This window comes from Xanthomonas sp. MUS 060 (assembly GCF_000963215.1).
Taxonomy (GTDB): Bacteria; Pseudomonadota; Gammaproteobacteria; order Xanthomonadales; family Xanthomonadaceae; genus Xanthomonas_A.
On the sequence record NZ_JZIM01000002.1, the window covers coordinates 285,579 to 343,249 of the forward strand.

Consider the following 57,671-nt stretch of genomic DNA (forward strand, 5'->3'; position numbering starts at 1 on the left):
GCACGCGCCGTCGCGGAGGGGCATCGCGTCGGTAATCACAGTTTCGATCATGAGCGACTGAGCGCCTTGAGCGAAGCGCAGATTTACGCAGAGATAAAAAATACCGAAGCGGCGCTTTCCAAGTACATTCCCATTGATCGCATCATGCGGCCTCCCTACGGTGCTCACAACGCGACGGTGGATAAAGTGCTGCAATCGCTTGGCTATCGCACCGTGATGTGGTCGGTGGATACCGAGGATTGGAAACGTAAACCTGATGCCTGGGTTGAGTATGGTCTACAGCAGATCCAGCGGCGTGAGACTAGTATCGTTCTGATGCACGATATTCATGAGACTACCGTCGATCATCTGGATGCCTTCATCAAGGGAATCCTGGCGTTGGGTGATGTGGAGTTTGTCAATCTGCAAGCCGTAACGAACATTCCGCCGCCCGCTTCTAGTGATTCGGGTAATGATCATTCTGGTAATGTCGATTCTGGATCTGCTGCGTAACCGTATTACTGCGTGATGTGCAGGAGCGGCATCCTGTCGTGCATTTCCCGAAATTTCTGCGGGATTGGAATCCATTGGAGAAAATTTTACGAGGCTAACCGCGAGAGTGTTTCCAATCCGGACCTGATCCATTCCGGCATGCGCTTGCTCATTCCCGTACTGGAACGGTGACATGGTCGCCTGAGTCGGCAATGACCTCACGATCGGCGCCAGACAACGCAACTGCGGACGAAGGGTGCGATTGTATGTCGGTGCCCGCGATTCCACTGGATCGCGGGTACTTTGTGTGCAAGTCAGAGCAGTAACTTTAGTCTGTACAGCGCCTCCAGGGCCTGCTTGGGGGTCAACTCGTCCGGATTCAGTGCGGCCAGCGCCTCCTGTGCGGCGGAGGGGGCCGCTGCGAATAGGCCGAATTGCTGTGGCGTGTCCAGCGCCTGTACCGCCATCTGCGCGGCATGGTGCTCGCCGCTGCGCTGTTCCAGTTCGGCCAGTCGCCGCCGCGCTTGCGCCACTGTTGCCTTGGGAAGGCCGGCCAAGGCGGCCACCTGCAGGCCGAAGCTGCGGTTGGCCGGGCCATCCTTGACCGCGTGCATGAACACCAGGCGGTCGCCGTGCTCGACCGCGTCCAGATGCACGTTGGCGATGCCGCTGGGGCCGCCGTCGACCGGCGCGTCGGCCAGTGCGGTCAGTTCGAAATAGTGCGTGGCGAACAAGGTGTAGCAGCGATTGTGCTGGGCGAGGTGGCGCGCCACCGCGTCGGCCAGCGCCAGACCGTCGTAGGTGGAGGTGCCACGGCCGATCTCGTCCATCAACACCAACGATTGCGCGGTGGCGTGATGCAGGATGTAGCTGGTCTCGGCCATTTCGACCATGAAGGTGGATTGGCCGCGCGCCAGATCGTCGCCGGCGCCGATGCGGGTGAGGATGCGGTCGATCGGGCCGATCACCGCGCGTCGCGCCGGCACATAGCTGCCGATGTGCGCGAGTAGGACGATCAACGCGTTCTGGCGCATGTAGGTCGAATCGCTTGGCTATCGCACCGTGATGTGGTCGGTGGATACCGAGGATTGGAAACGTAAACCTGATGCCTGGGTTGAGTATGGTCTACAGCAGATCCAGCGGCGTGAGACTAGTATCGTTCTGATGCACGATATTCATGAGACTACCGTCGATCATCTGGATGCCTTCATCAAGGGAATCCTGGCGTTGGGTGATGTGGAGTTTGTCAATCTGCAAGCCGTAACGAACATTCCGCCGCCCGCTTCTAGTGATTCGGGTAATGATCATTCTGGTAATGTCGATTCTGGATCTGCTGCGTAACCGTATTACTGCGTGATGTGCAGGAGCGGCATCCTGTCGTGCATTTCCCGAAATTTCTGCGGGATTGGAATCCATTGGAGAAAATTTTACGAGGCTAACCGCGAGAGTGTTTCCAATCCGGACCTGATCCATTCCGGCATGCGCTTGCTCATTCCCGTACTGGAACGGTGACATGGTCGCCTGAGTCGGCAATGACCTCACGATCGGCGCCAGACAACGCAACTGCGGACGAAGGGTGCGATTGTATGTCGGTGCCCGCGATTCCACTGGATCGCGGGTACTTTGTGTGCAAGTCAGAGCAGTAACTTTAGTCTGTACAGCGCCTCCAGGGCCTGCTTGGGGGTCAACTCGTCCGGATTCAGTGCGGCCAGCGCCTCCTGTGCGGCGGAGGGGGCCGCTGCGAATAGGCCGAATTGCTGTGGCGTGTCCAGCGCCTGTACCGCCATCTGCGCGGCATGGTGCTCGCCGCTGCGCTGTTCCAGTTCGGCCAGTCGCCGCCGCGCTTGCGCCACTGTTGCCTTGGGAAGGCCGGCCAAGGCGGCCACCTGCAGGCCGAAGCTGCGGTTGGCCGGGCCATCCTTGACCGCGTGCATGAACACCAGGCGGTCGCCGTGCTCGACCGCGTCCAGATGCACGTTGGCGATGCCGCTGGGGCCGCCGTCGACCGGCGCGTCGGCCAGTGCGGTCAGTTCGAAATAGTGCGTGGCGAACAAGGTGTAGCAGCGATTGTGCTGGGCGAGGTGGCGCGCCACCGCGTCGGCCAGCGCCAGACCGTCGTAGGTGGAGGTGCCACGGCCGATCTCGTCCATCAACACCAACGATTGCGCGGTGGCGTGATGCAGGATGTAGCTGGTCTCGGCCATTTCGACCATGAAGGTGGATTGGCCGCGCGCCAGATCGTCGCCGGCGCCGATGCGGGTGAGGATGCGGTCGATCGGGCCGATCACCGCGCGTCGCGCCGGCACATAGCTGCCGATGTGCGCGAGTAGGACGATCAACGCGTTCTGGCGCATGTAGGTCGATTTACCGCCCATGTTCGGGCCGGTGATGACCAGCATGCGTCGGCCTGGATGCAGGTCCAGGTCGTTGGGTTCGAACGGCTGCTCGCGCACCGCTTCCACCACCGGGTGGCGGCCGCGTTCGATGCGCAGGCAGGCGTCGCTTTGCAGTTCTGGCCGGTTCCAGTCCAGTGCCTGCGCGCGTTCGGCGAAACCGGCCAGGACGTCCAGCTCGCTGAGTGCGGCGGCCGCGCGCTTGAGCGGTTCCAGATGCTCGCCCAGAGTGTCCAGCAAGCCTTCGTAGAGCAACTTCTCGCGCGACAGCGCGCGTTCGCGCGCCGACAGCACTTTGTCTTCGAAGTTCTTCAGTTCCTCGGTGATGTAGCGCTCGGCGTTGGTCAGGGTCTGGCGTCGGCTGTAGTGCACCGGCGCCTTGTCGGCCTGGCCTTTGCTGATTTCGATGTAATACCCGTGCACGCGGTTGTAGCCGACCTTCAGCGTGGCGATGCCGCTGCTGGCGCGTTCGCGTGCTTCCAGGTCGATCAGGAATTGGTCGGCGTTGGTGCTGAGCCGGCGCAGTTCGTCCAGCTCAGCGTCGTAGTCGGCGGCGATGACCCCGCCGTCGCTGAGCTTGAGCGGTGGCTGCTCGGCGATGGCCGAGGCCAACAGGTGCGCGATCTCGTCGTGCTGGCCCAGTTCCGTTGCCAGTGCCGCCAGTCGTGGCGAATCCAGCGGCGCCAGAATCGCACGCACCGCCGGCAGTAGGCCGAGGCCATCGCGCAAGGTGGAGAAATCGCGTGGTCGTGCCGAGCGCAGGGCGACGCGGGTGAGGATGCGTTCGAGGTCGCCGAGTGCGCGGAATGCATCGCGCAGGTCGGCATCGGCGCCACGGTCGATCAGTGTGCCGACCGCGTGGTGACGTTGCACCAGCACCTCGCGCAGACGCAGCGGACGATGCAGCCAGCGTCGTAGCAAGCGCCCGCCCATTGGTGTGATCGTGCTGTCGAGTACGCCGAGCAGGGTGTTGCGGGTATCGCCATCCACGCGCGTGTCCAGCTCCAGATGGCGACGGGTGGCCGCGTTCATCGCGATCGCGTCGCCAGCGGTTTCCATCGCGATGGAAGTCAGGTGCGGCAGGCGTTGCTTCTGGGTTTCCTCGACATAGCCCAGCAGCGCGCCGGCCGCCGCGATGGCGCGTGGCCGCTCGTCGATCCCGAAGCCGCTGAGGTCGTGCAACTGGAAGAACGCCAGCAACTGGCGGCGGCCGCTGTCGGCATCGAACAGCCACGGCGGGCGTCGGCGCACGCCGCGTCGTTCGCGAAGAAATGCCGGCCACTGGTCTTCGTCCGGCACGAGTAATTCGGCTGGTTCCAGCCGTGCCAGTTCCGCTTCCAGCGCATCCTCGCTGTCCACCTCGTTGACCAGGAAGCGGCCGCCGGCCAGGTCGGCCCAGGCCAGCCCGTAGCCGTGCTTGGTCCGCGCGATGGCCATCAGCAAGGTATCGCGGCGTTCGTCCAGCAGGGCCTCGTCGGTGACCGTACCCGGGGTGACGATACGCACCACCTTGCGCTCGACCAGCCCTTTGGCCAGCGCCGGATCACCGATCTGCTCGCAGATCGCCACCGACTCGCCCAACGCCACCAGCCGTGCCAGATAGCCCTCGTAGGCATGCACCGGCACGCCGGCCATCGGGATCGGCGCGCCGCCGGAGCTGCCGCGTTGGGTCAAGGTGATATCGAGCAAGCGCGCGGCCTTGCGCGCATCGTCGTAGAACAGTTCGTAGAAATCGCCCATGCGGAAAAACAGCAGCAAGTCCGGATAGTCGGCCTTGGCGGCGAAGAACTGCTTCATGAGGGGTGTGTGTTCTTTTAACTCACTGTTCTGCATGGATGTTCTGTGGAGTGCAAGGGGGCAATCGTGCCGCGTTGGCACGCTGGGATAGGGGTGGAGCACGCTGGTTCAGCCGACGTGTTCATGCTGCGTGCGGCTGTCCACCGTCCAGGCTGTAGACCCTATCGGAATAAGACAATGGTACGGGAGAACGAGGATGAGTCCGCGCTGACTCCGGGTGTCCTCGCGGCACTTGCGTGTACTCATCAGATGCGTCAGGCATTGGACGCTCCGTCGATTTCTCGAACATTGGACCAAAAGCATGCTGCAAGCGTTTGCTCTTCAGTTGCGAGAAAACGACAGGTGGCACAGTGCGCTTGACCGCCATGCTCGACGGCTTTCTTGCCCATCGCGGGCGATTGGATGCCGCAATTGCCCATTCAATCCTGCGCCACTCTATCGCATGATGCGCGCTTGGCCGCGCGCGATTGCCGCGCGGCGCCTGTCCATTGCCGCGCTGGAGTTGATCAATGCACGAACGTCGCCATTTCCTGAAAACCGCCGCTTTCGGTGCTCTGGCCGCTGGGGTGGGCGGTGTGTTGCCTGGCGCGCGCGCTGCGGCCAAGGCCAAGGCCGGTGTCGCGCCACTGCCGCGCGGCGCGGCGCGGGTGATCTCGACTTGGGATTTTGGTGTGCCGGCAAATCAGGCCGCGTGGCAGGTGCTGGCCCGTGGCGGTACGGCGCTGGATGCGGTGGAAGCCGGGGTGCGGGTGCCGGAGGCGGACCCGGACAATCACACCGTCGGGCTGGGCGGTTATCCCGACCGCGATGGCCGGGTCACGCTGGACGCTTGCATCATGGACCACACCGGCAGTTGCGGCGCGGTCGCGGCGCTGGAGGACATCGTGCACGCGATCTCGGTGGCGCGGCGGGTGATGGAGAAAACCCCGCATGTGATGCTGGTTGGCGAGGGCGCGCGGCAGTTCGCGCTGGCGCAGGGATTCGAGCGCACCACGTTGCTGACGCCTGCGGCGGAACAGGCGTGGAAGGAATGGCTGAAGACCTCGCACTACGCGCCGGAAGCCAACATCGAGAACCACGCCTATCGTCGCGGCACGCTGCCCGGTGGCAAGGACAATCACGACACCATCGGCATGCTGGCGCTGGATGCGCACGGCAATCTGTCCGGTGCCTGCACCACCAGCGGTATGGCGTGGAAGATGCACGGCCGGGTCGGCGATAGCCCGATCATCGGCGCTGGCTTGTACGTGGACAACGAGGTGGGCGGGGCGACATCCACCGGCGTCGGCGAGGAGGTGATCCGCAATGTCGGCAGTTTTGCGGTGGTGGAGATGATGCGGCAGGGCAAGAGTCCGGCCGAGGCGTGTCGCGAGGTGGTGATGCGCATCGTGCGACGCAAACCGCAACTCACGCGCGAATTGCAAGTGGGATTCCTGGCAATGAACCGACGTGGCGAGGTCGGCGCGTTCGCGATCCAGCCTGGTTTCAGCTACGCGGTCTGCGATGCGCAGCGGCAGGATCTGTTGTTGCCTGGACAAAGCCATTTCGCCGAGCCGGCGGCATGAATCGGCCCACGACGTCGGGACTGGAAGTGGCCGCCGATGCGATCGGCTCGGCGCTGGCCGCACAGGCCGGTGGCGCGATACGGGTGGAGTTGTGCGGCGGGCTGGATGGTGGCGGCTTGACCCCATCCTTCGGCACGCTGGCGGTGGTGCGCGATCGCTTGCGGATTCCGTTGTACGTGCTGATTCGCCCGCGCGTGGGCGACTTCGTGTTCGATGAGGCGGAAGTCGAGGCGATGCGCCGCGACGTGGAGCAGTGCGTGCGGCTGGGTTGCGACGGCGTGGTGTTGGGTGCCTTGGATCCATCCGGTGAGGTGGACATGACGACGATGCGCGAACTGATCACCGCGGCTGGTCCGTTGGGCGTCACCTTCCACCGTGCCTTCGACGTCAGCGCCGATCCCCGGCGTGCGTTGGAGGACGTGATCGCGCTGGGCTGCGAGCGCGTGCTGACCTCTGGCGCGCGCGAGACGGCGGAGGAAGGCGCGCCCTTGATCGCCGAGTTGGTGCGGCAGGCTGGCACGCGGCTGAGCGTGATGCCAGGTGCGGGTGTCACCGATGCCAATCTGGCGCAATTGCGTGCACGCACGGGCGCGCGCGAATTTCATGGCTCCGCGCGCGGGCCATTGGCATCGCGCGCGCGCGCGACGCATCCGCATGTACGCAGCCTGGGCGGTGATCGCCTGCAGACCGATGTGGCGCGGGTGCGGCGGATGGTGGCGTTGTTGCAGGAGACATAAGCCGGCGGAGTGGCGTGCCGGCGCGTGTGCTGGCATGCGCTTGGTATGCAAGCGGTTTGATCGATACACGCGGATAGTCACCGGTTGCTGGCCGCCAGTTTGGCGGTGATGTCCAGACGCTTCGGATCCAACACCACATGCTTGATGCGCGTGCGCTTCCAGGTGTAGCTGATATGGATCTGGCCGTCGCGGGTCTGGATCACCGCCGGGTAGGAGAATTCGTCCTTGGGACTGTTTTCCAGGGTCAGCACGCGGGTCCAGTGCAGTCCGTCGTTCGATACGGCGACGGCCAGGATGCCGCGACCATTCCACCAGTCCTTGCCGGCCTCGGTGGGGTTGTAGACCAGCAGCGAGCGACCATCCGCCAGCACCACCGCGTCGGTGCCGGAATTGGGGTTGGCCAGCTCAAGCAGGGTCATCGGTTCCCAGGTCTTGCCTTCGTCGCGCGACCAAGTGCTGAACACGTGGTTTTGTCGGCTGCGGCCGATGGCTTGCAAGCGCCCGTCCGCATGCACCAGCACGCTGGGCTGGATGGCGCCGATCTTGGCTGGATCGTTCATGGCCGGGCCGCGGGTCCAGTGCGCGCCGTTGTCGTCGGACCATTCCATGTGCGCGACCCAGCCAGCGTCCTCGCTGCTGCTGGGGCTGAGGATGCGGCCGTCGGCCAGTTGCACGGGTTTGTTCTTGATCGGGCCAAGGATGCCGGTGGGCAAACGCTGCGGTGCCGACCAGTGGTGGCCGCCATCGGGGGAGGTGATCTGCATGCTCCACCAGCCCTTCGGGTCCGGACCGACTTTGTAGAACAGCCGCAGCGGCCCCTGCGCCGGTTGGAACAGCACTGGATTCCACGCGGGCAACGGCTTGCCTTGCGCTTGCGCCCCATCGGCCACGCGTTGTGCGGCCTGCCAGCCGTGTGCGTCGCGCCGCGCGACCCAGATGCCCACGTCGTCGGCGCCTTCGTGTTGGCCGCCGAACCACGCCGCGAGTAGGCCATCACCGGTTTCCACAAGGGTGGAAGCATGGCATTGCGCGGTCGGTGGTTTGGCGTTGATGAACTCGCTGTACATGATCGGCGAGCGCGTGGCTGCTGGTGGTGCGGGAGTCGCAGGGGCAGTGACGGCGTGCAGGGCAAACAGCGATAGCAGGGAAAGCAGCGTGCGAGACTTCATGTGGTCCGGTCCTGTGCCGGAGTGCGAGGATACCTATGTATCATCAATTGAATACCATATGCAGGCAGCGCTCGCAGTGCCGTCTGTTTGCGCGATGATTGAGAGGATCTGTGATGCCGCACCGTGCGCTTTTTCCGTTCCGCTGTTTGGCCATGTTTGCTCTGACCGCTCTGGCCGCAGCGCATGCGCTGGCCGAGAATTTCGCCGAGGTCAAACCTTCGCCGCAGCAAGTGGCCTGGCAGGATCTGGAATTCGGTGTGATCGTGCATTTCGGCACCAACACCTTCCTGGATCGCGAGTGGGGCGACGGCACCGCCAGTGCCAAGGTGTTCGCTCCGGATCGGGTGGACCCGGCGCAGTGGGCACGCGCGTCCAAGGCGGCCGGTGCCAAGTATCTGATTCTGGTCGCCAAGCATCACGACGGTTTCGCCCTGTGGCCGACCGAGGAGAGTGCCTACTCCGTGAAGCAGAGCCCGTGGCTGGGCGGTCAGGGCAATTTAGTGAAAATGACCAGTGAGGCGGTGCGCAAGCAAGGCATGGGCTTCGGCATTTATCTGTCACCGTGGGATCGCCACGAACCCAAGTACGCCGATTCCAAGGCCTATGACACATTCTACGCCGCGCAGTTGGTGGACCTGGCGTTGCATTATGGTCCGCTGACCGAGTGGTGGCTGGACGGCGCCGGTAGTGCCGGTCACGTCTACAACTTCGACAAGTATCTGGAAGAGCTGCGTACCTATCAGGCCAATACCATGGTGTTCGCCGATACCGCGCTGTTCGAGTATGGCGACGTGCGCTGGGTCGGTAACGAGGCTGGCGCAATCGAAGGCGAGAACTGGAATACGATCGATCGTCATGGCGTCCTGCGCTGGCGTCCGGTCGAGGTGGATACGCCGCTGCATAAATTACAGTGGTTCTGGCATCCCAATAGCGATCAGACGCTCAAGAGCGTGGACGAGCTGGTGCAGATTTGGGAAGACAGCGTCGGCCGTGGTGGGCAATTGGTGCTGGGTATCGCTCCGGACAGGCACGGTCTACTGCCACAGGCCGATGTCGAACGACTCGAGCAGATGGGTCAGGCGCTGCAGATGCGTTACGGCGCCGAGCGCAATTTGGTGCGCGGCCGACTCAAGGCCGACGACGCAATCGTCGCAGCGGTCGATGGCGACCGCGATACGTTCTGGAGCGCACCTGCCGGCTCGCATCACGCCACGCTTGAGTTGCAGTTCAAACAGCCGGTGACATTCGATACCGCGTTGTCGATGGAGTGGCTCAACGATGGCCAATTGGTGCAGAAATACGCAGTGGAAGTGTTCCGCGATGGCGCCTGGGTCAAGGTGGCGCAGGCGCAGGCAATCGGCCATATGAAGATCGATCACTTCCCTGCGGTCACCGCCTCGCGTGTGCGTTTGAACATCCTATCCAGCGTGGATGCGGCACATATTCGCGAGTTTCAATTGTTCGATGTCGGCGCTACTGCCGCGCGTTGAGCCAGCAGGTCAATTGCAAGTATTGACCAGCACTTGTTCGGCTGTGTCCCAGGTGTGGTGTGTGGCGTCGGATAAGTGTTGGTGCGCGAGCCGAATCGCATCGTCACGTTGCATGGGCTTGGCTAGATAATAACCTTGCGCATAATCGACGCCTAATTGCTGCAGCGTTTCCAGTTCGCTGGCCGCTTCGACGCCTTCGGCGACGACCTCGCTGCCGATTTCGTGTGCGAAGTTGATCAAACCTTTGGCGAGGGCTTTGCGGTGCCGGTCGTGGTCGATGGATTGGGTCAGGCTGATGTCGAGTTTGATGAAGTCCGGCTGCAGGTTGAGAATATGCCGCATGCTCGAATAACCCGCGCCGGCATCGTCCACGGCGACGCGCACGCCCAGTTCTCGTACAGGCTTCAATGCTTCCACCAACGCTGCATAATCATTCACGATGGCATGCTCGGTGATTTCCAGCACGATCCGTGAGGCATTCACGCCGTGCAGGAGTGGCAGTAGCCTGGAGGAGATGATCAGCTCCGGCGAGCAATTGAGGTTGAACGAGATGTTGTCCGGGAATCGCGTCAGTTCCTGCAATGCCTTTTCGATGGCATGCAGTTCCAGCTCCAGGCCGAGCCCGACGCTGTGGGCGGCGTTGAACCATTTGTCCGGTGAACGGGCAGGCTGCATGTTGAAGCGCGACAGGCATTCGAAGCCATGCACGTGCGGTTTCGCGATGCCATACACCGGCTGGAACACGATGCTCAGGGCGTCGTTCTGCATGGCCGCGTGGATATCCTGGGCCACGGATTCTTGCTCGCGTTTCTGCCGCTCGACACTGTCGAAATAAAAACCGAGGAACTCGGAGAACGCACGCAGCATGTCCATGTCGCGTTCGGTGAGCGAGGGGACGGGGCGGTGGCTGAAGCAGCACAGCGTCCCGAACACGCGCTTGTCTTCCAGGACGATGGGTGTGCTGAGGTGAGAGCCAATGGGAATGGCGTGCGTTTCCGGGATGGCGATGGCGGCGGGAATATGCGCTGTGTCGGGGATGAACTCTGGCAATTCTCCGTTCACCACCTTCATGCAGTAGCCCGTATCCATCGGGATGGACTGTCCGCGTTTGAGCAGTGGAAATGCTTCGCAGTCGACGTGGTCGAGAATTCGCGTATCGCCCTGAAAGCGCGACACGAAGGCCACGTCCATCGACAGGTGACGCCTGACCACCCCCAGTACCCGGTCCAGTCCGGAGGCTCCCATGGAATGTTCGAAGAAATTGGCCAACTGGCCTGCGTCGTCTAGGGAGTCAATCATTTTCATAGGATAAGAAGCATGATCAGGGTGAGGCGCGTTGCGGATTGAAGACAGGCGGGAGATTGCGATGACGCCGTGTGATTCCTGGCCGCAGGCGATGGCAGTCTTTGAGTAACTTTATCAGCGAAAATTTTGACGCAGATCACATATGCGTCACGTGCGTCATCTGCTCGGTTCGCCTGTTCGCGGCGATTCCGTGCGCCGCAGAGGCTGACGCAGCTTGGGTTTGAGCATGCGCGAGCTGCGCAAAAACGCGGAGCCGTCGGGTGTTTCAGTCGCAACCGGTCCTGCAATGGGAGATGAATTGCAGGACGGTCTTCACGCTGCGGATGGCGTCTGCTGGGGGCCAGAGCGCTGTGAGCGTCGGCATCGGCCCGTTGTACACCTGGCCACGAGAGTCGCGAGGCCGGCGGATCATAGCTAGCCGATTTAGTTAGCTGCCAGGCGAACTCCATACCTGCGTTTTCACCCCGCGCACGCTTGCATGCCGGCTGTCGTCCAGATCGAACACGATCACGCTGTTGTCGCCCTGATGTTGCCACGGTGCCGGGAAATACAGCGCACGCTGCGGGCCGATGTTCCAGTGGCGGCCAAGATTGTGGCCGTTGGCCCAGGTGAAACCTTTGCCGAAAGCGCGCATGTCCAGGAAGGTATCGGCCGGAGCGGTGATCTTGAGCGTGCCGCGGTGGAAAGCGGGGCCGTCCACTTTGGCGGTGGTCCAGCCGTGAAGTTTGCTGGCGTCGTCCATCGGCAGCGGGAAGGTCTGCCAGCCGGTCAGGGGCTTGCCATTGAGCAGCACCGGGTCGACCAGGCCGGCGCGACCATCGGGCAGATGGGTGCCGTAGTTGATGCGGCCGCCGTTTTCGACCAGCACGTCCAGGGTGTGGGTGCCGGCGGGAATGTCCACGTCCACGGCGACCTGCTGCAGGCGGCGGTCGGCGCTGCCGGCGAGCGCGTGATCGACGTAGACGCGCGCATAGTCGCGTACCTCGCCCAGGTAGAGGCTGCCCTTGCGCGGGCCGATGACGCTCGTGCGATAGAGAATGTAGCCGTAGGCCTGGCCGTAGTGTTCCATCGGTTGTGGGATGTCGGTGGTGGCGACTGCCGCTGGCAGGTTGTCCCAGAGCGAGGCCGATTCGCGCAGCGCTGTGTTCGCCAGTTCGGCGAAGTGCTGCGGCGCGGGCAGCGCTGGCGGCTGGATGCCGGTGACGCGGGCGATGGCGTCGCGGAACAAGGCGAATTTGGGCGTGGGACGGCCGGCTTCGTCCAGCACCGCGTCGTAGTCGTAGCTGGTGGTCTGCGGCGCGTAGTGGTCGGTGGGGTTCTTCTGGAAGTTGGCCCCGTTCATGAAGCCGAAGCTGGTGCCGCCGACGAACATGTAGATGTTGGCGGAGTGGCCCTGGCGCAGGATCCATTCGAACTCGCTGGCTTGTTTGGCGGCGTTGGTGGCGGCATGTTTGTCGCCCCATTGATCGAACCAGCCGGCCCAATATTCGCCGACCATCTGCGGTTGCCCGGGGCGGAATTTGGCCAGGGTCTGGAAGGCGGTTTTGGCGTCGCCGGGGCCGAAGTTCACCACGGCCAGGGTATTGGGCAGGGTGCCGTTGGCGAGCACGTCGGCACCGTCGGCGGTGAACAGGATGGCCTTGTCGAAGCCGGCCTGGACGTACATGGCGCGGTTGGCGCGCATGTAGGCGTGGTCGTCGTTGTAGGAGCCGTATTCGTTTTCCACTTGCACGGCGATGACCGGGCCGCCGTTGCCGTTGAGTCGTGGCTTGACCTGCGCGCCGAGCGCATCGAGGTAGGCCCGGCTGGCGGCCAGGAAGCGCGGATCCTGGCTGCGCACGCGCATGCCTGGTTCGGCGAACAACCATGCCGGATAGCCGCCGGCTTCCCATTCGGCGCAGACGTAAGGGCCGGGACGCAGGATCACGTTGAGGCCCTGCGCGGCGGCGGCATCGATGAAGGCGGCGATGTCGTTGTTGCCACTGAAGTCGAACTGACCAGGACGCGGTTCGATCAGATTCCAGAAAATATAGGTTTCCACCGTGTTCAGGCCCATGGCGCGGGCTTTTTGCAGGCGGTCGTTCCAGTAGGCGCGGGGAATGCGCTGGAAGTGGATGGCGCCGGAGATGATCTGGTAGGGCTTGCCGTCGCGGGTGAAGTGATCGCCCTGGGTGGAAACCGTCGGCCAGGTTGGCGTGTGCATCGGCTGGGCGGATGCCGCGAATGACAGCAGCAGCGACAGGGCAAGGGTGGAGATGGGGCGAGGCAGCAACATAGGCAGTCTCCGGCAATCGCGAAGCGGATGGTGGGTGCCGCGCCCGCAGTGGGGCGTCAGGCGAAGGAGGGTGGCAGGTCGTCCTTGGCGGCGCCGAAGCTGGTGTTGGGGGTCGGCCCCATGTCCAGCTCCAGGGTGCCGCCAGCGGCGAGATCGGCATGGCGCAGCCAACTGCGCGTGTACGCTTTGCCGTTCCAGCGCGCGCGTTGGATGTACACATTCGCCGGGCTGTTGCCGTGGGCGACGATGCGCAGGGTGCGGCCGTGGCCGACATCCAGTTCGGCACGCTTGAACAGCGGGCTGCCGAGCACGTAGGTGGCGCTGACCGGATCGACCGCATACAGGCCCAGCGCACTGAGCACGAACCAGGCGCTCATCTGTCCGCAGTCCTCGTTGCCCGATAGGCCGTTGGGTGCGTCGTGGTACTGCTCGCGCAGCAACCGCCGCACCATCGCCTGGGTCTTGTAGGGCTGCCCGGCGTAGGCGTAGAGGTAGGCGACGTGGTGACTGGGCTCGTTGCCGTGCGCGTACTGGCCGACCATGCCGTCGATGTCTGGTGGCGCGTCGGCGGGCAGTGCCGAACTGGTGGAGAACAGTTCGTCGAGTTTGGCGGCGAAGCGGTCGCGGCCGCCGAACAGGTCCATGTAGCCGTACAGATCGTGCTGGTTGAGGAAGGTGGCCTGCCAGGCGTTGGATTCGGTGAAGTCACGCCAGCGCTTGCTGTGGCCCATCGCGCGCGGGTCGAATGGGGTGGCCCAGTGGCCGTCGCTCAGGCGCGGCTGTATGAAGTTGCTGTCGCGGTTGAACACGTTGCGGTAGTTGCGCGAGCGTGCGCGCAAGCGTTGCGCATCCTCGTGAGCGCCTGCGGCATCGGCCAGGTGCGCTACCGCCCAGTCGTCGTAAGCGAATTCCAGTGTGCGGCTGGCGGATTCGTCGACCTTGTCGCAGGGGATGTAGCCCAGTTGGCGATACAGCCCCAGGCCATGCACGTCGTCGTCCATCGCGCGCTTACGCCATGCCGGCCATGCTGCTTTCCAATCGATGCCGGTAAACCCCTTGGCATGCGCTTCGGCCAGCACCACGGCGGAGTGATAGCCGATCATGCAGTCGGTTTCCACGCCTTGCAGCGGCCAGATACCGACGCCTTGCGGGCACTCGTTGGCCCCGCGCACCAGGCACTGCACCAGATCCGGGACACGCTCGGGTTGGACCAGGGTCAGCAGCGGATGCAGCGCGCGGTAGGTATCCCACAGCGAATAGGTGCTGTAGTTGTGGTAGCCGGCCGGTGCCTGGTGGATTTGCAGATCCATGCCGCGATAGCGGCCGTCGCTGTCGCTGAACAGGCTGGGCGCGAGCAGGCTGTGGTAGAGCGCGGTGTAGAAAATGCGTCGCTGCGCGTCGTCGTCGCTGTCGATGCGCACTCGCCCCAGTTCTTTTTCCCATGCGGCCACGGCAGCGGCGTGCACGCGGGCGAAATCGAAATCGGGTAATTCGCTATCCAGGTTGGCCAGCGCGTTCTCCGCGCTGACCGCGGAGAGGCCGACCTTGACCAGCAACGGCGCGTTGGCGGCGTCGGGATAGTGCAGCGCGAGTTTCAGATGCGTGCCGTCGGCCTGTTGCGCGGAGGCGGCCAGCGGTTTGTCCTCGGAATACAACTGCGCGGTGGCGAACGGCCGCGACAGGCGCAGCGCGAAATAGATGTAGCGGCCTTTGGCCCATTGGTAAACGCGGCGGCCGCCGGTCACGGTCTGCTGATCGACGATGCGCAATTGCGCGTCGCTGATCCGGGTGGGGATGCCGGGTTTGTCCTGCATGCCATGGCAGAAATCCAGCAGCAGATGCGCCGGTTTGCCAGCGGGAAAGTGATAACGGTGCAGGCCAGCGCGCGCGGTGGCGGTCAGCTCGGCGTGCACGCCGCTGTCCTTGAGGCGCACGCGGTAGTAGCCGGGCGAAGCGGCTTCGTCGGCATGGTCGTAGCGCGAGCGGTAGCCGGCGTCGGGATCGTCGAGTGGGCCCGGCACCAACTTCACCTTGCCGGTGGCCGGCACCAACAGCACATCGAGCATGTCGCCGATGCCGGTACCGGACAGGTGGGTGTGCGAGAAGCCCATGATCGAACCGTCGTCGGCGTGGTAGCCCGAACACGCGTCCCACACGGCGTTGTAAGTGTCCGGGCTCAGTTGCACCATGCCGAACGGCAGCGTCGCGCCGGGGAAGGTGTGGCCGTGGCCGCCGGTGCCGATGAAGACATCGACATGGCGGGTGAGTTCGGCCTTGGCGCGCGCGTCGGCCGGCAGCGCGTAGTTGCCGGCGCGCGCCCGCGCCAGCCGGGCGATGCCGCTGCTGCCGAACAGGGCCAGGGCGATGGCGCCCTGCAGGAAACCGCGTCGTGTGGCCATGGTGCTGTCCTTCGTGGAGGTGTGCGGCGAAGAGAACGGGAAGAAGTCGGTCAGGCTTGCAACAGGTGCGGCTTGCGCTGGTGCAGGTCGATGATCAGTTCGCCGAACATGGTGTTGGCCCAGGCGAACCAGGAACGCGTGAAGTGTGCAGGATCGTCCTTGTCGAAGGACTCGTGCATGAATCCGCTGCCGGCATCGGTGTTCTTCAACCATTGCAGGCACTGGCGGATCTGCGTGTCGTCGTCGCTGGCCAGCGCGTATTGCATCAGCGACATCGGCCAGATCGTGCCCAGCCCGCTGTGCGGGCTGCCGATGCCTTCGGCGGCGCGACCACGGTAGAAGTACGGGTTGCGCTCGCTCCAGGCCAATGCGCGGGTGCGCAGGAACACCGGATCGCGGCGGTCGCAGCAGTCCAGATAGGCCAGGCTCAGCAGGCCCGGTGCGTTGGCGTCGTCGATGAACAACTGGTTGCCGTAGCCGTCCACTTCGTAGGCCCAGAACGGTTGGCCGTCGGCATCGCGCATCTGCCCGAAGCGACGTGTGGCGGTCTGGACCTCGTCGGCGAGGGCGCGGCATTGCGTCGCGAAGTCGGCATCGTGGTGCAGGCGCTCGCTCATCGTCGCCAACTGCCGCAGGGAGGTCACCGCGAACAGATTGGCCGGGACGAACAGCGGATACACGCAGGCGTCGTCGGAGGGGCGGAACATCGAATGGATCATGCCGTTGGGCCGGGTCGGGTGGCCGTAGCCGTCCAGCACCAGGGTCTCGCTCGCCAGCGGCGAGGGACGCTGGAAGGTGTATGGGCCGCGATCATGCAGACGCTGCTGTGCGCGGAAGGTGTCCACCACCACGCGCATCGCCTCGCGCCAGTCGTCGTCGAACGGTGCGGTATCGCCGCTGGCGCGCCAGTACGCGTGCGCCAAGCGGATCGGATAGCACAGCGAATCCACTTCCCACTTGCGCTCGCCGACGCCGGGTTTCATTTCGGTGATGTCGGCGACCGACCACTTCAAGCGTTGACTGGTGCCGTCGGGCAGGAACGCGTTGGCATAGGGTGCTGATCGACGATGCGCAATTGCGCGTCGCTGATCCGGGTGGGGATGCCGGGTTTGTCCTGCATGCCATGGCAGAAATCCAGCAGCAGATGCGCCGGTTTGCCAGCGGGAAAGTGATAACGGTGCAGGCCAGCGCGCGCGGTGGCGGTCAGCTCGGCGTGCACGCCGCTGTCCTTGAGGCGCACGCGGTAGTAGCCGGGCGAAGCGGCTTCGTCGGCATGGTCGTAGCGCGAGCGGTAGCCGGCGTCGGGATCGTCGAGTGGGCCCGGCACCAACTTCACCTTGCCGGTGGCCGGCACCAACAGCACATCGAGCATGTCGCCGATGCCGGTACCGGACAGGTGGGTGTGCGAGAAGCCCATGATCGAACCGTCGTCGGCGTGGTAGCCCGAACACGCGTCCCACACGGCGTTGTAAGTGTCCGGGCTCAGTTGCACCATGCCGAACGGCAGCGTCGCGCCGGGGAAGGTGTGGCCGTGGCCGCCGGTGCCGATGAAGACATCGACATGGCGGGTGAGTTCGGCCTTGGCGCGCGCGTCGGCCGGCAGCGCGTAGTTGCCGGCGCGCGCCCGCGCCAGCCGGGCGATGCCGCTGCTGCCGAACAGGGCCAGGGCGATGGCGCCCTGCAGGAAACCGCGTCGTGTGGCCATGGTGCTGTCCTTCGTGGAGGTGTGCGGCGAAGAGAACGGGAAGAAGTCGGTCAGGCTTGCAACAGGTGCGGCTTGCGCTGGTGCAGGTCGATGATCAGTTCGCCGAACATGGTGTTGGCCCAGGCGAACCAGGAACGCGTGAAGTGTGCAGGATCGTCCTTGTCGAAGGACTCGTGCATGAATCCGCTGCCGGCATCGGTGTTCTTCAACCATTGCAGGCACTGGCGGATCTGCGTGTCGTCGTCGCTGGCCAGCGCGTATTGCATCAGCGACATCGGCCAGATCGTGCCCAGCCCGCTGTGCGGGCTGCCGATGCCTTCGGCGGCGCGACCACGGTAGAAGTACGGGTTGCGCTCGCTCCAGGCCAATGCGCGGGTGCGCAGGAACACCGGATCGCGGCGGTCGCAGCAGTCCAGATAGGCCAGGCTCAGCAGGCCCGGTGCGTTGGCGTCGTCGATGAACAACTGGTTGCCGTAGCCGTCCACTTCGTAGGCCCAGAACGGTTGGCCGTCGGCATCGCGCATCTGCCCGAAGCGACGTGTGGCGGTCTGGACCTCGTCGGCGAGGGCGCGGCATTGCGTCGCGAAGTCGGCATCGTGGTGCAGGCGCTCGCTCATCGTCGCCAACTGCCGCAGGGAGGTCACCGCGAACAGATTGGCCGGGACGAACAGCGGATACACGCAGGCGTCGTCGGAGGGGCGGAACATCGAATGGATCATGCCGTTGGGCCGGGTCGGGTGGCCGTAGCCGTCCAGCACCAGGGTCTCGCTCGCCAGCGGCGAGGGACGCTGGAAGGTGTATGGGCCGCGATCATGCAGACGCTGCTGTGCGCGGAAGGTGTCCACCACCACGCGCATCGCCTCGCGCCAGTCGTCGTCGAACGGTGCGGTATCGCCGCTGGCGCGCCAGTACGCGTGCGCCAAGCGGATCGGATAGCACAGCGAATCCACTTCCCACTTGCGCTCGCCGACGCCGGGTTTCATTTCGGTGATGTCGGCGACCGACCACTTCAAGCGTTGACTGGTGCCGTCGGGCAGGAACGCGTTGGCATAGGGGTCCAGGCGGATGCACGCGGCCTGGCGCTGAATCAGGCCATGAAACATGCGCCGCAGCGCCGGATCGTGCTTGGCCAGCGCGATGTATGGATGCACTTGCGCGGAAGAGTCGCGCAGCCACATCGCTTCGATGTCGCCGGTGATGACGAAGGTGTCCGGCTTGCCGTGGCGGGTGCCGGTTTCCACCGTGGTGTCGAGGGTGTTGGGATAGCAGTTTTCGAACAGCCAGGCCAGGTGCGGATCGGCGATGTCGGCTTTGATGCGGCGCAGGTGTTTTTCCACCGTGGCGCTGACGAAGCGGCGCTTGCCCGGCGGCGGGCGCTTGCTGCTCAGCCCTGTGGATGCGGCCGCGGTCGTGGCGGCGAAACCGGGTGCGACGGCACCAAGCAGGCTGGCGCCGGCAGCGCTGCCGAGCAGGTGAAGGACGTCGCGGCGGGAGGGCATGATGGAATTCCTGGTCGGTGTTTGTGTGTACGGATGCGCGCCGTGCATGCGCGTCATCGTGGCAAGGCAGACGTGCCCTGAATCGAAAACGCCGCTTCATCGCCGGGGGCTTGTGTGTCCGGCTGACCACCGCCGACGAACAGCCGGTAGTCGCCGGCGACGACCGCGCGCTGACCGCTGCGATCCACATCGCTGAGTTGGCGCGGCTCCAGGACGAAGGTCAGGGTGCGTGCTTGGCCCGGCTGCAGGCTCACGCGCTGAAAACCGACCAGTGCGCGTAGCGGCGATTGCGCACGCGGCGGATATTGCAGGTACACCTGTACGACCTCGTCGCCGGCGTGCGCGCCGGTGTTGCGCACGGTGGTGGTGACACGCAAGGTGTCGCCGGCTTGCAGCGTCGTGCTCGACAACTGGGGCGCGGTGTAGGCGAAGTGGGTATAGCTCAGGCCGTAACCGAACGGGAACAACACCTCGCCCTTGAAGTAGCGGTAGGTGCGGCCCTTCATGTCGTAGCTGACGTAGGGCGGCAGATCCTTGGTCGAGCGGTAGAAGGTCACTGGCAGACGCCCGCCGGGGTTGATGTCGCCGGCCAATGCCTGTGCGATTGCGGTGCCACCGGATTGTCCGGGATACCATGCCGCGAGGATCGCATCGGCGTGTTGTTTGGCCCAATTCAGCGCCACCGCGCTGCCGCTCATCAGCACCACGATCAACGGTTTGCCGCTGGCCTTGGCACGTTCCAACAGTGCCTGCTGCGCTGCTGGCAGGGACAGGTCGTTGCGGTCGCCGCCGTCGAAGCCGGGCACGTCGATGCGCAGTTCCTCGCCTTCCACATCCGGTGACAGGCCGACGAAGGCCACCACTGCGTCGGCCTGCGCCACCGCGTGTTCTGCCTCGGCCAATTGCGCCGCTGGCGGTGCCAGCCATTCCAGGCGTAGTCCCTGGTCTTGGCCGCGGTGTTCCAGTTCCAGACGGATGCGGTGTGGCTGGGTGTCGTCGAAATGCAGCACGGTTTCCACGTTGCGGCCATCGGCGTTGTGCATGCCGGCCGGCACGTGCTTGTCCTCGGCGTTGCCGGCGACGACCAATTGATCGTCGATGTACAAGCGCACCGGATCGTGGCCGGCACAGTCGAAACAGCGCGCCACCCGCACCGCCAGGGTGTAGTCGCCGGGGCCAGGAGGTAGCAGTTCGCCGCTCCAGCGCACCGAGTAGCGATCCTTGTCCACGCCCTTGGCCGGCGCCACGTGGTCCCAGTTGAAGCCGATCACGCGATCCTGGCGTTGCGTGCGCGGATGACCGGCCAGATCCAGATTGTCGAAATATTCGCCACGCAAACCGGGCTTGCCGTCGCTGCGCAGCGCGGTTTCGGGGATCGTGCCCGGTACGCCGGCGGCCAGCGGTGCGCCCTGCGCATAGTGCACTTGCGTGGCACCGAAGCGTGCACGCAAGCCTTGTAGCGGCGTCATCGGCGCCACCGAGGTGCCTTGATAGTTGGCTTCCAGCGCTGCCAGTGCATCGGCATTGGGGCCGATCACCGCAAGACGCCGCCCTGGCCGCAGCGGCAGGGTGTCGTTGCGATTTTGCAGCAGCACCAACGATTGCTGCGCCGCTTGCAACGCCAGTGCGCGGTGCGCGCTGCTGTCGATGTCCTTGGCGCCGAGCCGCGCATACGGATCCTTGTTGCGCGCTTGCAATTCGCCCAGTCGATAACGCGCTGCGAACAGCCGCACCAGCGAGCGGTCCAGCAGTGCCTCGTCGGCTTCGCCACGGTCGATGGCGAGGCCGAGGTCGCGGTAGGCGTAGCCGCAGTTCAGATCGTGGCCGGCCTTCAGCGCGGCAGCGGCCGAGCCGGCGTTGTCGGCACGGTAGTAGTGGAACTGGGTCATGTCGTCGATGGCGTCGCAATCGGAGACGACGAAGCCCTTGAAGCCCCAGTTGCCGCGCACGCGGCCGTCGATGAGCCAGTCGGCGGCACAGGCCGGGGTGCCGTGCAGCGCGTTGTAGGCGCACATCACCGAGCCCGCATGACCCTCGACGATGGCGGCACGGAATGCGGGGGAATAGGTGGCTTCGAAATCGTGCGGGGAGACGTCCACGTCGAAGCCGTGGCGGCCTGATTCCGGTCCGCTGTGCACCGCCAGATGCTTGGGCGTGGCGATGGTGCGTGGATGCGTCGGATCGTCGCCTTGCAGGCCGTGGATGAAGCCCACCGCGAGCCGCCCGGTGAGATAGGGATCCTCGCCGTAGGTTTCCATGCCACGGCCCCAGCGCGGGTCGCGGAAGATGTTGATGTTGGGCGACCAGATCGTCAGTCCGCCATAGCGCGCATGGTTTTTGCCAGGGCCGCCAGCGAGGTTGAATTTGGCGCGCGCTTCGGTCGAGGTGACGGTGCCGACGGCATGCAGCAGGTCGGTGTTCCACGTCGCGGCCAGGCCGATGGCCTGCGGGAACACCGTGGCCTCGCCGTTGCGGGCGATGCCGTGCAGGCCCTCGCTCCACCATTCGTAGGCGGGGATGCCCAGGCGCGGGATGGCCGGGGCGTCGTTCATCGCCTGGGCGATTTTTTCTGCGCGGGTCATCTTCGCCACCAGCGCGGTGGCGTGGTCCTCGGCGTCGTCGGCATGGACCAGCGGCGAGACCAGCAGCCCAAGCAGGCACAGCCCGCGCAGGAGCGACGGCAGTGGCGATCCGGTGCTGCTACCGACAGCGTGTCGTTGCGCAGGATGCGTTGGCGTGCATGCTGCGCTGCGTGGCACGGTCGGCGTGTCGGTTGTCTTCGGCATCGGGATCACTTGCTTTCCATGGGTTCGGCTGGTGCGCCGGCCAGGGTGCTGGCCAGATCGCGCACTTGCAGCGCGGCGCGTAATTGTTCCAGGGTGGCGCTGCTGCGCAGATGCACGGTCAGCGGTTCGCCGGGCAGCAGGTCGAAGGCGTTGTCGGAGAGGGTGACGTCCAGATCGCCGAACGCCAGCCACACTTCGCTGGCCAGGGTGGGGCTACGCAGGGTCAGCGCATCGCCATCGCCGTCGGCGTGCAACTCGGTGTGGATGTCCGCGCGTGGCCATTGCAAGCGCTTGGCGGCGTCGAAGAACACCAGATTGCGCGAGAGCACACGCTCGCCGTCGAGCAGTTCGAACACCGCCACGCTGCGCGCGGGGTCGGCGTGGCGCAGCAATTGCGCATCGCTGAAGCTACCCACGCGCACGCTCGACAGTGGCGCCAGCGTCACCGGTTTTTCGCTCTTGCTCAGCACGTTGCCGGAGAAGTCCATCACCCGCATGCGCCAGCGTGCGGCCAGTGGCGTGGTGCGGTCGGAGACCAGCGAGACGGTGGTCTGGCCCTTGTCGTCGCGCAGGGCGGCGATCAGTTCCGGCGCATAGAAGCGCCGCGCGCGGTAGTGCAGTGCTTTCCAGCGGCCGAAGTAATCCAGGCTCGACCATGAAGCGCCCGGCCAGACGTCGTTGAGTTGCCAGTACATCGACCCCATCGCCTGCGGCCGCGCCGCGCGCAGGTGTTCGGCGGCCAGGGCGATACCCTCGGCCTGCATCACCTGGCTCAGGTACACGAAGCTCTCGAAATCCTTGGGTTCGCCGAACGCGCGGCGGATGTACAGCAACAGGCGCTGGTTGCCGTTGCCTTTGTCGAACTTCTGATGCGCGCGCATCACCGGCGATTCCGGTTGCAGGTCGCCCGGCTCGGCGAAGGCGCGGATGGTGCGCATCTCCGGGAACGATTGCAGGCCGTATTCGGACATGAAACGCGGAGTCACGTTGAGGTACTCGGTGACCGGCAGCGCCGGCCCGCCCCATACCTTCCAATAGTGCATGTCGCCATCGTTTGGTTGGTCGGCGGCGCCATCGAAATCGGTCCCGGGCGAGGTGGCCCAGTACGGCGTGTCGCTGTCGTAGGTACGCACCGCCTCGCGCAGCACGCTGCCGAACAGGGTGGTCATGCCGCGCACGATGCGTTCGCGTTCTTCCGGGTCGATCGATTGCTTGAACTTGATCCGGTCGCCCCAGTTCTCCCAGCCGGTCTGCACCTCGTTGTTGCCGCACCACAGTACGATGCTGGGGTGGTCGCCCAAGCGTTTGACTTGCGCTTGGGCCTCGGCACGGGTGTTCTCGCGGAAGGCCACGTCGTAGGGCGGGATCGCGCCACCGAACATGAAATCCTGCCAGATCATGATGCCCAGGCGGTCGGCGTCTTCGTAGAAGCTGTCCGGTTGATAGTGCCCGCCGCCCCAGATGCGCAGCATGTTCATGTTGGCCTCGCGCGCGGATTGCAGGAAGCCGTGCATGCGCGCGGCGTCGACGCGGCTGGGGAAGCTGTCCAACGGAATCAGGTTGGCGCCCTTGGCGAACACGGCAATGCCGTTGACCACCAGGGCGAAGCTTTTGCCCCACTGGTCCTTCTCGCGGCGCAGCTCGATGCTGCGCAGGCCGGTGACGCGCTGGGTGTCGAGGCGATCGCCGCTGGCATCGCGCAGATGCGTCTTGAACGTGTACAGATCCTGCCGGCCATAACCGACCGGGAACCAGCGCTGCGGGTTGGCGATGCGCACTGGCACGGTGAGGATGTTGTTACCCCGATCGAGCAGCGCTTTCTGCGAGAGCTGCGCCACTGTCTGGCCGTCGGGGCCGAGCACGTCCAGATCCAGTTGCACCGCATCGCGGTGGTCGGCTTGCACTTCCAACTGTGCCAGCAGTTGCGCCGCGTCGGCGTCCACGCGTTGCTGGGCGATGCGCAGGCTCTCCACGCGCAGGGCGTCCCAGGCTTCCACGCGCACGTCCTGCCAGATGCCGGCGGTGACGATGCGCGGACCCCAGTCCCAACCGAAGTTGTAGGGCGCTTTGCGCACGTAGGTGGAACTGTGCCGCGCCACCGGCTCGTCGCCGAAGGCCGAATCGTAGGCGCCGGGTAGTGCGTAGGGTTGTTTGGACAGCCACGGCTGGATCTTCTTGATCGGCGAGGACAGTCGCACTTCCAGCACGTTGTCGCCGCGCTGGAGCAGCGGTTTGGCATCCACCCGCCATTGCCGGAACATGTTGTCGGCCGAGAGCAGTTTCTTACCGTTGAGGTAGACCTCGGCGAAGGTGTCCAGGCCGTCGAAGACCAGTTCCACATGCGTGCGTGCCAGCAGCGCGGCATCGGCCTTGAACCGGGTCTTGTATTCCCAATCGCTCAGTCCGACCCACTGGATCTTGGCTTCGTTGTCGCGATAGAACGGGTCCGGGACCACACCAGCGGCGATCAGTTCGGTCTGCACCGTGCCTGGCACCTTGGCCGGCAGCCATTGTGCGGCGTTCGGGTGGGCGTTGGCCGAGGCATCGCCCGGCGCCAGCCTGACGTACCAGCCCTGCTGCAACGACAACGACGATGGCGGTGTTGCCTGGCCCAGCGCCGGTAACGCCAGCGCCAGCAATAGCCCGAACCGGGCGGGAAGGCGTGTGCACGGCACGGAACGGAAGCGGCGATGCGGCAGGGTCATGCGGGTTCTCCGTGGATCAGCGCGCGGCGGCGGCTGGCGCCTGCGCGGCGCTGTCGATCAGATGGACGGCGCCGATGGCGTAGTACGGGCCCGCGATGGGCGCGGTGGAACGCAGGCACAGGTCGTGGACGCCGGCCTGCGCTGGTAGCCGCGCTTCCAGCGAGAATTGTTCGCCGAGGGTCTTGCCGGCCGGCAGCGGCAGCCGCGCCAGGAGCTTGCCCTTGCAATCGCCCAGATGCACTTCGAACTCGCCATGCGCGCTCTTGGCCGGATAGCGCTTGACCTTGGCCTGGTCGTGCGCCAACCCATAATTGCGCGCCAGCCGCGCCGCGTCGATGCGGATGCGGACGATGCCGTCCAGGTGCGCGTCGGCATAGCGCCAGCAACTGCTGAACAGATCGATGTTGAACACGGGCGTGTCTTTGCCGGGCAGGTCGGGCAGCAATGGCACGCGCAGGCCCAGCTCGCCGTCGGCGCAGGAGACTAATCCCTGGGTGTCGCGGCTGAGCAGGTTGGGGCGGTCGAGGATGCGGCTGCGCGCGGCGGCCAGTAAGCGACCGTCGTTGGCGAAGGTGGCTACGCGCACCGTGGTCGGCAGGGTCACGGTGAACGGCGCGGTGTAGTGCGCGGCGTCTGCCTTGGGTTCGCTGCCGTCGGTGGTGTAGCGGAAGTTGCCGAACTTGGCCTGATTGCTCAGCACGATGGTGGCCTTGCCGCTGTCGAGCGCGGCATTGTCGCCACCTTGCACCGCGATGTCCGCGGCGAAGGCACCATCGCTGGCGTCGATGCCCTGAGTGCGATAGCGGTCCAGTTGTGCCGGCAGGCGTTGCAGGAAACTGTTCCAGTTGCGTGCGGCCATCGGCGACCATGCGGCTTCGGCCGCCGCGCTCAGCCGTGGGAACAGCGCATGGTCCACGTGCCATGCCGAAGGGATGTACTCGGTCCACAGGGCCGCTTGGGTGCCGAGCACGTGCTTGCCTTCGTCGGCGCTGAGGGCGGCCGGCACCGGATCGAAGCTGTAGACCTTCTCCAGTGGCAACACCGATAGGCGGCCATTGGGTTCGTCGTTGCGTGCGCTTTGCAGGTTGTCCAGGTACATCCAGCCGGCGGGTGCCAGGACGACGTCGTGGCCTTGCTTGGCCGCGGCGACCGCGCCTTCCACACCGCGCCAGGACATCACCGAGGCGCTCGCCGGCAGGCCGCCTTCGAGGATTTCGTCCCAGCCGATCAGGCGTCGGTTGTGTTTGGTCAGATAATCGGCAAGTTGCGCGTTGAACCAGCCCTGCATCGCATGGGCATCCTTGACGCCGAGCTTGCGCATTTGCGCGCGCACGGCGGGCGAGTGTTCCCACTGGTCCTTGACCGCTTCGTCGCCGCCGATGTGGATGTAGGTCGAGGGGAAGAGTTGCAGCACTTCGTCCAGGACGTCCTGGATGAAGGTCATGCTCTTGGCGTTGGTGTTGAACAGATAGGGATTGACGCCCCAGTCCACCGACACCTTGGGCCGCTGCCGGGTGACCCCGACCAGTTGCGGATACGCCGCGACGGCGGCTTGCGCATGTCCTGGCATGTCCAGTTCGGGCACGATGGTGATATGCCGGTCGGCGGCATAGGCGACCAGATCGCGGATCTGGTCCTGGGTGTAGAAGCCGCCATAGCGGTTGGGCAGGTCGTGGCTGCCGGCGCCGGGCGGTGTGCGCCATGCACCGACGCTGGTGAGCTTGGGATAGCGCTTGATCTCGATGCGCCAGCCCTGGTCGTCAGTCAAGTGCAGATGCAGCACGTTGAGCTTGTGCTGAGCCATCGCGTCGATGACGTGCTTGACCGTGTCCGGGCCATGGAAATGCCGCGCCACATCCAGCAGCAGACCGCGCCAGCCGAAACGTGGCCAGTCGCGGATATGCACTTGCGGCACTTCCACCTTGCCCTTGTCGGCGTCCGGGGTGAGCAGTTGCCAGGCGCTGATCGCGCCGTAGAACAGGCCGGACTCGTCGCGCGCCTGGATCAGCATGGTGTGCGCGTCCACATCCAGCGTGTAACCCTCGGCCTGCGCGACCGCCGTGTTGGGGTTCAGTTGCAGGCGGATGCTGCCGTTGGCCGGGATGGTCTCCTCACGCACCTGCATGTTCAGACCGCGCGTTTTGCGCAGCAGTGTGGCCAGTTGGTCGGCCACGCGCTTGGCCGCTGTGTCGTCGATGGCCACCGACAACACGCTGTCGTTGCCGAAGGTCAGGCTGCCACTGTCGCGTTTGGCTTGCGCCGGTGTCGGGATCAACTGCAACGGTGCGTCATCGTTTCGGTTGTCCTGCGGTTTCGGCGCAGGGGCCGGAGTCGCCACCGGTTTGGGCGCTGCCTGTGGCGCAGGCGCTGGGGGACGGTCGCAGCCGCCGAGCAGGGCGCCGAGCGCGAGCACGGACAGGCTCAGCCAGACGGTGCGGGAGACCGCCGCGATGCGCGCGTAGGCGGGCATCGGGCGGTGCGGCAAACGAGAGCGGTTGCCCACAACGGTCATCGGTCTATCTCATACGATCCAAACGCATATCGTAGTGGATCGCCCGTGGTTGATCAGCGTGATGCGCTCGGTAACTCGTCCCAGACCTTGGGGTCTTCGGCGCCCAGCACCCAACAACTAAAGCCTTCCAGGCCATACTGCTTGGTCAGCTCGTAGCGCGCGCGGAAGCTGCGTGCGTCCGGGCGGAACACCCATTCGCGCATGTCGTCGCGGTAGAAGTAGAACCACGATTCCTGCTCCACTGGATCCCATTGCACGGTGGCGTTCTGCTCGATCGCCAGCGGGAAGGATTCGTCCGCGTCGATGTAATCGGCGGTGATGTTGGACGCCTCGGTGCCGTCGGCCTTGACCGGATTGCCGGTGTACCAGCGGTAGCCGTAGGTGGCGATGCCGAGTGACAGCTTGTCCTTCGGCACCTGGGTCAGTGCGTACTCCAGGTGCTTCTTGATCCACGGCATGCCGTCCACCGGGCCGGGCGTGGTCCAGCGGGTGTGCTGGTCGTAGGTCATCAGGCTGATCAGGTCCACCGATGCGCTCAGCGCTTTCAGATCGTAAGCGCCGCGCCAGTATTCCCACATCCACTTGGCGAAGCTGCCGCCTTCGGCATAGCCCGGCGCGTTCGGTACCACCGCCACCGACATCTTGAAGCCGGCTTTATGCAGCGCCTCGGCGGTCTGCTTGACCATCAGCGAGTAGGCGTCGCGGTCGGTCCACGCGATGCTCTCGAAATCGAACTGGAAGCCGTAATAACCGTGTTTTTTCCCTTGCACCAGCAGCGCGGCGATCATGCGTTTTTTCGCATCCTCGTCGTGCAGCAGCTTGTGGAAGCCGTCGCGGCCGGCGGTCATCGACAGGATCGGCATCACCCGCAGCTTGTGTTGTTTGGCGATGTCGTACAGGTACAGGTTGGGTGTGCCGTTGACCAGTCCGTTCTGGTCCACGCCGTACCAGGTGGGCACGACCACGTCGATCTTGTCGAGGTGGGCCAGGAACGCGTTGGTCGATTTCTGCGTGCTCATCAGATAGAACAACGCGGTCGGGTTCTTGGCGATGGCCGGACAGCAGACCAGGGCAAGGGCGAACAGCAGCCCTGCGAAGCGTTTCATCATCGGGAGGTATCCGTTGGCGGGGTGGAAGAGGGCAGGTCGATGCGGAAGACGTAGGCGTGTTCGCCCACCGGCTTGGCCGGCAGACGCAGATGCAGGCCGTCGGCACGTTGCTCGAATGGCACGGGCTTGCCACTGGCCAGCAAGGTGACGCCGCGCACGTGGTCGGCCGGGGTCAGTGCGTGGATCACCGCCTTGCCGTCGGCTGGCCAGCCGAGTTCGATCGCATACAGCGCACCATGGCCGGTGGTGAAGCGGAAATCCTTGGGGGTGTAGGGCTTGGTCTTGGTGTCCTGGAAGGTCCCGCCGACGACTTCGGTCGGGCCTTCGCCGTAGGTGCGCCAGGGCCGGCTGCCGTAGATGGCCTCGCCATTGGTCTTGAGCCAACTGCCGATCGCCAGCAGGATGTCGCGCTCGCTGTCCGGGATCGAGCCGTCGGCGCGCGGGCCGATATTGAGCATCAGGTTGCCGTTTTTGCTGACCACGTCCACCAGCATGTGCACGATGAAGGTGGGGGTCTTGTAGGTGTCGTGGTCGATATAGCCCCACGAAGCATTGCTGACCGAGGTGTCGGTCTGCCAGTGGGTCGGGTGGATGCCGGTGAGTTGGCCGCGCTCGATGTCCAGCGTGCCGGCACCCTCGGGGAAGGCGCCGATTTTATAGTTCACCACCACGCCGCCCTTGGCGGCGCCGTGGTTGTAGTAGTACGCCAGCATCGTCGGCAGCGTAGCGCGGAAGGTCGGGTGCGCAATCCACCAGTCGAAATAGATCAGATCCGGATCGTAACGGTCGATCAGTTCAGTGGTGCGCGCCAACCAGTCGTCCAGCCAGGCTTGCGCGACCGGGGTCCAGTCGTTCTGTACGTCGGCGTCGTCCTTGCTTGCCAGGCGCACCTGTGCCGGGCCGTACAGGCCGGCATAGCGCGGATCGTTGATGTCCGAATCGAAATGGCGGCCGCCGTCGAAGAACCAGTCGTGCTCGGCGCGGTGCGAGGACAAACCGAAATGCATGCCTTGGGCGCGGATCGCCTTGGACAGCTCACTGATCACGTCGCGCTTGGGGCCCATCTTGGTCGCGGTCCAGTCCGACAGTTGCGAGTCGTACATCGCAAAGCCGTCGTGGTGTTCGGCCACCGGCACCACATAGCGTGCTCCGGAATCGCGGAACAGTGTGGCCCAGGCCTGCGGATCGAACTTGGACGCGGTGAACAGCGGGATCAGGTCCTTGTAGCCGAAGCGCGATTGCGGGCCGTATGTTTCCCGGTGGTGGGCATATTCCTTGGTGTCCTGCAGGTACATGTTGCGCGAGTACCACTCGCTGCCGAAGCCCGGCACCGAGAACACGCCCCAGTGGATGAAGATGCCGAATTTGGCGTCGTCGTACCAGGATGGCGAGCGGTAACGCTTCAGTGAGGTCCAGTCGGGCCGGAACGTACCGTTACGCGCGCCGCTTGCAGCCTCGCGTATCAATCGAGCGCGTTCGGGCGCGTATTTGGCGGTGGCGTGCAGCCACTGCTGGTCGATCTGTTCCGGACTGAGGGTGGTGGCGGTCGGCGCGGTCGGCGACGGCGCATCCGCGGCGCTGGCGGGTATAGCGGCCAGTGCAAGTATCAGGGCCAGCGCACTGGCCAGGCTCTGGCGTGCAGTTCTGGCGTGGCGGGATCGGTCCGCGCGCAGGCGGGTCTCGAACGTCATGGCACTGCACTCCTTATGTAGAAGACGATGTCGGCGCAAGAATACGCCCGACAAAAAAAAAGCGCGCCACCGTGGAGGAACGGTGGCGCGCCGGTATTACATCAGAACTTGAAGTTCAGCTGTGCCTGGTAGCCACGGCCGTTCTTGTACATGCCGATTGGTGCGTACTTGACTTCGTTGTACCAGTAGTACGTGGAGTCGAGCAGGTTGGTCGCGCTGAAGCTCACGCTCAACTGGTCGTTGATCTGATACGAAGCAGTCAGATCCAACTGCTTGTACGCGTCGGCGAACACCTGCGAATCCAGACGACCGATCTGGGTGAAGTACTGGGTGCGGTAGCTGTAGTTCAGGCGCACCATCCAGGGGCCGTTTTCCCAATAGGGAATCACGTTGTAGGTGTTCCGCGACAGGTAAGGCATGTTCAAGCCCTTGCTCGTGTTGGCTTCGGCGTAGGTGTAGTTCGCCTGTAGGCCGAAGCCGTAGCCGAACGCCTGTTGATAGTTCAGCGACGCGCCCTTGACCTTGGCGTTGGAGGCATTCACCGGCGAACTCACCGAGTACAGGCCGCTTACCCCGGAGACCGCGTCGGTCAGCTGCTGCTGCGTGGTGGTGGTGACGATGTACGAGCTGATGTCGCGGTAGAACAGTTCCGTCGACAGCATGCTGGACGGTGCGAAATACCACTCGGCAGCCAGGTCGTAGTTGGTCGACTCGTATGGCTTCAGGTCCGGGTTGCCACCGCTGGCGGTCAAGTTGCCGTTGCTGCTGTTGATGGTGAACGAGCCTGCCAGATCGCCGTAGCGCGGCCGCGCCATGACCTTGGCCACGGAGAAACGCAGCACCTTGTCCTGGTCCAGGTCATAAGCCAGGTTGAGGCTTGGCAGCGGCTTGTAATACTGCTTGGTCGCCTGCGTCTGGTTGTAGGTGTTGCCACCATCGCGGCTCTGCCAGTACAGCGACTTGTCCTTGGTGTCCACATAACGAAGGCCCAGGTTGCCGCGCCACGCACCCGATTCGAAGTTCAGCTGCGCGTACAGGTCGCTGGTGATTTCCTTGACGTCGAACGAGGAGCCGTAGTCGGTCTTGTAAGGACCCTGCGGCAGCGAATTCAGGTAGCGGATCACCGAGTTGAGATTGGCGGTCGACCAATTGGTCAGGTCGCCGCTTGCGCCCAGGCCGTCGTACAGGCCGCTCGGCGTGGTGCCGGGGCTGAAGTCGGTCAACGACACCGGGTTGGTGGTGTTGATACGGTTGCCGCGCGCATCGACGCCGTTGTCGTGATTGATGTACTTGTAGCCGACCTGCAGCTTGTTCAGCGGGCCCCAATCGAGGTCGCGCGCCGCGTCGAACTGGAAGTACTTCTCCTTGTCCGTGCTGCGGGCGTAGTAGATGCCGCCAGCCTGCATCGCGGATTTGTCGGTGGAGCCGGGCGCCAGGCCTGCGGGCGAGCCGACCAGGCCCCAGTTCGATGCGCTGGGATTGTCGTAGTTGACGCTGGTGTGTTTGCCGTCGTACGCGAAGTTGTAGCCGCCGTTCTGCAGCAGGTACTTCATCAGGTATTCGGGATCCTTGCCGCCGGTCGCCTCGGTGGTGCCGACCTGCGTGGTGAACACCCACTTGTCGCCATAGAAGTCATGGCGCAGGTTCAGGCTCTTGGTGGTGACGATGCTCTCGCGGTAGTTGGTGTCCAACTGTGCGTAGGGCTGCTTGCCGTTGCCGGCACCGTCGGTGACCGTGGCCTGGGTGACGTAGCCGTTGTTCACCGTGGCGCTGGTGATCTTGTCCTGATCGCCGCAGCCTGGGCAGACGTAGCGCGATTCGCTGAAGTTGTTGTACTTACCCTTGATGTAGATGCCGGTCAGGTTGAGTTCGTTCTGCTCGTTCGGCTTCCACTGCAGTGCGCCCTGCAGGCCATTGCGTTCGCGGGTCTGCTGGAAGAAAGCGCTGTTGATGCCGACCGGAATCTTGGCGGTGGCAACGTTGCTGCCGTCGCCGGAGATCTTGGCGGTTGGCGGAATGCCGGCGCCGGTGTTGTAACCGAAGAACTCGATACCCGCGCGGGCCAGGTCCTGCTTGTCGTGGGTGGCGGAGATCAACGCGCCGAAGGTGTCGTCGTCGTTCTTCCAGCTCCACAGCGCCGAGCCGCGTGGATTGCCATCCTTCGAACGGTCGTTGTAGTTGTAGCCGATCGAGCCGCGGATGGTGTTCTTCGGCAGGTCCAGCGGCTTGCGGGTGTTCACGATCACGGTGCCGCCGATCGAGCCTTCGTCGATGCGCGCTTCCGGGGTCTTGTAGACCTCCATCAAGCCGATGATTTCCGGCGACAGCAGGGTGTAGTTGAAGGTGCGGCCGCTGGTGTCGGTGGGGTTGCCGCCCCAGTCGCCGGACGCGATGGTCTGGCCGTTGAGCAGCACGCGGTTCAGCGCCGGATCGGTGCCGTTGATGCTGACCTTTTCGCCCTCGCCGAACTGGCGGTCCACGCTGATGCCCGGCAGATGCGCCAGCGACTCGGCGGCGTTGGTATCCGGGAATTTACCAATGTCTTCTGCGCTGATCGCATCGACGATGGAGTTGGCCGAGCGCTTCACCGACTGGCTCTTCTCCAGCGAAGCGCGGTAACCGGTGACGGTGATCGCGTCCAGTTGCTGGACGCCCTTGGAATCTGCATTGCCGGAAGCGGGAGCTTCTTGCGCAGCGGCGTTACCGGACAGGTACAGCGCGGCCATGATGCTCAGGGCTAAAGTGGTGGTGCGGCTATTCATTGGCTAAACCTCTGGGTGGGTACATGGGCAGTAAGCCGCCGCCGATGTTTCGGTGGCTGACCGCTGCCCGGCCTTGTCTATGCGCAGTGCTCTTGCAAACGCTGCGTGTATCGCAATCTCGATGCGCGTCGTCCGGTTGCTGACGCGAAGTAGACGGACGGCGGCATCGAGAACGCCTGTCCTTCCTGTGTTGCTGCAGCTATAACGACCAAGTCCAGCAAAAATGTAGTGCTGGCCCCCTGGCTCCGCTTGACCCGCACGCTCAAACGCCCGTGTTCGACGACGGACAAAAATCGTGTGGAGTTGGTTGGGGGGCCGAGCGCCGCGTTAGCGTGCGCACTGCCACAAGGCACGGGAGGAGCGGCAGTGAGTCGCTGTTGATAGGTTCCCTGAATGTGGCATGTCTTTAAGTTGTAAAACTTGTGTGAGTCGAGTCTGTCGTAGCGCTGACAGCGTTGTCAACATATTGCACCAGAGCGGTTTTATCGGGATGTCTGGGGTGCCATCGACGCCTGTGGTGGGCGCTTCGCAGTGATGCCTTGATGCGCATCTAGGTCTTTGTCTACAAAAAGAAAATTTGCATCGAGCCGCGTTGATCGGGAGTGCCGGCGCACGGCGCCGCCATGACGCTGGTGACGCAACATGGGTGTTATGCGCGGCAAAAATTTGTGCATTGCGGCGAAATTTTGCGACACGCTGCGATCTTGAGGATCCACTGCCACGGACGGTACGAAGAGATCCGCCGCAAACCATGTCGCGATGCCCGATGTCCTTTAAAATGCGCTTGCGAAAACGAGGTGACACTTCGATGAATTGCGTTGCGCAAATTCCACCTTGACAACGTTGTCAGTGTGATCGGACACTCAATTGATCACTTTGGCCGAATCGGCAGGCGCCTGCTCTGGCGCAACGGGAGAAGACGTGCCCTCAATCAATCCACAAATGGCAGCGGCTGCGCCGCGCGCCGAACCTTTCATTGCTGCCGATGTCGGCGGAACCCATGTGCGGATCGGGCTGGTTGCGCGCGCCACGAGCAGCGGTGCGGCACCGGCGGTGGAATTGCTGGACTATCGCAAATACCGCTGTGCGGACTATCCGGGGTTGGCCGAGATCATCGCCGAATTCCTGTCAGGCTTGTCCGGCCCGACGCCCACCCATGGCGTGATCGCCAGTGCGGGCTATGCGCTGGAAGATGGGCGGATCATCACCACCAATTTGCCCTGGACGCTGTCGCCGCCGGAGATTCGCGAGCGCCTGGGCATGCAGGCGCTGCATTTGGTCAATGACTTCGAAGCGGTGGCGTATGCGGCCGCCTCGATGGATGCCAGCGAAGTGCTGCACCTCACTGGGCCGCGTCGCGCGCAACGCGGTCCGGCACTGGTGATCGGACCGGGCACCGGGCTCGGTGCTGCCGTGTGGATTCCGACCGGTCGCGGTGCGGTCGTGCTGGCGACCGAGGCCGGGCATGCGGCGCTACCTGCGGGCAGTGCGTTGGAGTTGGAGCTGGTGCAGCGCCTGCTGCGCACGCGCGGCTACGTGCATGTGGAACACTTTCTGTCTGGTCCGGGTTTGATCAATCTGTATGGCGCCTTGTGCGAATTGCGTCAGGCCACGCCGGTCCACACCGAACCGAGCGCGATCACCGCTGCGGCCTTGGCCGGTGACGATGCGTTGGCGCACGAGGCCTTGTCGGCGTTCTGCGGTCTGCTCGGCAGCGTGGTCGGCGACATGGCGTTGCTTTATGGAATCCATAGTGGCATCTATCTGGCCGGTGGCTTCCTACCACAGATCGCCGATTTCCTTGCTGCCAGCCCGTTCGTCGAGCGTTACTTGAACAAGGGCGCGATGCGTCCGGCGCTGGAACAGATCCCAGTGAAGTTGGTCGAACATGGTCGGCTCGGTGTCATCGGCGCGGCCAATTGGTTCTTGCAACAACAAGGCTGACAGTCTGCACAGGCGCAGGCCTGCGCTCGCAACCTTGGTCGTTCCCTGTGTCCCTCTCAGTGCGTGATGCGCAACGCGCGGTCGATGCGAGTGGCCGATGAGATCATCACCGCGCATGCGTTTTCCTGTTATAGGTCGATCATGCGCGGGATGTGGCGCGCGGTGCATGTCGCGCGCCATGACAAATCCGCGTAGAGCCGCCATGGTGGCCCATGGCTACAGGGTGACGTGCAGGCTGAGCAGATAGCTGCGCCCGTTCTTGTACAGATAGTACGGCTCGCTGGTCTGGCCAGCGTAGCTGTAGTAAGTCTCGTTGAGCAGATTGCTCGCCTCCAACTGCAGCTTGATCTTGTCGGTGAGGGCGTATCCCAGCGAGGCATCGAGTTGGGTGAAGGCGTCGGTCATCTGGTTTGCGCCCAGTCGTCCGATCTGGGTGAAGTAGGCCGAGCGCCAGCCCAGGGTCACGCGCGCGTCCCAAGGGCCTTTTTCGAAATACGGGCTGAGGTTGTAGCTGTTCTTGGAGTTGTAGGGCAGGTTGTAGTTGCTCTGCGTATCGGCCTTGGAATAGGTGTAATTGGCCGCTACGCCGAAGCCGCCGCCCAGTTCCTGCTGGTAGCTCAGCGACACGCCCTTGACCTTGGCTGCGCCGGAGTTCTGCGGCAGCGTGACTTCGTAGATGTCCTGGCGATCATAGGTGTTGTTGTGCAGCGGTTGCTGTACCAGCGTCTGCAGGATGTAGTTGGAGATGTTGCGATAGAACAGTTCTCCGGCCAGGACGCTGTTCGGCGCGAAATACCATTCCAGGGATGCGCCGTAGTTGGTGGAGCGGTACGGATCCAGTGTTGGATTGCCGCTGCTGGCGGTGAGTTTGTTGTCGTCGGCATTGATGTATGGCGTCAGGTCGGCGTAGCGCGGCCGTGCGATCACCTTGGCTGCGGCCAGGCGCAGAATCAGCGCATCGGAAAGATCGTAGGCGAAGTTCGCGGCGGGCAGCCACTGGCCGTAGGATTTGGCGTAATGCACCGGTGCGTAGGCGTTGCCCGCGTACTGGTAGCCGCCGATCGCGTCGCGGGTGTTGACGTAACGCACGCCGATGTTGCCGCGGTAGTTGTAACCGGCGAAATCGGCTTGCAGATAGGCGGCGCGGTTACGCTCGATCACATCGAACGTGCTGGCATAGCTGGGAATAAAGGTGTCGCTGCCGGGCAGCCCGTTGAGATACCCGACCAGTGCGCTCGGACTCTGTCGCGGCCAGTGGCGCATGTCGTCGCTGACCGACAGCCCATCCAGGTAGTCGCTTGGCGTAGTGCCGCCGTACAGAGCGCTCAGCGTGGTCGCAGGGTCGGCGGGGAAACTGTCGTAGTAGGAGGTCTGCGCGGTGCGGTGCCGCGTTGCTTTCACCCCGGTACGCAGTTTGGTGATCGGTCCCCAATCCACGTCGTGGTCGAAGTCCAACTGGGCGTAGCGTTCCTTGTCCAGGTTCGGGTAACGGTTGACCGTGCCGCCGATCACCGACATCGCCTGCAGGTCCGAGGGTGGCACCGCGTAGTCGACGCTGACGTGGCGGTGGTCGATGGCATAGTCGTAGCCGCCTTTGCTGCGCAAGGTCAGTCCGTAGATGTGGTCCGCGCCGCCGGTCGAGCGCGTCGCGCCGGCCTGGCTCGATAGATTCCAGCCCTCGCCGTGCCAGTCGCCGCGCAAGGTGTTGCTGCTGGTCTTGACCGAGGTATTGCGCACATACGAGTCCAGGATCGTGTCGGTGTTGTCGCCGTAGGCGCCCGAGGTGGCCACGCCATCGACCACGTTCAGCGCGGTGGCGCTGGACGGAACGACATTGGCGAAGCGACTTTGGTTGATGTTGTTGAATACCTCATCCACGTACAAACCGGTGTAGCTCAGTTCGAACGCGTCGCTGGGTTTCCATTGCAAGGCGCCGGTGACGCCATCGCGCTTGCGCGTCTGCGTGAACAATGCGCTGTTGATCGCGCTCGGATACACCCCTTGCTTGCCGTTGGCGACCGCGTCGGGAAAACCGGCGCCCTGAATGTTGCTGTAGCCGAAGATTTCAACGCCATCGCGGCGCAGCATGCGCTCGGAATGCATCACCGAACCGAGTACGCCGAATGTGTCGTCGGCGCTCTTCCAGTTGTACAGCAACGAAGCGTTCGGTTTGCCCTTTTCGGAGCGATCGTTGTAGCCGTAGCTGATATTGCCGGTCAGCAGGTTCCGCTGCAGTTCCAGCGGTTTACGCGTGTGCACGATCACGGTGCCGCCGAGGCTGCCCTCGTCGATGCTGGCCTGCGGGCTCTTGTACACCTCGGCGTTGCCGATGACTTCCGGCGCTAGCAGCGAGTAATTGAACGAGCGGCTGTCCGGGTTGTTCGGGTCGCCGCCCCAACTGGTGGAGGCGATGCTCTGGCCGTTGAGCAGGATGCGATTCAACGCCGGATCGGTGCCGAGGATCGAGACCTTCTCGCCTTCGCCGAACTGGCGGTCGACGCTGACGCCGGGTAAATGCGATAACGATTCGGCGACGTTGGCCGCGGGGAACTTGCCGACGTCCTCGGCTGAGATCGCATCCACGATCGCATCGGCGTTGCGCTTGATGTTGAGCGATTTTTGCAGGCTGGCGCGATAGCCGGTCACCTTGATTGCATCCAGTTCCTTGGTCGCTGGCGCGGCGGTGGCGTTGTCGCTGTTGGTCGGTGGCGCAGAAGCATCCTGGGCGAGTGCAGTGGGGACGGCGAGCAGGGTAGCCAGAGCAATGGCCAAGGGAGCGGGTTGGAAATGGTTCAAAGCGGCGTTCTCCGAAGAGTGCATTGGACGCATGAGATGCGCCGGGGCGGCGGACGAATCGAGCGCGCGGGCGGCGTCATGTGCAGGGGGGATGGCCGAAGGTGGCGGTCGCGATGCGGTCAGCGGCCAAGCGTGTGTGCGACCACTACATGCTGAGGTGCAGCAGCGCTGACCTCGGTGTGCAGCGAGGCGCCGTTGTTGCGCTCGATTCCTTGGCCTGTTCCACCCGCGTGAACCGGATGCATCCCGCGTGTTGGTTCGGATGGCAGTGACTGTGTCGCGCCTGTTGTTTGTTGTCAACGCATGCGCCGAGCCGTTGAGCGGAATGAAAAACCGTCGATTTCGCCGGAAAATCCAGGGTTCTTCTCAGGCGTGCGTGGTGTGTCGACTGTGCGCCAGATCAGCGATGTCTACAAGATCGCATGCGTTGACTCACAAATCGCCGCCATGCGCTTGCAATGCGGCGATGGCTGCAAGGCCTGCGGTTTCGGTGCGCAGGATGCGCGGACCCAGGCGCAGACCGAGGAAGCCGGCGGCTTGCAACATGGCGCGATCGCGTGGCGACCAGCCGCCTTCCGGGCCAATCGCGATGGTGGCTGCGTTGCCGCTGAGATCGACCGTGCGCAGACGCTGTTCGCCTTGCGGGTCGAGGATGAGACGACATGGACTGTCCGCAGCGCTGCGCGCGGCATCGGCCAGTGCTAGCGGTGCGCTAACTGATGGCACGCTGGCGCGGCCGGATTGTTCGCAGGCCGAGATCACCACGCTGCGCCAGTGCGCGACACGTTTGTCCGTTCGCGTCGCATCCAACTTCACTTCGGTGCGCTCGGCCCAGATTGGCACGATTGCGGCCACGCCGAGTTCGGTCGCCTTTTGCAGGATCAGGTCCATCTTCTCGCCACGTGCCACGCCTTGCAGCAGGGTGATCGCCAGTGGCGATTCGTTGTCGAGCGGGCGCGCCGCGCCGATGCGTGCGCTGGCGCCGCGCTTGCCGGTCGGCAGTAGTTCGGCCTCGTAGTCGCGGCCGTCGCCGTTGAACAGCACGCAGCGGTCGCCTTCGCGTAACCGCAGCACACGCAGCAGATGCCCGGCGACGTCTTCCGGCAGGGCCACGTCGGCCCCGGCGTGCAGTGGCAGATCCACATGGCAGCGGGTCAGGCGCATGCCACGGCCTCGTCGATCGCCGCCAGCGTGGTTTCGGCCAGCAGCGCCAGTTGCGTCGCGTCCACACAATACGGCGGCATCCAGTACAGCACGTCGCCTAGCGGACGCAGCACCACGCCACGCCGCAACGCGGCGCGGTAGGCGTGCAGGCCCACGCGCGCGGATGCGGCGAATGGGCTGTGCTTGTCGCCGTTGCGGGTGAGTTCGAACGCGACCACCATCCCGGCCTGGCGCACGTCGGCCACATGCGGGTGCTCGGCGAACGGCGCTGACAAGGCGCGCATGGTGTCGGCGGTGCTGCGATTGCGCGCGATCACATCGTCCTCGTGCAGGATCCGCAGCGACGCCAGCCCCGCCGCGCAGGCCAGTGGATTGCCGGTGTAACTGTGCGAATGCAGGAAGGCGCGTTCGCGGCTGTCGTCGAGAAAGGCGTCGTACAGATGCTGGGTCGCCAGGACCGCCGACAAGGGCAGGAAGCCGCCGGTCAGGCCCTTGGACAGGCACAGCAGATCCGGCATCACGCCGGCCTGTTCGCAGGCGAACAAGGTGCCGGTGCGACCGAAGCCGGTGGCGATTTCGTCGGCGATCAGGAACGCGCCATGCGCGTCGCATAGCGCGCGCGCGCGGCGCAGGTAGGCCGGATCGTGCATGCGCATGCCGCCGGCGCATTGCAGTCGCGGTTCCAGAATCACCGCGCAGATTTCGCCTGGATGGCGCTCGAATAGAGCGGCCAGTGCATCGGCGGCGACATCGGCGCGTTCGTGCGCGGTCTGTCCCGGCGCGGCGAGGTAGGCATCGGGCGAGGGTGCGAACAGCGCTTCGGCGAGCAGCGGGGCGTACACCCGCCGGTACAGCGGGATGTCGCCGACCGCCAGGGCGCCGATGGTCTCGCCGTGGTAGCCATTCTCCAGGGCGATGAAGCGGGTGCGCTTGTGTTCGCCGCGGTTCTGAAAATAGTGAAACGCCATCTTCAGCGCGACTTCCACGCCGGCCGAGCCATTGTCGGCGTAGAACACCTTGGCCAGCGGTGCGCGGCCATCCTGACGCGGGGCCAGGGCCAGCAATTGCTCGGCCAGCAGCACCGCCGGTTCATGGCTGAAACCGGCCAGCATCACCTGTTCCAACTGGGTGGCCTGGGTGGCAATCGCGGCGGCGATCCGTGGTTCGCTATGGCCGAACAGGTTGGTCCACCAACTGCTCACCGCGTCCAGGTAATGGCGGCCGCTGTGGTCGATCAGCCAGGCGCCTTCGCCGCGTGCGATGGGCAGCAGTGGCAGTGTGTCCGGGTGCTCGCGCATTTGCGTGCAGGGGTGCCAGAGGACCGCCAGGTCGCGTTTGCGCCACGCGTCGGCCGTCTGTGCTGCGGTCAGGTCTGTTAGCATCTCGCGCTCATGAACAGGTTTTTCGCTCTGCGCATTCTATCGATCGACGCCCTGGTACGTCGCATGGTGCCGGCATGACCCGTCCGTTGCCGATCATTCACGCGCGCCGCGAGCGCCGCGCGTCCGACATCGAGCGTCGGGTCGAGGAGCTGGATCTGGAGTTCAGTAACGGCGAACGTCGGGTGTTCCATCGGCTTCAGGCTTCCGGCCATGGTGCGGTGGTCGTGGTGCCCATGCTGGACCCGCAGACCGTGCTGCTGGTGCGCGAATATGCCGCTGGCGTCCATCGTTACGAACTCGGCCTGGTCAAGGGCCGTATCGATGCCGGCGAGACCCCGTTGCAGGCGGCCGACCGCGAACTCAAGGAAGAGGCCGGCTACGGCGCGCGGCAGTTGCGTGTGTTGCGCGCGATGACGCTTGCGCCGACCTACATGACTCACCAATCGTGGCTGGTGCTGGCGCAAGAGCTCTATCCCGAAAAACTCGCCGGCGACGAGCCGGAGGAGTTGGAAGTGGTGCCCTGGAAGCTCGCTGAGCTGGATCGTTTGATGTTGCGCGAGGATTTTTCCGAAGGGCGTTCGCTGGCGGCGTTGTTCATCGCGCGCGAGTGGCTGGCGCGCGCTGCGTGATCCGTTTGAGCCGCGACCTGCGCGAGGCTGTCATCGGCATCGCCGTCGATGCCGCTGCGGCGATCATGCAGGTCTACGCCACTGGTTTCGAGGTCGAACACAAGGCCGACGCCAGCCCGCTGACTCAGGCCGATCTGGCGGCCCACCACGTCATTGTCGAAGGCCTGGAGCGTTTGACCCCGGACTTGCCGGTGCTGTCCGAGGAGTCGGCGCAGATTCCGTGGGACGTGCGTCAGCACTGGACGACATACTGGTTGGTGGATCCGCTCGACGGCACCCGCGAATTCGTCAAGCGCAACGGCGAGTTCAGCGTCAATATCGCCCTGATCGATCAGGGTGCGCCGGTGTTCGGCGTGATCCAGGCGCCGGTGGATGGTCGCCTCTGGCATGCGGTGCATGGCGAGCAGGCGTACCGCCGCGATGGTTTGGGCGACACCGCACTGAACACGCGGCGGCCGGCGTTCGCTGGCGGCGTTGTTCATCGCGCGCGAGTGGCTGGCGCGCGCTGCGTGATCCGTTTGAGCCGCGACCTGCGCGAGGCTGTCATCGGCATCGCCGTCGATGCCGCTGCGGCGATCATGCAGGTCTACGCCACTGGTTTCGAGGTCGAACACAAGGCCGACGCCAGCCCGCTGACTCAGGCCGATCTGGCGGCCCACCACGTCATTGTCGAAGGCCTGGAGCGTTTGACCCCGGACTTGCCGGTGCTGTCCGAGGAGTCGGCGCAGATTCCGTGGGACGTGCGTCAGCACTGGACGACATACTGGTTGGTGGATCCGCTCGACGGCACCCGCGAATTCGTCAAGCGCAACGGCGAGTTCAGCGTCAATATCGCCCTGATCGATCAGGGTGCGCCGGTGTTCGGCGTGATCCAGGCGCCGGTGGATGGTCGCCTCTGGCATGCGGTGCATGGCGAGCAGGCGTACCGCCGCGATGGTTTGGGCGACACCGCACTGAACACGCGGCGGCCGGCGACGGCTCCGCTGCGGGTGGCGGCGAGCCGTTCGCACCGCGATCCGCGCACCGACGCGCTGCTGCAGCGGATGGGCGAGATCGAATTGGTCACGCAAGGTTCCTCGCTGAAATTCTGCCGCCTTGCCGATGGCGAACTGGATGTCTACCCGCGCTTCGGGCCGACCTCCGAATGGGATACCGCAGCCGGCCAATGCGTGCTGCAAGCAGCCGGTGGTGTGCTGTTGGCCGCCGACACCGGCAAACCGTTCCGTTACAACCGGCGCGATTCCCTGCTCAATGGCGATTTCGTCGCGCTGGGCGATCCCGACCTGTCCTGGCGCGACTGGCAGGGCTGAGCGGGGTGCTGTGGCGCAGCACGCACGACCAACACGGGTACGACGCACCGCCATAAAACATCCGCCACCGGCCCGATAGGGGGCTCTGCCACATCTGCCAAACTAGACGGCAGGCGGCAGCGTTGCCGTCGTATCGGATTCCACCCGTGACCTCTGCCCGCGACGACCTTCCCGCCCTGCTCGACATCATGGCGCGCTTGCGCGATCCGGCGCAGGGCTGCCCGTGGGATCTGCAGCAGGATTTCGCCAGCATTGCCGCCTACACCATCGAAGAGGCCTACGAAGTCGCCGACGCGATCGATCGCCAAGACCTGGCGGGGTTGAAGGACGAACTCGGCGACCTGTTATTGCAGGTGGTGTTTCATGCGCAGATGGCGCAAGAGCAGGGCGCGTTCGGCTTCGACGCGGTGGTCGCGGCGATCTGCGACAAGATGGTGCGTCGTCACCCGCATGTGTTCGGCGACAGCCAGGTGGCCGATGCGGCGGAGCAGACGCAGCGCTGGGAGCAGATCAAGCGCGCTGAGCGCGCGGCTGCTGGCGAATGCGACACCTCGGCGTTGGCCGGGATCGCCCGTGGCCTGCCCGAATGGCAGCGCGCGTTGAAACTGCAGGCGCGTGCGGCGCGCATCGGTTTCGATTGGCCGGGGCCGGAGGCGGTCCTGGACAAGGTGCGCGAGGAAATGGAAGAAGTGCGTGCGGAGCTGGCGCACGCCGCGGTCCAGGACAACCAGGCGCGCCTGCAGGACGAGATCGGAGATTTACTGTTCGTGTGCGTTCACTTGGCGCGGCACGCCCGGGTCGATCCCGGCGCGGCGCTGCGCCACGCCAACCGCAAGTTCGAGTGCCGTTTTCGCGCGATGGAGCGACTGGCGCAGCAGGATGGCGCCGCGCTCGATGGCCTGTCCCCACAGCGGCAGGAGGCGTATTGGCAGGCGGCAAAGCGTGAGGAGCGCGATGCGGCGTCATCATGCGCGACTGTTCAGCGTGGCGGTGAATGCGGGTGAGCTGCGGTGCTTGCTGAGCAGAGCGCATGTATCGCTTCGGTCGTGATCGCTGGTTCTAGCGGTGGTCTGCGCGCGAACACGGCGATCAGTGATTGCCGCGCTTGCATGGTGCGGGCAGTCTGGCGGTGTCGCCGATGGTCCTGCGGATCTGCACTGCTCAGCCGGGTTGAGTGTGCGCAGGCTGCTATGCGGCGATGGCGATGTCTGGCTCGATCACAACATTCTTTAACCTGTCGGTGACATCGCCTCATCGGCTGGACTCGCTTGCCGGCGATGCAGGAATGTTCCAGGACATCTCGCCGAGGCGTTGTGCCGCGCGTCTGGCGGGCATGCGCTCTGGCGCTGGCTATACTGGCGATTCGATCTTCTCTGGTTAATGGAGCAACCGATGTCGGCTACGTATTTTTTTGCGTTTCTCCTCCTGTTCGTCGGCGTGATCACGGTGTTCAAGACCGTGCGCATGGTGCCGCAGGGGTTTCAATGGACGGTGGAGCGCTTCGGTCGCTATACCCATACCCTGTCGCCGGGTCTGCATTTTCTGTTTCCGTTGGTCTATGGCGTGGGGCGCAAGGTCAACATGATGGAGCAGGTGCTGGACGTACCCAGCCAGGACGTGATCACCAAGGACAACGCGGTCGTGTGCGTGGATGGCGTGGTGTTCTTCCAAGTACTGGACGCGGCCAAGGCCGCTTATGAAGTGGCCAATCTGGAAATCGCCACGATCGCCCTGGTGCAGACCAATATCCGCACGGTGATCGGCTCGATGGACCTGGACGAGTCGCTGAGTCAACGCGAGACGATCAACGCGCAACTGCTGAACGTGGTCGATCACGCCACCAACCCGTGGGGGATCAAGGTGACTCGCATCGAGATCCGCGATATCCAGCCTCCACGCGATCTGGTCGATGCGATGGCGCGGCAGATGAAGGCCGAGCGCGAGAAGCGCGCGCAGATCCTGGAGGCCGAAGGCTCGCGTCAGTCGGAGATCCTGCGTGCCGATGGCCAGAAACAGGCCGCAGTGCTGGAGGCCGAAGGGCGCAAGGAGTCGGCGTTCCGCGACGCGGAGGCGCGCGAGCGTCTGGCCCAGGCCGAGGCGCGCGCCACCGAGATGGTGTCCAAGGCAATCGCCGAGGGCGACGTGCAGGCAATCAATTACTTCATCGCGCAGAAATATGTGGAAGCGTTCAAGGAACTGGCCACTGCTCCGAACCAGAAGTTCGTGCTGATGCCGATGGAATCCAGTGGCATCATCGGCTCGATCGCCGGCATCGCCGAACTGGCGCGCGAGGCGTTGAACAAGCAGGCGACGTCGCCAACGGTGCCGCATGCGCCGCCGCGCAACGGAGGCTGAGTCATGCGCTTGGAGTGCATGGTCTGGGGAGCGTTGGCCTTGTTGTTGTTCGGAGCCGAGGCGCTGGTGCCCGGTGCCTTCATGTTATGGATGGGGTTGGCCGCGGCTGTGGTGTTCCTCGTGGTGCTGGTCGTACCCGGCATGCCGTTGCTGTTGCAGATCGGTGCGTTCGTGGTGCTGAGCTTTGCCGCGATGCAGGTATATCGCACCTGGTTTCGTGCGCGTGGTCGCGGCAGCGACCAGCCGCTGCTCAATCGTCGCGCCGAGCAGTTGATCGGCCGGTGGGTGACGCTGGATCAGCCGATCCAGGGCGGTCGCGGTCGCGCCAAGGTTGACGACGCCTTCTGGGTCGTCGGCGGTCCCGATCTGCCTGCGGGGAGTGCGGTGCGCATCGTCGGCGTGGACGGGATGACGTTGCTGGTCCAGGCGGAGTAAGGCAGCCACTGGTCACTGGCGATCTCCGTCGGGGTGTGGCACGCCCGTGTTCGCTGCTGATGCATTACTAATAAGAGGAGAACGTCGCGAGTCGCTGTCGGCCCGACGCGGACAGCGCATAGGAATCGCACTGTGCGAACGCTGCATCAGGATTCCGGGCACTGCACGATCCGTCCGGCGACGAGGCAGTCGTGTTGTCGGCCACTCCAGGCAATCGCATTGGAAAGCGTTTTTGTGCCAGGCCGAGACGGCTGCTCCCAATGGTTGCCACGTTTCCCATCGTATCGCTTCTGCTCCGGTGCACAGCTGGCGCATCCCGCGCCTCCCCATTTCGCGATAATGGGGCACTTTTCTCACGGGCCCGTGCCATGAACCAGAAGACCATCCTCAACGACAGCCATCGCGCCCTCGGCGCCAAGATGGTCGACTTCGGCGGCTGGGATATGCCGATCCATTACGGTTCGCAGATCGACGAGCACCATCAGGTTCGCCGCGATGCCGGCATGTTCGACGTCAGCCACATGACGGTGGTCGATCTGCATGGTGAGCAGGTCCGCGCCTTCCTGCGCCATCTGCTGGCCAACTCGGTGGACAAGCTGAAGGTGCCGGGCAAGGCACTGTACACCTGCATGCTCAATCCGCAGGGCGGGGTGATCGACGATCTGATCGTGTATTACATGTCCAATGCGTTCTTTCGTCTGGTGGTCAATGCCGCCACGCGGGTCAACGACTTGGCCTGGATCGGCGCGCAGGCACAGGCGTTCGGTGTGCAAGTGCGCGAGCGCGAGGACTTCGCGATGATCGCGGTGCAGGGGCCCAATGCCCGTGCCAAGGTGATCGGCCTGTTGCGCGAGTCCGACCGTGCCACGGCCGATAAGCTGGGACGCTTCGCTGCGGTCGAGGTGAACTCGCACGAAGGCGTGCCGTTGTTCGTGGCGCGTACCGGCTACACCGGCGAGGATGGGTTCGAGATCGTGTTGCCGCAGCAACAGGCGCCAGCGTTCTGGGCGGCGCTGCTCGCTGCGGGGGTCGCACCGGCGGGCCTGGGGGCGCGCGACACGCTGCGTCTGGAAGCCGGGATGAATCTGTATGGGCAGGACATGGACGAGCGCGTCTCGCCATACGAAGCCGGATTGGCCTGGACCGTTGCGCTCGACGAGGGCCGCGCCTTCGTCGGTCGCGAGGTGCTGGAGGCGCAGAAGGCCGGTGGTGCGCCGCGGCAAATGATCGGCTTGGTGATGGACGAAAAAGGCGTGCTGCGCCACGGGCAGAAAGTGCTGACCGCGCAGGGCGAGGGCGAAATCCTGTCTGGCACTTTCTCGCCCACGTTGGGCAAAGCGATCGCGTTCGCGCGGGTGCCGGCGGGCGAGCCTGGCGCGGTGCGGGTGGATATCCGCGGGAAGGGCGTGCCGGTGCGGGTGGTCAAATTCCCGTTCGTGCGGGAAGGTCAGGTTCAGCCCGGCGTACTGGGTTGAGCCGCGCTTGCCGCCGCGCGTTGTACGACTTCTTTCCAGGGTGCGCGGTTCGCTACACTAGTCTTCCATCCTTTAACCGTTTTCTTCCGGAGCAGCCCTATGAGCGAGATCCCTGGCGACCTCAAATTTCTCAAGTCCCATGAATGGGCGCGTGTTGAAGGTAACGGTCGCGTCACCATCGGCATTTCCGACCATGCGCAGAGCCTGCTCGGTGATTTGGTCTACGTCGAACTGCCTAACGTTGGCGATCAGATTGAAGCCGGTAACGGCGTGGCCGTGGTCGAGTCGGTCAAGGCTGCCTCGGACGTGTATAGCCCGTTGAGCGGTCGGGTGGTCGAGGTCAACACTGCACTCAGCGACAAGCCGGAGACGATCAACGAGGATGCTTATGGCGAGGGCTGGATCTTGGTCTTGGAACTGGATGACGCGGAGCAGTTGAACGATCTGCTGTCTCCGGACGAATACGCCGAGCTGCTTGAAGAGGACGGCCACTGAGCTTTCCACTGTCTCGCCACACCCGAACCGGCCGCCCAGTGCGGCCGGTTTTTTTTGGGGTGCTGGCTTGCTGGCATCGTGTCGGTGTGCTCTCCATCCATCGTCGCAGCAGTAGTGCCAAGCGTGCATCCGGGCGATGTCGCTCTGAGGATGGCGCGTGTTGTTGAACGCTGCACCCGGTTTTGGTGTGAGCAGCGTGTTGATGGCGTCAGTTTATTGGCGTTGGTTCGCTCGTCTCGCGACGAGGTCATGCAGATGGCTTGTGTGTGCGATTGCCGATATCGCTGGAGAGCGGATGTGGACGGTTGAGCGTGCGGAAAATTGCTTGATTGGCACGTTGCAGGCAGCAGTGATGCATTCGATGTCAGCACATGGTGTGCGTTGCTCCGGCCAATTGGGTGGTGATGGATGGCGTCGTGATGACCAATGCGTGCATGCCCTCGGTCTTGCCTGATACCACCACGAACGACCTCTCCGATGCCTGCAGGAGGCCGACAAACGGTAAGAAATTTCGCGCAGTTTTGCGCATTTGGCTGTGTCGGATCCAAAAAAAGCATGTGGCGTCGAAATATTTTTCAGCTTGCGGACAGACTTGGGCGTGCGCATCTCGTTCTCGCTTCCGTGTCGCGCATGCGCGCTGATGCTCAGCTCGCGAGGATGCGCTTTTGCAAAAAAACATCGTATTTTTGTGGGTTTTTCTTCGAGCCTGTAGTCGAGTGGACGCGCCGCCCATGGCGCTGACGGCGGTGTCATGGCGATCAATGTGGCGTGCCGCAGCACCGCTCGACGCATCTTTCGGAAAAAAATTTTCGCGGAAGTGTTGACAGTAAAAAAAACCGTGATTAGGTTTCGCTCAGCAGACGTTGCTGTGTAACCGAGTGAATCGGATCGACATCAAAGCGCAAAGCACAACTTGGACATCCGCCACAGAACCGACGATGGTGGATTTGGGTTCGCTTCCCTCCGAGAAATGCAACGTCTCCCCTGGCAAAGCACCCGTATCGACATTCGGTACGGGTGTTTCTGTATCCGATCCGACTCGCAGCGCGAGTCGGTGGGTCATGCAGGCGGATCATCGCCGCGTGTTTGCTTTAACTGGGCGTTTTCAATCCATAGTTCACTGACGAGGAGCCATCTCATGGCCACGAAGAAAGCTGCGAAAAAGCCGGCCGCCAAGAAAGCGGTCAAAAAGACTGCTGCCAAGAAACCGGCAGCGAAGAAGGTTTCGGTAAAGAAGGCGGTCAAGAAGGTCGCCAAAAAGGTGGCAAAGAAGGTCGCCAAGGTAAAGAAGGCGGTCAAGAAGGTTGCCGCCAAGAAAACGGTGAAGAAGGTCGCCAAGAAGAAGACCGCTGCTAAGAAAGCAGTGAAGAAGGTCGCGAAGAAGGCAGTCAAGAAGACCGCCAAGAAGGTTGCTGCCAAGAAGACGGTGAAGAAGACCGCGAAGAAGGTTGCCGCCAAGAAGACCGCCGCCAAGAAAACGGTGAAGAAGTCGGCAGCCAAGAAGCCGGTCGCGAAGAAGGCCGCCGCCAAGAAGACTGTGGCGAAGAAGAAGCCGGTCGTCCGCAAGAAGAAGGCCGCTCCGGTCGCGCTGCCGGCGACGCCCGCACCGCTGATCTGATTTATCCCAATAGCCGTTCCTAAGCTCTCTCCCCGGTGCCCAGCGGGGAGGGAGCTTTTTTATTGCAGCAACTCTCGGTTGCGATCCGCTCAAGGCATTGCGCCGATGGCGTGGCATCTGCTTTCGGTGCAACGATCTCTCGACGGCGACGTCAATGTCGGTTGGCGCATGCGCTCAGCGCGCCGTTGTTAACTGCCGATCGTAGCGCAATCTTTTCATCGGATCGCGCCTCCCGTGCCGATAGTCTCTTGCTCATCGCTCATGCCGTTTGTCGCGGCGTGGTGCGCATATCAGCAAATTTTCCGCGCCAGTCGTTCGGTGTTGTGTGCTGTTGCCTTCGCATGCGTGGCGTGAGCGTTTGGCGCGCGCGGCGTCGCTCATGGATCTTACGGCGCAAGGCATGGCCGCCGCCATTGGCTGGTATAGGCGTTGGATAGCAAGAAGGCGGCTTGCGCCGCCTTCCGCGATACCTCAATCGGGTTTTCAGTCAGTGCGGCGAAGCGACCGAGGTGGAAGAAGACACGCCCTTCTTCTCCTTCGGGTCCGGATTCTCGGTCAACAGGTTGTCGCTGCCGAAGTCGGTGTCCACATCCAACCAGCGTTGCGCCGGTAATCCGATTGCGCGATCGACGACGGTCGGTAGCAGGCCCGAGGGTAGGCCACTTTCGCCGTTCCATAGGATCACCACGCCCAGATCGCGTTCCGGTAACAGCGCGATCAGGCCGCGATAGCCCTGCACGGCGCCGGCATGGAACATCACTTGGTGTCCGGAGTAATCCAGCACGCGCCAGCCCAGCGCATAGCTGGCCGAGTTGACCCGGGCGTGGCGCCAACCCGAGCGCATCTCGCCGGGTGTGACAATGAGCGGGGCATGCAACGTTGCCAGCAGCGGCGCAGGCAATACGTCAGGACGGTGTCCGGTCTGAGCGATCAGCCACTGCGCCATGTCGCTGATGCTGGCATTGACGCCTGCCGCTGGTGCCAGCCGGTAGTAGTTGGGCTTGGGCATCAGCGACACCCAGCCGTTGCGGTTGCGCACGTGCGGATGCGCCCAGCGTGGGCTGGCTTGGATGCCGGCCAGGCCGAGGCTGGCGTCGTTCATGCCCAGCGGCTTGAAGATGCGGCGCTCCACCAATTGTTCGTAAAAGGTACCGGATGCGGCGAACACCACATCGCCGATCAGACTGAAGGCGACGTTCTGGTACGCATAGCATGCGCCCGGTGCACACTTGATTGGCGCATAGGCCAGCTTGTGGCTGAGCGTGTAGTAATCGACATTGGATTCGACATCGCCGTCGTAGGCGTTGAAGGTCAGGCCGACACGGTGGCTGAGCAGGTCGGCCACGTTCAACTGGCGCGTGGCTGCAGGATCGCTGAGCTGGAAACCGGGAACGTAGTCGACGACCTTGCTATCCCAGCGCAGGATGCCGTCGTTGACGAGCAGGCCGGTCATGGTGCCGGCGAAGGCTTTGGATAGCGATGCGAGGCGAAACACGGTGTGTGCATCGACCGGCTGGGGATGGTTGACGTCGGTGACGCCGTAACCGCGTGCGCTGAGAACTTCGCCGTTATGCACGATCGCCATGGCCAGGCCCGGGACGCGTTCGCCATAGGTCAACTGCTCGGCGATTTTTTCCAGGCTCGCGACATCGAAATCCTTGGCCAATGGCAGGGCATGACTCTGCGTATGCGTCTCACGCGAGAGCGGTGCCGCTGTCGGCGAAGAAGGGTTGGGAGTCTGCGGTGAAAGGGGTGGCGGTAATGGTTGCGCTGGTGCGGGGGTTTGTGCGGTGGAAGACATCGCAAGGGGTAACAAGGCCCCGAGCAAACCGATTGCCACCGGTCGAAGGAACCGGTGCCTGCTGTTCTGTGTCATTGCGCCTGATGCCTGTGAGGTGCTGCCCGAGCCGATTCTAGCGCTGCTTTTCGTCGTTGCACAAACTGAGAGAAGATGAATAGGCATGAGATTGATCCTGCAGGAAATTTCCCCGCCAAACAGACGCTTGCGCGGCGTCCGCCGACGGCTCGATCAGCGGCTGCGCTGGGTGTGTTGTCGCCTGCAAGCGTCGTGCCGTTCGTCGGTGTTGGCAGATGTCCGACCTCGGCGAGGAGGTGCCGGGGCTGGGAATAGCGCTTAGTCGACTACGACGGCCTTGCTCAGCTTCGCGATCACTTGTCGCGCTTGGTCCTGGCCGGGTTGCCGCACCTGCTTGAGTTGCGGTGGTCTCGACCGCTCAGGTGTCGCGTCGCAGGGGACGGCCGCGGATCATGTCGGCGGCGCGCTCGGCGATCATGATGGTTGGGCCGTTGGTATTGCCGCTGATCAAGCACGGCATGATCGACGCATCGACCACGCGCAGACCGTCGAGTCCGCGCAGGCGCAGTTGCGGATCGACCACCGCCTGCGCGTCGTTGCCCATCCGGCAGGTGCCGATCGGGTGGTAGATGGTTTCGGCCTTGGCGCGGATGAAGTCGATCAGGCCGGCCTCGTCCAAATCGTCGCGTGCGGGCATCAGTGGTGCGCCGCGCATGTCATCGAAGGCCGGCTGTTGCAGGATATGTCGGGATAGACGCGCGCATTCCACCAGCATGCGCAGGTCGAAGCCATCCGGGTCGCTGAGATAGTTCGCCTGGATGCGCGCTGGTGTGCGTGGGTCGGCGTCGTTGAGCGCGATGCGGCCGCGGCTGCGTGGCTGCAGATGGCAGGCATGCAGGGTAAAGCCGTCGCCGGGCAAACGCTTGCGACCGTGGTCCTCGAGCATCGCCGGGATGAAATGCAGTTGGATGTCAGCGCGCGCATCGGCTGCCAGCGCCGAGCGCACAAAGCCGCCGGCCTCTGCGATGTTGCTGCTGCCCGCGCCGCGATGGCCGCGCAGGAAATAATCGAAGGCGATCTTGAACTGATTGCTGCGGTCGTAGCTGATCCCCGGGCGGGTGTGGTACAGCGTGCACACGTCCAGGTGATCCTGCAGGTTGGCGCCGACCTGCGGTTGATCCAGGTGTACCGCGATGCCATGACGTTGCAGTGCGTCGGCCGGGCCGATGCCCGAGAGCATCAGCAGTTGAGGAGAATTCACCGCCCCGGCGCTGAGCAGCATCTCGCGCTCGGCGCGCGCCTGCACTTCGCGGCCGTGTTGCGCATAGGCGACGCCGACCACACGCGAGCCCTCGATCAGTAACCGCAGCACCAGCGCCTCGGTGATCACGTGCAGGTTTCGCCGCGCACGCGCTGGCGCCAGATAGGCGACCGCCGCCGAACAGCGCGCGCCATCCTTCTGCGTTACCTGGTAGAGCCCAACGCCCTGTTGCTGTGGTCCGTTGAAGTCGCTGTTACGGGGGAAGCCGGCTTGCTCGCCGGCGGCGATGAACATGTCCGACAGCGGGTTGTGGTGGCGCAAGTCGGACACATGCAGCGGGCCGTCGCCACCGTGTAGCGCATCGCCGCCACGGCTGTTGCATTCGCTGCGTCGAAAGTAGGGCAGCACTCCATGCCAGTCCCAACCCTCGGCGCCACCTGCGGCCCAGTGATCGTAGTCGGCGGGCACGCCGCGCACATAGCACATCGCATTGATCGAACTGGAGCCGCCCAACACTTTGCCGCGCGGCCACCACAGGCGGCGGCCATTCAAGTTCGGCTCGGCCTCGGTCAGATAGTTCCAGTTGAAGCGAGGGTTGCGGGCCAGACGCGCCAGGCCCGCAGGCATATGGATAAAGGGATTACGATCGCGTGGTCCGGCTTCGATCAATAGCACTGTGCAGTGCGGGTCTTCGCTGAGACGATTGGCTAGCACGCAACCGGCCGAGCCCGCGCCGATGATGATGTAGTCGTACACTCACAATGCCTCATGTCCCAGAGTACCGACGCTAGTCGCCAAGGATAGAGCATATGCTCGGCGAACAGGTTCGGCGTGCTTGCATGGCCGGCATGGCGCATCCGTCCCAATCATGCTGTCGTGCCGTAGCCGTAGCCGTAGCCGTAGCCGTAGCCGTAGCCGTAGCCGTAGCCGTAGCCGTGTGCGCTTGCGCTCGGGAGCGATCATTTTGTGACTGGCTGCTTGCCTTAATTGGGAGCTATGCTGGGCATCATTCCTGCTTTCTCGGAGTCTGCGATGACCTTGTTGGCGACGGTCCTGGTGGGCGCGATTGCATTGTTGCACCTGTACATTCTGGTGTTGGAGATGTTTCTGTGGACGCACCCGTTGGGGATGAAGGTGTTCCGCAATACCGCTGAAAAAGCTCAGGCCACTCGCGTGCTGGCCGCGAATCAGGGGCTCTATAACGGGTTTTTGGCTGCCGGTCTGGGCTGGGGTGCGGTTGCGCAGCGGGTTGATGTGATGCTGTTCTTTCTCGCTTGCGTGGCGGTGGCTGGTCTGTATGCCGCGTGGAGCGTCAATCGTCGGATTTTGTTCGTGCAGGGGTTGCCTGCGCTGGTGGCCATCGCGATGTTGCTGTTGGGGGCATGAGCGGCGGTTGCTTATCGCAAGTTTGCGCGCGTGAGCGCACGCGGGTATGGCAAGGCGGTTGCCGACGATTGCACCTGTTGTGGATGCGGATATGGCCGGCCATCGACCATGCGCCGGTAGCATGGAGATCGGTGCTCGCAAGACGGCGGAACGCGTTCCGCCGTCTGCACGTTTGCCGGTGCGCAGGATCAGGCTGCTTCGCGCGAGTGGTCGTGACCGTTCGCCATGCCGGTGAAATAGCTGGCCGCGCGTAGCTCGTTGGTGTCGAAGTCGTCGACACTGATCGTGTCCATGGTGATGTCGCGCAGTTCTTCCAACTGATGGCGCTCGTCGAGCGTGAGCATGCCTTCGCGCACTGCTTCGTCCAGTTGTGAGGTGAAGTCCAGCGCCTGGATTTTTTTGCTCTTGAGTGCTTTCAGGAATTTGCGTTCCACCGGCTCGGCCAGCACGGCCTTGGTCAGATAGCTGGCGATACGGCCACCGGGGTTGTTCTCGCCAGGAGTCAGGAACACGTCTTCGCCGAGGCGATCGCGCGCTTCGTTGGGGGTCATCAGCAGCGCGGCGACGCGGTGGCCCAGGCGGTCGCCCGGCGCTTCGGCGCGACGGCCCCAGGGGAAGATCAACGCCCACATCAGCCAGCCGACCGGACGGATCGGGAAGTTGCGCAGTGCCGCCGACAGGGCCAGCTCGATCTTATGCACGCTGTCGTGGAAGGCCCACGCCAGCAGCGGCTGGTCGCTCGTCGGCGCGCCATCGTCGTGGTAGCGCTTGAGCATGGCGCTGGTCATGTAGATGTGGCTGAGCACGTCGCCGAGGCGTCCGGACAGCGATTCCTTGAATTTCAGTTTGCCGCCTAGCATCAGCATCGACACGTCTGCCATCAGCGCCAGGTTCGCCGAATACCGGTCCAGTTTGCGGAAAAAGCGCTGGGTGTAGGCGTCGCCCGGGGCGGCACCGATGCGCGAAGCGGTCAAGCCGAACCACAGCGAGCGCACCGCATTGGAGAGGGCGAAGCCGATATGGCCGAACAGGCTGCGGTCGAACGCGTCGATGCCGGCCTTGTGGTCTGGCTCGCTGGCGGCCTTCATCTCCTTCATCACCCATGGATGGCACAGGATCGCGCCCTGGCCGAAGATCAGCAGGCTGCGGGTCATGATGTTGGCGCCTTCCACGGTGATCGCAATTGGCGCGCCCTGCCAGGCGCGCCCGGCGAAGTTGCGTGGGCCGAGGATGATGCCCTTGCCGCCGATCACATCCATTACGTCGCTGATCACCTCGCGGCTCATCGTGGTGCAGTGGTACTTGGCGATCGCCGACGGTACCGACGGGACGTCGCCGCGGTCCACCGCCGCCGCAGTGGCCTGTGCCAATGCACTGATCGCGTAGGCTTTGCCGCCGATCCGCGCGAGTGCCTCTTCCACGCCCTCGAAGCGGCCGACCGACAGGCCGAACTGCTTGCGGATGCGCGCATACGCGCCGGTGACCACCGCGCCGAACTTGGCCCCACCGCTGGAGGTGGAGGGCAGGGTGATCGAGCGCCCCACGGCCAGGCATTCGTTGAGCATGTTCCAGCCTTTGCCGACCATATCCACGCCGCCGATCAGTTGGCTCAGTGGAATGAAGACCTCGCGGCCGTGGATCGGGCCGTTCTGGAACGGCGAGTTCAATGGGAAGTGGCGGCGTCCGATCTCCACTCCTGGGGTTTCGCGCGGCAACAGCGCCAGAGTGATGCCGATATCCTGGGTATCGCCGATCAGGCCATCCGGGTCGTACAGGCGGAATGCCAGGCCGATCAGCGTCGCGACCGGTGCCAGGGTGATGTAGCGTTTTTCGAAGGTCAGCTTGACGCCGAGGACATTGGCGCCGTTCCACTCGCCCTTGCAGACGATGCCGTAGTCGGGAATCGAGGTGGCGTCCGAGCCGGCGAATGGGCCGGTGAGGCCGAAACATGGCACTTCCTGGCCTACCGCCAGGCGCGGTAGGTAATAGTCCTTCTGTTCCTTGGAACCGTAATGCAGCAGTAATTCGCCCGGGCCCAGCGAGTTGGGGACGCCGACGGTCGAACTGACCACGGTCGAGGCCGAGGCAATCTTCTGGATCACCTTGTGATGGGCGAGCGCGGAGAAACTCAGGCCGCCGTATTCCTTGGGAATGATCATGCCGAAGAACTTGTGTTCTTTGATGAAGCTCCACAACTCCGGTGGCAGATCGGCATGGACGTGGGTGATTTCCCAGTCGTTGATCATCCGGCACAGTTCTTCCACTGGGCCATCCAGGAACGCCTGCTCTTCTGCGCTGAGCTGCGGCTTCGGATAGTTGAGTAGCTTCTGCCAGTCCGGATTGCCGGTGAACAGTTCGCCTTCGAAACCGACCGAACCGGTTTCCAGGGCGATGCGTTCGGTCTGCGACAGCGGCGGCAACACCTTGCGGAATACCTTCAGCAAGGGCGCGGTCAGCAGCGGTTTGCGCACGAATGGCAGCAGCAGCGGAACCGTCAACAGCCCCAGCAACACCGCAGCGACGATGGTGGCGGCGTGGCTGGCGCCGAGTAGCCAACAGGCGACCAGCAACGTCGCGCTCGATGCGGCCCAGAGCGCGAGCCGCATGCGGTGATAGGCGGCGAAGGCGCCGGCCACCAACAACACGAGAAAGGGAGTGGCGATGCTCATGGGTGTGCTCCGGGAACGGACTCGGTAACGGCGAACGGTGCGCCAGGGCTGGCCGGTGGCAGTGCGTCGAGAAAGTGCAGCACAGCCGCGATCAAGGTGGTGTTGTTGGCTCGGCCATGAAGGGGCAGCTTGTGGTCGCGTGCAGACACGGTGCTGCACGCCTTGCCTGGGACCATGGTGATCGCGGTCAGCCACTCGGCCATGGCGTCATCAAGCCCGCTGCGAGTGGGGTGCTGGAACGTGGCGATGGATGATTCCATACTTAATGGTATGGAGTTCCCGGCGGCAATGTCAATACCCTCTGGTATGGGGTCGAAAAGCTGGTGCTGCCGGGCATGTGCGCGCTGGTTGTCCAAGCTGCATCCTGCAACCAACCCGCCCGTATGGTTAAATCCACGGATGAATACCGTGCCCTCACCTTCTTCCGACGATGGCCCCGTACCACCCAGTGGTAACCGCAATAGTCGGCTCAGTGCTGAAGACTGGGCTCAGGCCGCGCTGGACCTGATCGCCGAGCAGGGCGTGAATGCCGTGGCGGTTGAGCCGCTGGCGCGGCGTCTTGGGGTGACCAAGGGCAGCTTCTACTGGCATTTCCCCTCCCGTGATGCGTTGTTGCAAGCGGCGTTGGAGCGCTGGGAGCTGGTCGAGCAACAACAGGTTTTCGGTAGCCTGGAGGATGTGACGGATCCGCGCACGCGCTTGCGCGCGCTGTTCCAACTGGTGGCACATGAGGTCAAGCCGCACATCATCTACAGCGAGTTGCTGAAGGTGCTCGATCACCCTGCGGTGCGGCCGATCATCGATCGGGTCTCGCAGCGGCGCATGGACTATCTGATCGCCTCGTTCCGCCAGGCCGGACTCAGCCGCACCGATGCCCAGCACCGTGCGCGGCTGGCCTATGCCGCCTATGTCGGGTTTCTACAGCTTTCCTTGCAATTGCATCAGCCCAAGCAGGCGCGTGAGGAATTCGAGGCCTATGTCGAGCACGTCATCGTGACCTTGATTCCCTGCTGATTCCTGGCAAGCGACTGTTCGGGCCTTACCCCGCAACAACGCTGAGTCGTGTCTGCGGTGGAAAACCGCAAGCGATGTTTTGGACCGATCAGCGTCCAGGCCGGCGCGTTTGTGTATGCGCCTACAGCCATTGTGTGCCATGCGTGTTCGTATAACGCCAATTCGTTTCATGCTCGCGCCGAAGCGTGATCCTTGGCCGATGCTCGCGCATCAATCGCATCCCATCGCGCTTGCTGTGTCCATGCTGATGTAGAGGAGAGGGGGCGTGGTTGTGTCGCATCTCTCGTCGCGTGCTGGATGTCTGCCGCGCGCAGACACAAAAAACAACGGCTCCTTGCGGAGCCGTTGTAGTGACGCAGCGGTGATCGCGAGGCGATCAGAAGCGCTGCTGGTACTTCATGTAAATGAAACGACCGATGTCGTAGCCGCCGTAGTACGAGTAGCCGGAACTCGGCGTGGAGTACGACGGTGCAGCGTAGTGATCGAACACGTTGTTGGCACCGACCGCGACGGTGGCATTCCACGGAGTGTTGTAGCTCACCTGCAGATCGTGGAAGGTGTTGGCACCGATACGGTTCACCGGGTAGGTTGCGCCTTGATACTCCGGAGCGGTGAAGTTCGGATTGCTGCAACGATCATTGAAGAAGCAACGTTCCTTGGCGCTGGAGTAGTAACGCGTGTTCCAGGTGACCGACCAGTCGTTCATCTGCCAGGTCAGGCTCAAGTTCGAGCGCACGCGGAAATAGCTGCCGTCCGAGTTCTGGTAGCCGTTCTGCTGGCTCGGCGGATTGCCCGAGTTATCCTGCTTCAGCTCGTTCTTGGCGACGTAGGTGCTCATCCACGCGGTGGTGAAGTTGCCGAACGCGGTGTCGAAATGGTAGCTGAGATCCAGATCGTAGCCCTCGGTATCCCGGTAGCCGGCATTGCGCAGGCCGAAGGACAGCGAGGTGATGTTACCGGCTGCATTGCGCGTGAAGCCCGTGCAACGCGAGGCGATGCCACGCAGGTAGCAGTCTTCCAGCAAGGTGCTCGGGTCATCGCTGACGATGGTGTTGTCGATGCGGATCTTCCACCAGTCCAGCGAGGCGTTCAGGCCCTTGACGAACTCCGGGCTCCATACCAGGCCCAAGGTCTTGGAGGTCGAGGTTTCCGGTTTCAGTGTCGGCGTGGAGCCGGACAGGAACGGGACGTTGCTCTGCTCGCCAGGACCCGGCGCCGGAGCCGTGCCAGAGTTGTTGAGCTGACGGAAGCCTGCCGGCACCGCCGCCGCGCAGCGCGCATTGCCCGCCGCCGTGCCGAACTTGGTATCGCAGGGGTCGGTATAGTTTTCGAAGCTCTGCGACAGGCCACCGTACAGGTCGGCGATGGTCGGTGCGCGGAAGCCCTGCGACCAGGTGCCGCGTAACATCAGCGAGTCGATCGGCTTCCACTTGAAGCCGAACTTGTTGTTCAAGGTGCTGCCGAAATTGTTGTAGTCGGAGTAGCGGCTGGCCAGCGACAGGCTCAGTTCCTTGGCGAACGCCATGTCGGCCAGCAGCGGCACTTGGAACTC

General features: G+C 63.8%; 35 protein-coding genes and 5 pseudogenes (2 of these 40 cut by a window edge). 17 read left to right on the top strand and 23 right to left on the bottom strand.

Annotated features, from left to right (window positions below):
- Window positions 1–492: pseudogene (locus XANALMUS060_RS04295) on the top strand (polysaccharide deacetylase family protein); its annotated part reaches 129 nt to the left of the window's first position; the annotation flags it as partial.
- A 293-nt stretch (window positions 493–785) separates the two neighbouring features.
- Here the strand turns inward: XANALMUS060_RS04295 and XANALMUS060_RS04300 are convergent.
- Window positions 786–1,514, bottom strand: a pseudogene (locus tag XANALMUS060_RS04300) (DNA mismatch repair protein MutS); the annotation flags it as partial.
- 31 nt (window positions 1,515–1,545) lie between these two features.
- Between XANALMUS060_RS04300 and XANALMUS060_RS19605 the strand changes: the two are divergent.
- The gene (locus tag XANALMUS060_RS19605; RefSeq protein WP_152640382.1) at window positions 1,546–1,812 is read left to right on the top strand and encodes a hypothetical protein; all 267 of its coding nucleotides are present in this window, start codon (window positions 1,546–1,548) and stop codon (window positions 1,810–1,812) included.
- A gap of 293 nt (window positions 1,813–2,105) precedes the next feature.
- Here the strand turns inward: XANALMUS060_RS19605 and mutS are convergent, their stop codons facing one another.
- A complete protein-coding gene (gene mutS / locus XANALMUS060_RS04310; RefSeq protein WP_045737287.1) occupies window positions 2,106–4,697 on the bottom strand; it encodes a DNA mismatch repair protein MutS in 2,592 nt (863 codons plus the stop codon).
- Window positions 4,698–5,170: 473 nt separating this feature from the next.
- Between mutS and XANALMUS060_RS04315 the strand changes: the two genes are divergently transcribed.
- Both XANALMUS060_RS04315 and XANALMUS060_RS04320 read left to right on the top strand, forming a co-directional pair.
- Window positions 5,171–6,226 (top strand): N(4)-(beta-N-acetylglucosaminyl)-L-asparaginase, encoded by a 1,056-nt coding sequence (locus XANALMUS060_RS04315; RefSeq protein WP_045737288.1) that lies wholly within the window; start codon window positions 5,171–5,173, stop codon window positions 6,224–6,226.
- Entirely contained in the window at window positions 6,223–6,963 is a 741-nt protein-coding gene (locus XANALMUS060_RS04320) for a copper homeostasis protein CutC (RefSeq protein WP_045737289.1), read from the top strand. The genes XANALMUS060_RS04315 and XANALMUS060_RS04320 overlap by 4 nt, the downstream gene beginning before the upstream one ends.
- A gap of 77 nt (window positions 6,964–7,040) precedes the next feature.
- On the opposite strand, the gene XANALMUS060_RS04325 is transcribed toward XANALMUS060_RS04320, so the two are convergent.
- The gene (locus XANALMUS060_RS04325; protein WP_045737290.1) at window positions 7,041–8,132 is read right to left on the bottom strand and encodes a sialidase family protein; all 1,092 of its coding nucleotides are present in this window, start codon (window positions 8,130–8,132) and stop codon (window positions 7,041–7,043) included.
- Between the two features lie 152 nt (window positions 8,133–8,284).
- Between XANALMUS060_RS04325 and XANALMUS060_RS04330 the strand changes: the two genes are divergently transcribed.
- Window positions 8,285–9,622, top strand: a complete 1,338-nt coding sequence (locus tag XANALMUS060_RS04330; protein ID WP_235430350.1) for an alpha-L-fucosidase — start codon at window positions 8,285–8,287, stop codon at window positions 9,620–9,622.
- Between the two features lie 9 nt (window positions 9,623–9,631).
- Here the strand turns inward: XANALMUS060_RS04330 and XANALMUS060_RS04335 are convergent, their stop codons facing one another.
- From XANALMUS060_RS04335 to XANALMUS060_RS04385, 12 genes and pseudogenes are all read right to left on the bottom strand, one after another.
- Window positions 9,632–10,921 carry an EAL domain-containing protein gene (locus XANALMUS060_RS04335; RefSeq protein WP_152640383.1) on the bottom strand — a complete coding sequence of 430 codons (1,290 nt, stop codon included), beginning with the start codon at window positions 10,919–10,921 and terminating at the stop codon, window positions 9,632–9,634.
- A gap of 433 nt (window positions 10,922–11,354) precedes the next feature.
- Window positions 11,355–13,199, bottom strand: a complete 1,845-nt coding sequence (locus tag XANALMUS060_RS04340; RefSeq protein ID WP_045737384.1) for a beta-galactosidase family protein — start codon at window positions 13,197–13,199, stop codon at window positions 11,355–11,357.
- Between the two features lie 59 nt (window positions 13,200–13,258).
- Complete coding sequence (locus XANALMUS060_RS04345) at window positions 13,259–15,601, bottom strand: GH92 family glycosyl hydrolase (RefSeq protein ID WP_045737292.1); 2,343 nt, start codon at window positions 15,599–15,601, stop codon at window positions 13,259–13,261.
- A 50-nt stretch (window positions 15,602–15,651) separates the two neighbouring features.
- Window positions 15,652–16,656: pseudogene (locus XANALMUS060_RS04350) on the bottom strand (glycoside hydrolase family 125 protein); the annotation flags it as partial.
- A gap of 2 nt (window positions 16,657–16,658) precedes the next feature.
- Window positions 16,659–17,306: pseudogene (locus tag XANALMUS060_RS19615) on the bottom strand (alpha-mannosidase); the annotation flags it as partial.
- A gap of 50 nt (window positions 17,307–17,356) precedes the next feature.
- The gene (locus XANALMUS060_RS04355) at window positions 17,357–18,805 is read right to left on the bottom strand and encodes a glycoside hydrolase family 125 protein (RefSeq protein WP_045737386.1); all 1,449 of its coding nucleotides are present in this window, start codon (window positions 18,803–18,805) and stop codon (window positions 17,357–17,359) included.
- Between the two features lie 53 nt (window positions 18,806–18,858).
- Window positions 18,859–21,591 carry a glycoside hydrolase family 3 C-terminal domain-containing protein gene (locus tag XANALMUS060_RS04360; protein ID WP_235430351.1) on the bottom strand — a complete coding sequence of 911 codons (2,733 nt, stop codon included), beginning with the start codon at window positions 21,589–21,591 and terminating at the stop codon, window positions 18,859–18,861.
- Window positions 21,592–21,596: 5 nt separating this feature from the next.
- On the bottom strand, window positions 21,597–24,296 hold the full coding sequence (locus XANALMUS060_RS04365; protein WP_045737293.1) for a glycoside hydrolase family 2 protein: 2,700 nt from the start codon (window positions 24,294–24,296) through the stop codon (window positions 21,597–21,599).
- A gap of 16 nt (window positions 24,297–24,312) precedes the next feature.
- Window positions 24,313–26,766: a family 20 glycosylhydrolase gene (locus XANALMUS060_RS04370; RefSeq protein WP_235430355.1), complete on the bottom strand. Its 2,454-nt coding sequence runs from the start codon at window positions 26,764–26,766 to the stop codon at window positions 24,313–24,315.
- Between the two features lie 95 nt (window positions 26,767–26,861).
- A complete protein-coding gene (locus tag XANALMUS060_RS04375) occupies window positions 26,862–27,917 on the bottom strand; it encodes a glycosyl hydrolase family 18 protein (protein WP_045737295.1) in 1,056 nt (351 codons plus the stop codon).
- Window positions 27,914–29,608: an alpha-L-fucosidase gene (locus tag XANALMUS060_RS04380; protein ID WP_045737296.1), complete on the bottom strand. Its 1,695-nt coding sequence runs from the start codon at window positions 29,606–29,608 to the stop codon at window positions 27,914–27,916. Before XANALMUS060_RS04380 ends, XANALMUS060_RS04375 begins: the two co-directional genes overlap by 4 nt.
- A gap of 101 nt (window positions 29,609–29,709) precedes the next feature.
- Complete coding sequence (locus XANALMUS060_RS04385; RefSeq protein WP_045737297.1) at window positions 29,710–32,370, bottom strand: TonB-dependent receptor; 2,661 nt, start codon at window positions 32,368–32,370, stop codon at window positions 29,710–29,712.
- Between the two features lie 921 nt (window positions 32,371–33,291).
- Between XANALMUS060_RS04385 and XANALMUS060_RS04390 the strand changes: the two genes are divergently transcribed.
- Window positions 33,292–34,314 (top strand): glucokinase family protein, encoded by a 1,023-nt coding sequence (locus tag XANALMUS060_RS04390; protein ID WP_045737388.1) that lies wholly within the window; start codon window positions 33,292–33,294, stop codon window positions 34,312–34,314.
- A 216-nt stretch (window positions 34,315–34,530) separates the two neighbouring features.
- Here the strand turns inward: XANALMUS060_RS04390 and XANALMUS060_RS04395 are convergent, their stop codons facing one another.
- From XANALMUS060_RS04395 to bioA, 3 genes are all read right to left on the bottom strand, one after another.
- Window positions 34,531–37,134, bottom strand: a complete 2,604-nt coding sequence (locus tag XANALMUS060_RS04395) for a TonB-dependent receptor (protein ID WP_235430357.1) — start codon at window positions 37,132–37,134, stop codon at window positions 34,531–34,533.
- A 408-nt stretch (window positions 37,135–37,542) separates the two neighbouring features.
- Window positions 37,543–38,274, bottom strand: coding sequence for a 16S rRNA (uracil(1498)-N(3))-methyltransferase (locus XANALMUS060_RS04400; RefSeq protein WP_045737298.1), 732 nt, complete (start codon window positions 38,272–38,274; stop codon window positions 37,543–37,545).
- A complete protein-coding gene (bioA, locus tag XANALMUS060_RS04405; protein WP_045737299.1) occupies window positions 38,265–39,656 on the bottom strand; it encodes an adenosylmethionine--8-amino-7-oxononanoate transaminase in 1,392 nt (463 codons plus the stop codon). Before bioA ends, XANALMUS060_RS04400 begins: the two co-directional genes overlap by 10 nt.
- A gap of 74 nt (window positions 39,657–39,730) precedes the next feature.
- Here bioA and nudE point away from each other — a divergent pair, with 74 nt between their 5' ends.
- The 9 genes and pseudogenes from nudE (at window position 39,731) to XANALMUS060_RS04445 (ending at window position 47,973) form a co-directional block, all read left to right on the top strand.
- A complete protein-coding gene (gene nudE, locus XANALMUS060_RS04410) occupies window positions 39,731–40,285 on the top strand; it encodes an ADP compounds hydrolase NudE (RefSeq protein ID WP_045728047.1) in 555 nt (184 codons plus the stop codon).
- Window positions 40,282–40,746 (top strand): annotated as a pseudogene (locus XANALMUS060_RS18270) (3'(2'),5'-bisphosphate nucleotidase CysQ); the annotation flags it as partial. The gene nudE and the pseudogene XANALMUS060_RS18270, both read left to right, overlap by 4 nt.
- A gap of 48 nt (window positions 40,747–40,794) precedes the next feature.
- Window positions 40,795–41,595 carry a 3'(2'),5'-bisphosphate nucleotidase CysQ gene (gene cysQ, locus XANALMUS060_RS04415; RefSeq protein ID WP_045737390.1) on the top strand — a complete coding sequence of 267 codons (801 nt, stop codon included), beginning with the start codon at window positions 40,795–40,797 and terminating at the stop codon, window positions 41,593–41,595.
- A gap of 146 nt (window positions 41,596–41,741) precedes the next feature.
- On the top strand, window positions 41,742–42,599 hold the full coding sequence (mazG, locus tag XANALMUS060_RS04420; protein WP_082064911.1) for a nucleoside triphosphate pyrophosphohydrolase: 858 nt from the start codon (window positions 41,742–41,744) through the stop codon (window positions 42,597–42,599).
- Between the two features lie 388 nt (window positions 42,600–42,987).
- Window positions 42,988–43,950: an SPFH domain-containing protein gene (locus XANALMUS060_RS04425; protein WP_045737392.1), complete on the top strand. Its 963-nt coding sequence runs from the start codon at window positions 42,988–42,990 to the stop codon at window positions 43,948–43,950.
- A 3-nt stretch (window positions 43,951–43,953) separates the two neighbouring features.
- Window positions 43,954–44,385 carry an NfeD family protein gene (locus tag XANALMUS060_RS04430; RefSeq protein WP_045737300.1) on the top strand — a complete coding sequence of 144 codons (432 nt, stop codon included), beginning with the start codon at window positions 43,954–43,956 and terminating at the stop codon, window positions 44,383–44,385.
- A gap of 368 nt (window positions 44,386–44,753) precedes the next feature.
- On the top strand, window positions 44,754–45,860 hold the full coding sequence (gene gcvT, locus XANALMUS060_RS04435) for a glycine cleavage system aminomethyltransferase GcvT (protein WP_045737301.1): 1,107 nt from the start codon (window positions 44,754–44,756) through the stop codon (window positions 45,858–45,860).
- 99 nt (window positions 45,861–45,959) lie between these two features.
- The gene (gene gcvH / locus XANALMUS060_RS04440; protein WP_012916687.1) at window positions 45,960–46,355 is read left to right on the top strand and encodes a glycine cleavage system protein GcvH; all 396 of its coding nucleotides are present in this window, start codon (window positions 45,960–45,962) and stop codon (window positions 46,353–46,355) included.
- A gap of 1,138 nt (window positions 46,356–47,493) precedes the next feature.
- Window positions 47,494–47,973: a hypothetical protein gene (locus XANALMUS060_RS04445; protein ID WP_045737302.1), complete on the top strand. Its 480-nt coding sequence runs from the start codon at window positions 47,494–47,496 to the stop codon at window positions 47,971–47,973.
- 487 nt (window positions 47,974–48,460) lie between these two features.
- On the opposite strand, the gene XANALMUS060_RS04450 is transcribed toward XANALMUS060_RS04445, so the two are convergent.
- Entirely contained in the window at window positions 48,461–49,813 is a 1,353-nt protein-coding gene (locus tag XANALMUS060_RS04450; protein WP_200894004.1) for a serine hydrolase domain-containing protein, read from the bottom strand.
- A gap of 394 nt (window positions 49,814–50,207) precedes the next feature.
- Window positions 50,208–51,806 carry a choline dehydrogenase gene (locus tag XANALMUS060_RS04455; protein ID WP_045737304.1) on the bottom strand — a complete coding sequence of 533 codons (1,599 nt, stop codon included), beginning with the start codon at window positions 51,804–51,806 and terminating at the stop codon, window positions 50,208–50,210.
- 276 nt (window positions 51,807–52,082) lie between these two features.
- Here XANALMUS060_RS04455 and XANALMUS060_RS04460 point away from each other — a divergent pair, with 276 nt between their 5' ends.
- Window positions 52,083–52,436, top strand: a complete 354-nt coding sequence (locus XANALMUS060_RS04460; RefSeq protein WP_045737393.1) for a DUF1304 domain-containing protein — start codon at window positions 52,083–52,085, stop codon at window positions 52,434–52,436.
- A 188-nt stretch (window positions 52,437–52,624) separates the two neighbouring features.
- Here XANALMUS060_RS04460 and XANALMUS060_RS04465 read toward each other — a convergent pair whose 3' ends face one another.
- Window positions 52,625–55,105 carry an acyl-CoA dehydrogenase gene (locus XANALMUS060_RS04465; protein WP_045737305.1) on the bottom strand — a complete coding sequence of 827 codons (2,481 nt, stop codon included), beginning with the start codon at window positions 55,103–55,105 and terminating at the stop codon, window positions 52,625–52,627.
- Window positions 55,102–55,365 (bottom strand): hypothetical protein, encoded by a 264-nt coding sequence (locus XANALMUS060_RS21800; protein WP_045737306.1) that lies wholly within the window; start codon window positions 55,363–55,365, stop codon window positions 55,102–55,104. The genes XANALMUS060_RS04465 and XANALMUS060_RS21800 overlap by 4 nt, the downstream gene beginning before the upstream one ends.
- 139 nt (window positions 55,366–55,504) lie before the next feature.
- Here XANALMUS060_RS21800 and XANALMUS060_RS04475 point away from each other — a divergent pair, with 139 nt between their 5' ends.
- On the top strand, window positions 55,505–56,119 hold the full coding sequence (locus XANALMUS060_RS04475) for a TetR/AcrR family transcriptional regulator (protein ID WP_045737307.1): 615 nt from the start codon (window positions 55,505–55,507) through the stop codon (window positions 56,117–56,119).
- 376 nt (window positions 56,120–56,495) lie between these two features.
- On the opposite strand, the gene XANALMUS060_RS04480 is transcribed toward XANALMUS060_RS04475, so the two are convergent.
- Window positions 56,496–57,671, bottom strand: partial view of a TonB-dependent receptor gene (locus XANALMUS060_RS04480; RefSeq protein ID WP_045737308.1) — the end only. 1,749 nt of this gene lie beyond the right edge of the window; only the last 1,176 of its 2,925 coding nucleotides appear in the window; its start codon lies beyond the right edge, outside the window — the gene reads right to left on this strand; the stop codon is at window positions 56,496–56,498.

Coding starts and splice junctions, on each gene's coding strand:
- XANALMUS060_RS21800 (WP_045737306.1), bottom strand. CDS start 55,365: ATGGAATCATCCATCGCCACGTTCCAGCACCCCACTCGCAGCGGGCTT.
- XANALMUS060_RS04370 (WP_235430355.1), bottom strand. CDS start 26,766: ATGCCCGCCTACGCGCGCATCGCGGCGGTCTCCCGCACCGTCTGGCTG.
- XANALMUS060_RS04380 (WP_045737296.1), bottom strand. CDS start 29,608: ATGACGTTCGAGACCCGCCTGCGCGCGGACCGATCCCGCCACGCCAGA.
- gcvH (WP_012916687.1), top strand. CDS start 45,960: ATGAGCGAGATCCCTGGCGACCTCAAATTTCTCAAGTCCCATGAATGG.
- XANALMUS060_RS04375 (WP_045737295.1), bottom strand. CDS start 27,917: ATGATGAAACGCTTCGCAGGGCTGCTGTTCGCCCTTGCCCTGGTCTGC.
- XANALMUS060_RS04430 (WP_045737300.1), top strand. CDS start 43,954: ATGCGCTTGGAGTGCATGGTCTGGGGAGCGTTGGCCTTGTTGTTGTTC.
- mutS (WP_045737287.1), bottom strand. CDS start 4,697: ATGCAGAACAGTGAGTTAAAAGAACACACACCCCTCATGAAGCAGTTC.
- gcvT (WP_045737301.1), top strand. CDS start 44,754: ATGAACCAGAAGACCATCCTCAACGACAGCCATCGCGCCCTCGGCGCC.
- XANALMUS060_RS04330 (WP_235430350.1), top strand. CDS start 8,285: ATGTTTGCTCTGACCGCTCTGGCCGCAGCGCATGCGCTGGCCGAGAAT.
- XANALMUS060_RS04365 (WP_045737293.1), bottom strand. CDS start 24,296: ATGACCCTGCCGCATCGCCGCTTCCGTTCCGTGCCGTGCACACGCCTT.
- XANALMUS060_RS04395 (WP_235430357.1), bottom strand. CDS start 37,134: ATGCACTCTTCGGAGAACGCCGCTTTGAACCATTTCCAACCCGCTCCC.
- XANALMUS060_RS04425 (WP_045737392.1), top strand. CDS start 42,988: ATGTCGGCTACGTATTTTTTTGCGTTTCTCCTCCTGTTCGTCGGCGTG.
- XANALMUS060_RS04460 (WP_045737393.1), top strand. CDS start 52,083: ATGACCTTGTTGGCGACGGTCCTGGTGGGCGCGATTGCATTGTTGCAC.
- XANALMUS060_RS04475 (WP_045737307.1), top strand. CDS start 55,505: ATGAATACCGTGCCCTCACCTTCTTCCGACGATGGCCCCGTACCACCC.
- XANALMUS060_RS04320 (WP_045737289.1), top strand. CDS start 6,223: ATGAATCGGCCCACGACGTCGGGACTGGAAGTGGCCGCCGATGCGATC.
- XANALMUS060_RS04325 (WP_045737290.1), bottom strand. CDS start 8,132: ATGAAGTCTCGCACGCTGCTTTCCCTGCTATCGCTGTTTGCCCTGCAC.
- XANALMUS060_RS04355 (WP_045737386.1), bottom strand. CDS start 18,805: ATGCCCTCCCGCCGCGACGTCCTTCACCTGCTCGGCAGCGCTGCCGGC.
- XANALMUS060_RS04400 (WP_045737298.1), bottom strand. CDS start 38,274: ATGCGCCTGACCCGCTGCCATGTGGATCTGCCACTGCACGCCGGGGCC.
- nudE (WP_045728047.1), top strand. CDS start 39,731: ATGACCCGTCCGTTGCCGATCATTCACGCGCGCCGCGAGCGCCGCGCG.
- XANALMUS060_RS04385 (WP_045737297.1), bottom strand. CDS start 32,370: ATGAATAGCCGCACCACCACTTTAGCCCTGAGCATCATGGCCGCGCTG.
- XANALMUS060_RS04360 (WP_235430351.1), bottom strand. CDS start 21,591: ATGCCGAAGACAACCGACACGCCGACCGTGCCACGCAGCGCAGCATGC.
- XANALMUS060_RS04465 (WP_045737305.1), bottom strand. CDS start 55,105: ATGAGCATCGCCACTCCCTTTCTCGTGTTGTTGGTGGCCGGCGCCTTC.
- XANALMUS060_RS04335 (WP_152640383.1), bottom strand. CDS start 10,921: ATGATTGACTCCCTAGACGACGCAGGCCAGTTGGCCAATTTCTTCGAA.
- XANALMUS060_RS04445 (WP_045737302.1), top strand. CDS start 47,494: ATGGCCACGAAGAAAGCTGCGAAAAAGCCGGCCGCCAAGAAAGCGGTC.
- bioA (WP_045737299.1), bottom strand. CDS start 39,656: ATGCTAACAGACCTGACCGCAGCACAGACGGCCGACGCGTGGCGCAAA.
- XANALMUS060_RS04315 (WP_045737288.1), top strand. CDS start 5,171: ATGCACGAACGTCGCCATTTCCTGAAAACCGCCGCTTTCGGTGCTCTG.
- XANALMUS060_RS04345 (WP_045737292.1), bottom strand. CDS start 15,601: ATGGCCACACGACGCGGTTTCCTGCAGGGCGCCATCGCCCTGGCCCTG.